Here is a 45,287-nt window from a genome sequence, read left to right as displayed (position 1 = left end):
TGATGGCGAAATTTCTTGTGCCGAAGCTGCTGCTTTTACAGGGGATATGAATGTTAGCAACAAGTCTATTACTGACTTAACAGGAATAGAAGCTTTTACGAGCTTAACATATTTACGTTGCTCTCAAAATAGTTTAACTAGTTTCGATGTGTCTCAAAATACAGCCTTAACATATTTAAATAGTTTTAGTAATAGCTTAACAAGCTTAGATGTTTCTAATAATACAGCATTAACATATTTGTCTTTTTCAAATAATAATGTAACTAGTTTAGATGTTTCTAACAATACTGCATTAGAAACTTTATCTTTTTCTTCTAATAGTGTAGCTAACTTAGATCTTTCTAATAATACAGCTTTAAAGAGTTTAACTTGCCACACTAATCAATTAACTAGTTTAGATGTCTCTAATAATACAGCGTTAACTAGTTTAACTTGTGGCACTATGACTTTAACTAGTTTAGATGTGTCTAATAATACAGCGTTAACTAGTTTAACTTGTGGCACGATGACTTTAACTAGTTTAGATGTGTCTAATAATACAGCGTTAACTAGTTTAACTTGTGGCACTATGACTTTAACTAGTTTAGATGTGTCTAATAATACAGCATTAACTAAATTAGATATTTGAGAAAATAATATATCAGCTATAGATGTTTCTGCTCATTCAGCATTAAAATATTTATATTGTGATAACAATAGCATAGCTAGTGTAGATGTTTCTAACAACCCAGCTTTAGCATATTTTTATTGTAACAATAATCAATTAACAAGTTTAGATGTTTCTAATAACCCAGCTTTATATTCATTAAAATGTAATATAAACAGTTTAACAAGTTTAAATGTTGCTAATGGAGCTAATGCAAATTTGGGTACGTTTGCTGCTGAAGACAATCCTGACTTAGCCTGTATTCAAATAGATCAAGGTCATACATATTTTACTGAGTGGACAAAAGATGATACTGCAGATTACAATGCGAATTGTAATACGGCTAGTGTTGAAGATGAAAATTTCAACAATGCTATAAACGTATATCCAAACCCTATAGTAAATACATTACATATTAAATTAGTAGTAGGACAAAAATTCAAAAAAGCTCAAATATTTAATATGTTAGGTAAAGAAGTACTAACAACTAGTAATTCTACAATCGATATGTCTTCATTTCCTTCAGGAATTTATTTACTGAAAATAGAAAACACTGAAAATAGTGTAGCAGTAAGAAAAATTGTTAAAAAATAAAACTTACAAAAAAGTATTCATGTATTTTAATACATGAATACTTTCTTTATCTATTATAGGTAGTCCAACGTCTAATACAAGAAAAATAGACCTTGTCTACCAAAAACTAATAGAAACGGTAATCACTCAAAAAACGCGCAGTCTCATGTTAGACTGCGCGGTTTTTATTGTTTTACAACGAGTTACCGAATTAAACAGGTATTACCCTTTGGCTATTATTCTCGATTCACTTTTTAAACAAATCAATTTTTGCTTAAACACAACTTTTAGGAATGATCCATTAAAAGTGTGAACCGAATTGTGAACCATTCTAAGTCATATTAATTCAATTCTTATGATTGCCTAAAAACTAGAAAACCTTGTAAATCATACGATTTACAAGGTTTTAGATTCTATTGGTATTTACTTTAGTCGGGGTGGCAGGATTCGAACCTGCGACCTCCGCGTCCCAAACGCGGCGCGATAACCGGGCTACGCTACACCCCGAATAATAGGTTATCTCTAACGGGATGCAAATATACCTTTTTTATTTGTTCTACAAATGATTTTCGTGAAATATTTTATGGGTTTGTAAATTTATACTTTGACTTCAAACTATAAGATTGTTTTTGCTTGAAATTCCTCAGGTTTATTTTAGTAAATTGCTTATCATTCCGTAGACTCAAGAAAAAACTAAAATGAAAAAGATTTATATTTCCCTTTTTATAATATTAACAACGCTTTCAGCCTGTTCACAACAAAAAAAATCTATAGCGGCTACCTCAGCCAATTACAATTATAAAACCGAACTGGTTGTTCCTGACCTAGACATTCCTTGGGGCATGGCCTTTCTTCCTGATGGTAGTATGCTTATCACCGAAAAATCGGGTAAACTCATTCTTTTTAAAGACGGAAAAAAACATACGGTTTCTGGTCTTCCTGATGTTTATGTGCGTGGTCAAGGCGGGCTCTTAGATATTGCCCTGCATCCTAATTATAAAGAAACAAAGTGGATTTATTTCACATACGCTTCCGCGGAAGGCGAAGGTAGTGGCGGCAACACGGCCATCATGCGTGCCCGTTTAGACCAAACAGCGCTTGTGGACAACGAACTCCTATACAAAGCGGAACCAAATACCAGAAGTGGTAACCACTGGGGTTCTCGTATCGCTTTTGACGATGAAGGTTATTTATATTTCTCTATTGGCGACCGCTATAGTCGGGATGTTAATCCTCAAGACATCACCCGCGATTGTGGTAAAATCTACAGACTTTATGACAATGGCCGCATTCCGGAAGACAATCCTTTTGTAGATTCAAAAAATGCAAAAAAAGCCATTTACAGTTACGGACACCGTAATCCGCAAGGCCTAGTTAAAAACCCAAATACCGGAGACATTTGGTCCCATGAACATGGTCCGCAAGGCGGCGATGAAATCAATCGCATCGAAAAAGGTAAGAATTATGGCTGGCCAGTCATATCATACGGTGTTAATTATGGCGGTTATGAATTGACCGAATTCACCCACAAAGAAGGCATGGAACAACCTGTTTTTTATTGGACACCTTCCATAGCCCCTAGCGGTATGACCTTCGTGACTTCAGATAAATATCCTGAATGGCAAAATAACCTGCTTGTTGGTGCTTTAAAATTTAAATATTTAGAACACCTGATTTTAGAAAACAACAAGGTGGTAAAACGCGAAAAGTTATTTGAAGACATCGGCCGTTTAAGAAACGTGGTTCAAGCCCCAGATGGCTTTCTTTACATCGCCGTAGAAAGCAAAGGCATTTATAAAATTGTTCCTAAAAACTAATAACTTCTATGAAATTACTTTTATTAAGCATCATAAGTGTAACCTCACTTATCATTATGAATATAAAACCTCAAGACCCCATGCAAGAAAGCATGGCTCGAGGCGAAGAAATTTACAATGATTTTTGTCTGACTTGTCACCTCCCAAACGGCGCTGGTGTGAAAGACGTTTATCCGCCATTAGCCAAATCAGATTATTTAGCAGAAAATCGCAAAGCCAGCATCCACCTATTAAAATACGGTATTGACGGCCCTATAAAAGTGAATGGCGTCACTTATAACGGTAGCATGCCCGCCATGGGACTAGATGATGATGAAATTGCCGATGTGATGAACTACATCACAAATCAATGGGGCAATACCAACAAAAATAGGGTTACCGAAAAAGAAGTTGCTGCAATTAAAAAGTAAACATTTGCAGCAAATCACTTTTACATTTAACTAACTTTGCAAAACGGTCAATAAAACAATAAAACTTATGCTTATTATAGGAATTGCGGGTGGCACAGGTTGCGGAAAAACAACGGTTGTCAATAAAATACTTAACGAACTCCCTGAGGGCGAGGTTGGTGTTATTTCGCAGGATTCCTATTATATGGATACCACGCATTTGAGTTATGATGAACGCACAAAAATAAATTTTGACCACCCAAGATCTATCGATTTTGAATTATTAACCGCGCATCTCAAAGACTTAAAAGCCAACAAAGTAATTGAACAACCTGTATATTCTTTCGTAAAACACAACCGTACGGGTGATGTTATTTTAACGCATCCGCGGAAAGTGATGATTGTTGAGGGCATTTTGATTCTTACTAACGCAGAACTTAGAGCCCTCTGTGATATTAAAATTTATGTGCATGCCGATAGTGATGAACGACTAATACGCCGACTAAAACGTGACATCTCCGAACGCGGTCGTGATTTAGACGAAGTTTTAACGCGATACCAGAACACCTTAAAACCCATGCACAACCAATTTATTGAACCAACAAAAGAGTATGCCGATATCATCATACCAAACAACAAACACAATGTTGTGGCTGTAGATATTATTAAAAATATTATTGCTCAAAAATTATAGTATGAAATTCAAAAAGAACAAATACTTAAAACCTTTTAAGAATGTATTCCTTCCTATCGGAGCGGGATTCATCGTTTGGATGCTATTTTTTGATGCCAATTCATGGATAATTCACAGTGAATTAAATGCTGAAATTGATGATCTGGAAACTGAAAAAGAATACTACCAAAAAGAAATTATTAAAGATAAGAAAGAACTAAAACAACTTGAAACTGAAGAAGGCTTAGAAAAATTTGCTCGTGAACGCTATTACATGAAACACGATAACGAGGAAATTTATATTATTGAGTACGAGGATAGTTTAAAAACCGACACGAATGACTGATGGTCTGTTTAGTGAATTTAACCCCGTTTCCGCCAAACAATGGAAACAAAAAATACAGTACGATTTACAAGGTGCTGACTACAACCGTGCGCTCATTTGGCATTCCAATGAAGACATTGCTGTAAAACCTTTTTATAATACTGAAGATTTTAACACTTGGCCAGAAACATCAAATACCAAAGCAACCGCTTGGAAAATTTGCCAAACGATTTATGTGGCCGATGTTAAAAAATCGAATATCAACGCTACTGAAGCTTTAAACAATGGTGCTGATAGCATTAAATTTATTATCCCTTCAGAAGATATTTCTATTGAAAAGTTAACTGAAAATATAGATTGTGAAAAACACCAACTTATTTTCAGCATGCAGTGTCTTTCTGAAGCGTTTATTCTAAAAACATTAGAATGTATACCAGAAGCACATATTGAAATAGACATCATCAACAGGCTTGCCCAAAGCGGCAACTGGTATAACAACCTCAACGCTGATTTCAATACTTTTAAAAACATTTCCGCGGAAAGCGAAACCATTACGGTTGACACTAGTTTGTATCAAAATGCTGGTGCCAATATGGTACAACAGTTAGCCTATGCCCTAGCCCATGCCAATGAGTACTTAAACGCCCTAGAAAATCAAAAAATAGACTTTACTAATTTCAAGATAACCTTTCATGTGGCGATGGGGTCAAATTATTTCTTTGAAATTGCAAAACTCAGAGCTTTAAACACACTCTGGGATACCTTAGCTCAAGAATACGGTATAAATTCGGCTTGTCATATTTCGGCTAGCCCAACAAAACGCAACAAAACCATTTACGACGCCCATAGCAACATGTTGCGAAGTACCACCGAATGCATGAGTGCCATACTTGGCGGCGCACAAAGTATTTGCAACCAAGCTTATGATAGTATTTTCAGAAAAACCAATGCCTTTAGCGAAACTATGGCTAGAAATCAGTTGCTCATTTTAAAACATGAAAGTTATTTCGACAAAGTGAACAACCCTGCAAATGGCGCTTATTATATTGAAAGTCTAACCAATCAACTTGCCGAAAAAGCTTTGACTTTATTTAAAGATATTGAACAACAAGGTGGCTTTTTAAAACAGTTAAAAACAGGCACCATTCAGCGTAAAATTAAAGAAAGTGCCCAAAAAGAAATTACGCAGTTTGAAAATAATGACATAACATTAATTGGTAGTAACAAACATTCAGACCTAGAAGAACGCATGAAAAACCAATTGGAACTATTTCCTTTTGTAAAAACAAATCCGAGAAAAACATTAATAGAACCCATAATAGAAAAACGATTAGCAGAAACACATGAACAAAAACGATTACAAAATGAACATTAAAACATCCTTAACATTCACTTTTATCGCGCTTTTATTAACTGTAACTTTTAGTTGTAAAAAAGAAAATACTTTTAACAATTATGAATATGCCGATCAACCTGAAACCATAACTTGTGAAGGCATCAACACCCCTTTACTAAAGGAAGCTTTATATAGTTTTGAAAAAGACATTTTCATGTATTACAAAAAAAACAGGCCTAAAAACCGTTTAAATCAGGCCTACAACCGGTTTCTAAGAGACTTTTCTAGTAACAGACTAAAGTACAAGGAAATCGTTAGACCCCACACACTAGAAGTTTTTGAAGCTTTAAAAAAGGAAAAAGGCTTATGGGATGCCAACAACCCTGTAAGTCATTTAAATTATAACAGCAATTTGATTACTTGCATAGGAGACAACATCAAAGATGAGGCCTTAAAAACAACTTTTAACGCGCTACTAGAAACAAACAGTTTAACACCAAAACTGTATAGCGCTGCTGCTTCCAGTAAATATAGAAGCGCTTTAAACGACAAATACCTAGCAAGCTATATCGCATTCGATTTATATTATGCAAAACTGTTTGATGTCGACCTGTCTCGGGTAAACAAGAAAACGCCTAACGAGCCAGTTGATTTCAACCAAATACCTGAATAATTAAACCATATATTCAAAAACCTTCTAATTTGAGAAAAAACCTGCAACATATTAGCCTTAAGAAAAGCACTAGAAAGCATAATACTAGTGAAGAAACTGCTTTTGTGACTGCCGAAGGTTTACAAGTAAAACCGACTTACTCAAAAGAAGACATTGAAGATTTAGAACACATTCATTTTGCTGCCGGTATTCCGCCATATCTACGCGGACCATACAGCACCATGTACACTCACAAACCTTGGACGATCAGACAATACGCAGGGTTTTCAACCGCTGAAGAAAGCAATGCTTTTTACCGTAGGAACTTAAAATCGGGACAAAAAGCACTTTCTGTAGCCTTTGATTTGGCAACGCATCGCGGTTACGATTCTGACCACGAACGTGTACTTGGTGATGTTGGAAAAGCTGGCGTGGCCATCGATTCTGTTGAAGACATGAAAATACTCTTCAATAAAATCCCTTTAGATAGCATGTCGGTTTCCATGACCATGAATGGCGCCGTACTACCTATTTTAGCATTCTATATCGTAGCGGCTCAAGAACAAGGTGTAAAACCCGAACAACTTAAAGGCACCATTCAGAATGATATCTTAAAGGAGTTCATGGTACGGAACACTTATATCTATCCGCCAGAACCTTCAATGAAAATTATTTCAGATATTTTTAAGTTCTCGAGTAAACACATGCCCAACTTCAATAGCATTAGCATCTCAGGTTACCACATGCAAGAAGCCGGAGGCACTTGTGATATTGAGTTGGCCTATACTCTGGCTGATGGCTTAGAGTATGTTCGAACAGGTTTAGCCACCGGTATGGATATCGATGACTTTGCGCCGCGCCTATCTTTTTTCTGGGGTATTGGTTTAAATCATTTTATGGAAATTGCCAAAATGCGAGCAGCAAGAATGTTATGGGCAAAGTTGATGAAACCCTTCAACCCGAAAAACCCAAAATCGTCTATGCTACGCACGCATTGTCAGACTTCTGGTTGGAGTTTAACTGAGCAAGCGCCTTTTAATAATGTGACACGAACCACCATAGAAGCCACATCAGCTATTTTTGGCGGCACACAAAGTTTACACACCAATGCTTTAGATGAAGCCATTGCCTTACCTACCGATTTTTCGGCTAGAATAGCACGAAACACACAGTTATTCCTGCAAGAGGAAACCCAAATCACAAAAACAGTAGATCCTTGGGCTGGAAGTTATTTCATAGAAAAACTCACGCATGATATTGCTGAAAAGGCCTGGAAACTCATTCAAGAAATAGAATCTTTTGGAGGCATGACCAAAGCAATTGAAGCTGGTATTCCTAAAATTAGAATCCAAGAGGCCGCTGCAAAAAAACAGGCTCGTATAGATTCTGGACAAGATATTATAGTGGGCGTTAACCAATTTGAAACCCAAGAAGAGCGTCCCATTTCAACTTTAGAAGTTGATAATCATGCGGTACGCGATGCTCAAATTACACGCTTAAACCAAATAAAAGCACAGCGCGATGCTGAAAAAGTAAAAGTTGCTTTAAACGAATTAACTGAAGCTGCTAAAAATTCATTAAATTCGGAAGATTCAAACCTACTTGCTTTAGCGATTAAAGCAGCTGAAGTACGGGCTACTTTAGGTGAAATTAGCGAAGCATTAGAAGTGGTTTTTGGAAGACACAAAGCAGAAACAAAATCTTTTTCAGGCGTGTACAGTAAAGAAATAAAAGACGATGAAGCTTTTAAAAAAGCTCAAAAACTCGCTGATCAATTTGCTCTTCAAGACGGGAGAAGACCCCGTATTATGATTGCTAAAATTGGACAGGATGGTCATGATCGTGGCGCTCGAGTGGTAGCTACGGCTTATGCCGATGTGGGTTTTGATGTTGATATTGGACCTTTATTTCAAACCCCAGAGGAAGCCGCCAAGCAGGCCGTTGAAAATGATGTGCATATTTTAGGTATTTCATCTTTAGCAGCAGGACATAAAACACTCATTCCTCAAGTGATTGAAACCCTGAAAAAATATGACCGCGAAGACATTATGGTTATCGTTGGCGGGGTCATCCCAAAACAAGATTATCAGTTCTTATTTGATGCCGGAACCGTTGCTATTTTTGGCCCCGGAACAAAAATTAGTGAGGCAGCTATCAAACTCTTAGAGATTTTAATAGATTAACTTATAATTATTTAAAAAAAACGCCGTTTTTCAGGAACATTTTGTTAACAAGTTGAATTTTTATTCCTAATTAAATAATCGTATTTTTGGCGCGAATAAAACCAAATCACTTTATGGGTAAGATCATAGCTATCGCTAATCAAAAAGGAGGCGTAGGTAAAACAACGACTTCGATAAATTTAGCAGCTTCATTAGGCGTGCTTGAAAAAAAAGTATTATTGATTGATGCAGACCCACAGGCAAATGCAACGTCGGGTATTGGTCTTGATGTTGAAACGGTTGAAATTGGTACATACCAGCTTCTTGAACATTCAAATATTGCAAAGGAAGCCATCATTACAACCGAAACACCTAATCTTGATATTATTCCTGCTCACATTGATTTGGTCGCTATCGAAATCGAATTGGTTGACAAAGACCAGCGCGAGTATATGCTAAAAAATGCATTGCAAGAGATTAAAGATGAGTATGATTATATTTTAATCGACTGCGCACCTTCATTAGGTTTGTTAACATTAAATGCACTTACAGCTGCAGACTCTGTGATCATTCCTATTCAATGTGAATATTTCGCTTTGGAAGGGTTAGGAAAACTTTTAAACACCATAAAAAGTGTTCAAAAAATACACAATTCAGATTTAGATATTGAAGGGCTTTTATTAACCATGTATGATTCACGTTTACGTTTATCAAATCAGGTGGTAGAAGAAGTTCAAAAGCATTTTAACGATATGGTTTTTCAAACCATTATTCAAAGAAATGTACGTTTAAGTGAGGCGCCTAGTTACGGCGAAAGCATTATTAACTATGATGCTTCTAGTAAAGGTGCTTCAAATTACTTAAGTTTAGCAAAAGAAATTATCAATAAAAACTCATAATTATCATGGCTAAGGCAACTAAAAAACAGGCTTTAGGTAGAGGTTTATCTGCACTATTAAAAGACCCTAGTAACGACATTCAATCGGTACAAGATGCTAACGCAGATAAAGTTATTGGTAACATTGTTGAATTGGACATTGACTTCATTGAGGTTAACCCATTTCAACCACGAACTAACTTTAGTGAAGAGTCACTTCGTGAACTCGCTACTTCAATTAAAGAATTGGGGATTATTCAACCGATAACGGTTAGAAAACTAGGCTTAAATCAATACCAATTGGTTTCTGGTGAACGCCGTTATAGAGCGTCTAAATTATTAGGTTTAGAAACCATTCCGGCATATGTTAGAATAGCAAATGATCAAGAATCATTAGAAATGGCTCTTGTTGAAAATATTCAACGTCAGGATTTAGACCCTATTGAAATTGCCTTATCATACCAACGTTTAATTGACGAAATTAATTTAACGCAAGAGCAAATGAGTGAACGTGTTGGAAAAAAACGTTCTACCATTGCTAATTATTTGCGTTTATTAAAGTTAGACCCGATTATTCAAACGGGTATGCGCGATGGTTTCTTATCTATGGGACATGGCCGTGCTTTAATTACTATTGAAGATCAAAATATTCAACTTGATATTTACGAAAAAATACTGGCTAATAAACTTTCAGTAAGGGAAACAGAACAATTGGTTCGTAACTATAACGACTCTAATCAAACAGAAGCGCCTTCAGCGAAAGCAAAAGACTCAGGTGTTCCTGATTTTGTTAAAACTGGAGTAACTGCGTTTTCTGAATACTTCGGACATAAAATTGACGTTAAAGTATCAAAAAATGGAAAAGGTAAAATCACCATACCGTTTCATTCTGAAGAAGACTTTAATCGTATTAAAAAATTAGTTCAAGGTGATTCCAAATAAACCACTAATAACTGGCATTTTCTTTTTGCTTTGTTGCTTTAATATTATAGCTCAAGACAATGAAAACACGGTTAAAAAAGAATCTACAACAGAGGTCCCCAATGTGATTGCTGTAGATTCTATAGTTGAAATCAGAGACCCTATTAATCCGCTTTCCCCAGCAAAAGCTGCTTTTTATTCAGCTATTTTACCGGGTTTAGGGCAAGCCTACAACAAAAAATATTGGAAAATCCCACTAGTTTGGGGTGCCATAGGGACTGGAATATACTTTTACTCCACAAACAACAAAGAATACAACAGATACCGTGATGCTTATAAAAGCAGACTTGCGGGCTTTACCAATGATGAGTTTTACTTAGATAGTGACGGCAATCAATTGGATACACCTAGAGTAACAACAGATGGCCTTGAACGTGGACAAAAATTTTACCGCCGAAACAAGGAAATATCACTTTTAGTTACCCTAGGCCTCTATGCGTTAAACATTATAGACGCCAATGTTGATGCGCATTTAATGCAATATAATATTGACGAAAATTTAACGCTAGCACCACATTATAAAATAAATGAATTTGATGCTTCGAGCAATCTCGGGTTAACTCTTAATTTTAATTTTTAATATAAATTTGTCAAAAACAAACTTTTTTAAACACAGTTAGTTTTTGACCATCGCACCTATTTGAGGTGCCAAATAAATAAAAAACACAAATGAAAATAGCTTTACTAGGATACGGAAAAATGGGTAAAACGATTGAGCAAATCGCCATAAATCGCGGTCATGAAATCGTTTTAACTATCGACAAAAATGATAGCGATTACGACATCTCTCAAGCCGATGTTGCTATAGACTTCAGCATCCCGACAGTAGCCTTTAATAATATTTCAAAATGTTTAAACAACAACGTACCCGTAATTTCTGGTACAACAGGTTGGTTAGACCATTATGATGAAGCTGTTGCCCTTTGTAAAGAAAAAAATGGTGCTTTTATTTATGCCTCTAACTACAGTTTGGGTGTAAATATCTTTTTCGAGCTGAATAAAACACTTGCTAAAATGATGAGTACCTTGAAACAGTACAATATTTCTATGGAAGAAATTCACCATACTCAAAAACTAGATGCGCCTAGCGGAACGGCTATTTCTTTAGCAGAAGATGTCATCGCTCAAAATGCAAACTATAAGGGTTGGAAATTAGATGAAGGTGACGAAACGACCATTCCAATTGTTGCTAAACGTATTGAAGATGTTCCTGGCACACACACCGTAGCTTATGATAGCGAAGTAGATACCATAAACATTGAGCATATTGCACACAACAGACAAGGTTTTGCTTTAGGTGCTGTTGTCGCTGCAGAATGGATCATTGGTAAAGCTGGCGTGTTTACCATGAATGACGTGTTAAATATTGGTTAATAGTCATGCGTCCTGTAACAAAAGAAGACGCCTTTACTACTAACAAAAAACTAAAAACATCAGATTATGACATTAACACAGTGGTTAATTTTTATTTTAATTATTCAGGTTTTACATGGTTTAGGCACCTGGAAACTATATATTAAAGCAGGCAGACAATCTTGGGAAGCCTTTGTTCCTGTTTACAACGCCATTGTTTTAATGAAAATTATAAACCGACCAGTATGGTGGGTTATTCTTTTATTTTTACCCATTGTTAACCTTATTATGTTTCCTGTAGTTTGGGTAGAAACCGCAAGAAGCTTTGGTAAAAACGAAACATTAGATACTGTTTTAGCTATAGTAAGCTTAGGTTTTTACAATTATTACCTGAACTATGCCGCAGAGGTGACCTATGTTGAAAACCGCAGCTTATCACCAACAACGAATAGCGGTGACTGGATAAGCTCGATACTGTTCGCTATCGTTGCAGCGACTATAGTACACACTTATATCATTCAACCGTTTACCATTCCGTCGTCATCTTTAGAAAAATCATTATTGGTAGGTGACTTCTTATTTGTAAGTAAATTTCATTACGGAGCCAGAGTTCCTATGACTACCGTAGCAGCTCCAATGGTTCATGATACGATTCCTGGCCCAGGGATTAAATCCTATTTATTTGATGACCGCTACGATAAAAGAAAGACCTCATGGAAAAACAAATTACAACTACCTTATTTAAGGTTTCCTGGTTTTGAAGACATTGAGCGTAATGATATTGTAGTATTTAATCAGCCAGCGGATACGCTACTTGATATGAATAATTTCAAACCAGACAGAAACTATTACAAACCTATTGACAAGAAAACCAACCTTGTAAAACGTTGTGTTGGTGTTGCTGGCGATACTTTAGAAATTAGAGAAGGCTTTGTATATATCAATGGTAAGAAAAATGAATTGCCAGACCGTGCTCATCTGCAATTCAGTTATTTTGTTCAGCCTAAAACCAATCAATTTAACCCTCAGTTTCTTAAGGATCGCTATGACATTACTGATGGCTTTGGAATTATAAACGATAAGAATACCTACTACTTCTCGGCAATTTCAGATGAGGCCTTAGCGAATTTTAAAAATAACCCGAATGTCGTTAGCATCACACCTAACATTCAAGAAAAAGGGCAACGCGATCCAAACATCTTTCCTCATGATCCGGCATACAATTGGAATGTTGATTTTTTCGGACCATTATATATCCCTGAAGAAGGGAAAAGCATTGCTATTAACTTAGAAAACTTGCCATTATACAAACGTGTGATTTCAGAATATGAAGGTAACGACATTAAAGTTCAAGGCAATCAAATTTTAATTAATGGTGAAGTAGCCAATAACTACACGTTCAAGCAAAATTACTATTGGATGATGGGTGACAACCGCCACAATTCTATAGATGCTCGTGCTTGGGGCTTCGTACCGTTTGATCACGTGGTTGGTAAACCTGTATTTATCTGGATGAGTTGGGATGGCGCTAAAGCTAGATGGGACCGTTTCTTTACGACCGTGAGCGGCGAAGGAAAAGCCACCTCATTCTTAATTCCGTTTTTAATTTTACTAGCAGGTTATTTCGGATTTAGCAAATGGAGAAAACACAAAAAAGCAAATAATTAAAAACCTATTTAAGCGGTACTGAAGACTTTTCAGTACCGTTATCTTTTTTACTTATGTCTGTTTTAATTCACCCTACATATTTCCCGAGTATTGCCCAATGTGTTGCCATGGCGAAAGCAGAATCTGTTGTTTTTGAAACTGATGATAATTTTTTAAAACAAACTTATAGAAACCGCTGCTATATTTACGGCGCCAACGGTAAACTCACGCTGAATATTCCTGTGGTACATTCTCAAAAAAACCGTCAGAAATATAAGGACGTTAGAATTTTTAATGCTGAAAATTGGCAAAGCCTGCATTGGAAATCACTATTATCAGCATACAGAACTTCCCCTTTTTTTGAATATTACGAAGATGAACTTCAGTCTTTGTTTACTGAGAAATCGGACTTCATTTTAGATCATAACTTTAAATGTCAAGAAGTGATTTTTGACTGTTTACAGTTGGAGCTGAATAGTTCAAAAACAGAAACCTATAAAGCCATAGAAGAACAACATGACGACTACAGGTTTTTGGTCCATGCTAAAAAAGAAACTAGTCAAAATTTCGAGCCTTATACCCAAGTTTTTGGCAACAAACATGGTTTTTTACCCAACCTAAGCATTTTAGATTTACTTTTTAATGAAGGGCCTAACAGCTTAAATTATTTAGAATCACAAACCTTAACACCGATAAAATAATGCAAGCATTACTGCATTACGGTTGTCATTTCTTAGTCCCTCTAGGAATTGCCCTGATTTGGTATAAACCACAGTGGAAAAAGGCATATCTCATCATGATTGCAGGTATGCTAATCGATTTGGATCACTTGTTAGCTACACCTATTTTTGAAGCTAATCGTTGTAGTATCAATTTTCACCCATTACACAGCTATTACGCCATAGTTGTATATTTTCTTTTATTAATTCCGAAGAAAACCAGGTTAATAGGTTTAGGCTTAGCAGTACACATTATTGCCGATTTGATTGACTGTAGTATGATGTAGAAAATTGCTCAGTTTAGGAAATCATTCTAAACTTAAGGTCGCCATAATAGGATAATGGTCTGAATAAAGCGCATCGTAATTTTTAAATCCATTTACATTGAAGGCTTGATCAGTTAATATGAAATCGATTCTAACCGGAAAAAACTTAAAATCATAACTACGTCCGAAACCATTTCCAGCCTCATCAAAAGTATCGTTAAGATCGCCTTTAATCGTTCGGTACACATAAGAAAAGGCGGTGTTATTAAAGTCACCGCAGATAATCACTTTATACTTGCAGCTTTTTTTATGTTCTAATATGAGTTCAGCTTGTGATTGTTGCATTTTAAAAGTCCTACCAACACGATTAAAAAGTCTCTCTGAGGTTTCCTTACGCAGACTATCCATTTGTGTATTGATATGCATGGATTCTAAATGCACATTGTAGACCCTAAACGTGTCAACCCCTTTAACAACATCGGCAAAAATGGCATTATTAGATGTGTTTTCAAAGCCCAGCGACCCTGAATTTATAATAGGAAATTTAGAGAAAATGGCCTGACCATGCTTCACTTTTAGACCTTCTATTTTTTTGTATTGATATTTATAAAAGGAAAAATCTAATTCTGCGCGAGGATGAAATTCTTGAATACAAATAATGTCTGGAGATTCTTTTTTAATAAGGTCTACAATTTTAGATTCTGTATGATCTTCTGGTATCCAATCATACAAATCAAAAAGGCGCACGTTGTAATTCATCACTTTAATGTTTTCAGAATGCACAACCGTTTCTTTAGTGGTAAATCGATACAGCGAACCGTATAGAAAATAACCAATGAGTAAGATAACCATAGACAACATACATTGCCTTTTCAACTTAATAAGCCAGTATAAAACAAACAGAAAATTAATACCAATAAGGAAAGTTACCCCTAAATTAACCACGGCTAAAATAGCAAAAGTACGGGGTGGTAAGTATGGTAAAATAAAAGACGCTAATAGCAATACCGCAAAAATCACGTTAATGAAGTAGATGATTTTATTTATAAAGCTTAAATTTTTCATGAGATTATTTTCCTGCTCTAAATAAGAACTCCTTTTCTTCGGCAGTTAAACTCTCATAACCACTTTTACTAATTTTATCTAAAATAACGTCAATTTTCTTCTGCTTATTAAAAGCATTAAAATCAGATTTGGCATAGCCTCCTACTTTACTTTTATTTTTATGCACCGTTTTTAAAGGGCCTTTTTTAGAAGCTTTAAACCATCCAGCTACGGTATCCGCTAAGCCTTCAAAACCTTTGCCAATATCCTTTCCTTTCAAAAGTTGTTTGGCATATACAAAACCTAATAAGGAACCACCTATATGTGCTAAACTTCCACCAGCATTTGCTCCAAATAATCCTAAAACATCAAGAGCAACAATAAAAGCCCCTACATACCACAACTTAATATTGAATGTAAAAAAGCGCATTTCTTGATTTGGCAAATAAGCACAAAGAAAGATGAGTAATGCTCTTACTGCTGCCGAAGCACCAACTAATCTGGTAGCTCCGCCGAAAACACCAGGTAATAAGGTATAGCTAATAACAAAGAGTAAGCCTCCCGAAATAGCTCCTAGAAAGTAGATATTAAGCGCCATTTTAGAACTAAATAAATTTAAAAACATTTGCCCTAAAAAGTACAACCATAACATATTAAACAAAATATGGATGAAATCGAAATGCAGAAAAGCATAGGTAATGATGGTCCATGGGTTTAAAATAAAATCACCAAAATTACTAGGTAATTCAAACCACGACATGATAGGTTTTAAAAGAAAAGCCAATAAAAAAACCACCACATTAACGGCGATAATTTTCTCTAACACATTAAGGTTAGACAATTTACTCTTTATATCGTCGACCAATGTACTCATTAATCCCAACGGTTTTGGTTAAACTGATTTTTCTTCCAGTACCACATGATGAAAAAACCGGTTAAGGCGCCACCAACGTGGGCCATATAAGCGGTATTACTCGGACTAAAGAAAGACTGACCGGTGAGTCCTGAAATTAAATCTAATAGAATAATTCCCGGAATAAAATACTTCGCTTTAATTGGAATAGGCAAGAAAATCATCATCAATTTAGCTTCTGGGTTCATCATCCCAAAGGCAGCCATGATGCCCATAATACACCCTGAAGCTCCAACCATGCTCGCATTATATGCTGAAATCACTTTTCTAAACATTTCCAACTGGTCTTGAGAAACTCTTAAGTTTGAACCCTTTGAGTTTACAATCACTTCCTTAATAGTTTCAGCAGACAAGCCAGACTCCAATAAGCCGTTATAGTTAGGAATATATTGAAAATAATAAAACCCAATTTGCAATAAGACTGCACCCAAACCAGCTGATATATAAATAAATAAAAATTTCTTTGACCCTAACACCTGTTCCACCGGTGAGCCAAACATCCAAAGCGCGAACATATTGAATAAAATATGGGTCACACTACCGTGCATAAACATGTGCGTGATAATTTGCCAAGGTCTAAACGCATCATTTTTTGGAAAATACATGGCAAACCATTCATAAAACAGTTTCCCCCCTCCTATAAACATGGTACCAACAAACATAATCACGTTTATGATTATCAAGTGTTTTACAGTTTCTGAAATCCTCATCATAATTTAAAATCTTCGTTAATAAAAGAATTGGCTGCCAAAAGTTATGACTTCAAAATTACAACCTATTTTTTACTATAATATTATATAAACTTTTTATCTAATTCATCCACACTCATGGTTACAAACGTAACGCGATTTGATGGTGATACATTAGGGTCTTTACAAGCAAATAATTTATTTACTAAATGCTCTTGTTCGTCTTTCTTTAAAGCCTGCCCAGTTTTTATGGCCAAACTTTTAGCCATAGATTTGGCTAATAAATCGGTGGCACTAAAATTACTATCAGGCACCTCGTTTTCAACGTCGCTAATTAATTGTTCTAAGATAATAGATACTTCACTTTCTGGAACGCCTACAGGGACTCCGGTGATTTCTACTAATTCTTCTTCAACCGTTGCAAACACAAAACCAGTATGTTCTAAATCTGATTTCAACTGTTTTACAATGGCGATATCTTGCGGTGAAAAATGGAGTTGTAATGGAAATAATAATTGCTGACTCACCCCCTCACGTGTGGTCATATTTCTTAAAAACTCTTCATATAAAACACGTTGATGTGCTTTGTATTGGTCGATAATTAACATGCCCGATTTAATCGTACTTACAATGTATTTATTGTGTAACTGATACGTGGTATGTGTTTGTTCGACTTGATTATCCCCTTCAAACATAGAAAGCGTTTCTTCTTCACTTTCAAACTGCACTTCTGAAAAACCTTCCTCAGTATTATGATTACTCTTAGACTCTAGGCCTACATAAAGACTCTCCCAATCGGAAGGAGTTTGTTTAACAGGAGCTGAGCGAAAGGAGCTACTAGAACCACCACTGCTTTGGTGACGCGTTGCAGGCGCTTCATTAAACGGGTTAAAACTACGGTCTACCTCTACTTTAGGGGCGCTCGTTGAGTTTTCTTTATAATTATAGGGCGTATCTAAATTAGGATCCCTTTCAAAATCTAAAACAGGAGCAATATTAAACTGCCCTAAACTATGCTTTACAGCAGCCCTTAAAATGGCATACAAAGTATGCTCATCATCAAACTTAATTTCTGTTTTTGTGGGATGAATATTAATATCGATGGTTTGCGGGTCAACCGTTAAATTCAAAAAATAACTGGCGTGCATACCCGTTTTTAATAAACCTTCAAATGCTGAAGAAATCGCGTGATTCAGGTAAGCACTTTTTATAAAACGATCGTTTACAAAGAAATACTGTTCGCCTCTGGTTTTTTTAGCAAACTCGGGCTTCCCTACAAAACCTGATATTTTAAGAACTTCGGTATCTTCCTCGACAGGCACCAATTTTTCATTGGTTTTATTTCCGAAGATATTGACGATACGCTGACGATAATTACTAATTGGCAAATTAAAAGATTCGCTGCCATTATTATACAGCGCGAAACTAATGTTGGGATGCGCTAAAGCCACACGGTGAAACTCATCAATAACATGACGTAATTCCACATTATCAGACTTTAAAAAATTACGTCTGGCTGGAATATTAAAAAACAAATTTTTTACAGACACAGAAGTCCCTGTAGGTGTGACCACCACATCTTGCGATGTTACTTCACTGCCTTCAATCACAAGCACCTGCCCAACATCATCAGCCTCTTGTTTTGTTTTAAGCTCAACATGAGCAATGGCCGCGATACTGGCTAAAGCTTCACCTCGAAATCCTTTGGTATGCAATTGAAAAAGGTCTTCAGCATTTTTAATTTTTGAAGTCGCATGACGCTCAAAACTCAGTCGCGCATCGGTGCTACTCATGCCTTTACCGTTGTCAATCACTTGAACAAGGGTTTTTCCGGCGTCTTTTATAATAAGTTTGATTGTATCGGCACCAGCATCAATCGCATTTTCTAGAAGTTCCTTAACTACGGAAGCTGGGCGTTGAACAACTTCTCCTGCTGCTATTTGATTTGCAACATGATCGGGTAAAAGTTGTATAATGTCTGCCATAAATTATTTTGAAAAGAATATAGATAAATCAAATTCGATGATAAATAAAAACACCAAAAGTAAGATGGCTATGATAATAACAAGACGCTTATTGACACCTTTATCCTGATTGTTTTTCAAATCATCTAATGCGTCAACAAATTTCCCTTTTAAGCTTTTGTTATCTCCTACCGTTTTACGGTAATCATCAAACTTGTGCTTGATTTCAAACGGATTTCCTTCACCTTTATCATCATAAAAGCGTGGCGTATAACTAAATTTTTTGTTTTTACGTGGTTTTAACAATGCCATGAGTTCTTAAGTTTAAGTTAGAGGTAGTTCTTATCTAATAAGTACATACAAATTAATAATAATACCAAGATTAAAACTAATATTTTCGTGGACATTGCCCCGCGCATTTGCGGCTTAGCACCACTTGATTTTCGCCATTTTGAGACAAAATCAGGCGTTTCCGGCTTTTCTTCTAAGCTAGAATCGTTTCTATCATCCTTAGAAAACCGAGGTTGATAATTGAAAGTTTTATGTTTACGTTGTTTAAACAAATTCGCGTACCGTTATCCCTCAAAAGTACTTAAAAATAGGTAGATATTAAGAACAGGAATGCTAAAAATTGTTAACAATTCCGAGCCTTTAGACATTAGTGCTCTAAAATTAAATGTATTTACAAAACAGCACGCTATGCCATTGCTAATTTAGAAAAAGCCTCAACTTCAACAAGAAGGGAAGGTTTAACTGTTTCGGCGTAACTCAGCCATTTTAATCGCAGCAATAGCAGCTTCCGTACCCTTGTTACCGTGAATTCCTCCTGAACGCTCTTCAGATTGTTGGATGTTATTATCGGTAAGCACACAGAAAATCACTGGTGTTTCGTGTAGCACGTTTAAATCTTTGATGCCTTGGGTAACCCCTTCACAAACAAAATCGAAATGCTTAGTTTCCCCTTGAATCACACTACCTATAGCAATAACCGCATGCACCATTTGCTCTTGCATTTTCTTGCAACCGTAAATGAGTTCGAAGCTTCCCGGTACATCCCAACGCACAATGTTGTTAGGCAACACACCATTATCGATCAAGGCATCATAAGCCCCTTTATAAAGTCCTTCGGTGATGGTATCGTTCCATTCTGAAACAACAATCCCAAACCGAAATTTACTCGCGTTTGGGATTGTTGCTTTATCGTATTCTGATAAATTTTTATTTGCCGTAGCCATATAATAGCAATTTATTTATTTGCCAACACTTCTGCTTTTCCAATAAACACATCTACTTGAGCAGCTTGAGCAGAATTAGAATAATCTTCTTTAATTCTTTTAAAGTAGCTTAATGCTTTATCTGATTGTCCTAAATCTAAAGCAATTGTTCCTGCTTTAAATAAGTACATTGGTGTTGTGTATTCGTTATCTCGCATTTCAGCAGCTTCTTCGTAATATCCTAAAGCATCCTCATTTTGGTTCAATTGCACAAAAGCATCACCAATATTTCCTTTAGCTAAAGGTGCTAAAACCTCATCTTCACTATCAAAGTTACCCAAATACTCTACAGCATTTTTGTAATCTTTCAATCTTAAATAAGCTGTACCTGCATAGTAGTTTGCTAAATTAGCTGAAGACGTACCGCTGTACTCTTCAATGATATCTAACATTCCGAATTTACCTTCACCACCATTTAAGGCTAAGTTGTATAATGAATCCTTCGCTGTACCAGTAACCGCTTGGTCAAAATATTTTTGAGCTTGAAACATATCGTTCATGGCTGAAGCTTGCTTAGGCTTAGAGATAAATTCCTTATACCCTAAAGAACCTAAAACTACAACAGCAACAATACCAATAATGATAAAGATATATTTTTGGTTTTTCGCAACAAAGTCTTCGGTTTTGGAAGCAGATTCGTCAAGGGCATTAAATACCTCAGCTGTAGTTGATTCTTCTTCTACATTAACTTGCTTCTCCTCCTTTGTTTTTGGTTTGTAACCTCTCTTATTATAAGTTGCCATTTATTACGTCTAATTTATTGTCGCGCAAAAATATAATTTTTCTTCATAACTAAAAGGGTATTTATTTGTTATTTTTCAATAATTTGCACATCTTTTTATCGCTAAAGCTCCAAAACCTTCGTTAAGTTGCTATTTATATGATTTTAAAATCACTTTCTCTTCTCAATTATAAAAACTTTGACAGCAAATCATTCGTTTTCAACGATAAGATTAATTGCATTGTTGGAAATAATGGTATTGGAAAGACGAATATACTCGATGCTATTTATCATTTATCCTTCGGAAAAAGCTATTTTAACCCCATCGCTTCGCAAAATATTAAGCACGATGAAGCTTTTTTTGTCATCAATGGCGACTATGAAAAAGAAGAAAAAACCGAAAAAATCGTTATTAGCTTAAAACGCGGGCAAAAAAAAGTCATTAAGCGTAACGGAAAGATTTACGACAAGTTTAGTGAGCACATTGGTTTTTTACCGCTTGTAATCATTTCACCAGCCGATCGCGATTTAATTATTGAAGGTAGCGACACCAGGCGTAAGTTTATTGATAGTGTGATTTCGCAAAGTGACAAAAACTACCTTAATCAACTTATTAGCTACAACAAAACACTGGCTCAGCGTAATGCCTTATTAAAGTATTTTGCACTAAACCACACCTTTAACCAAGACACTTTAGATGTCTATAACGAGCAGCTTAATGATTATGGGACTGTGATTTTTGAAAAACGAGATAGCTTTCTAAAGGATTTCATCCCCATTTTTAAATCACGCTACGAAGCCATTAGCAACGGCAAAGAAGTGGTTGATTTGGTTTATAGTAGTCAGCTAGCAGAACAAAACCTGAGTGGACTTCTAAAAAACGCGCTAAGTAAAGATCGGGCATTACAATACACCAGTGTTGGCATTCATAAAGATGATTTGAATTTTAATATAGAAGAACATCCCATTAAGAAGTTTGGAAGCCAGGGGCAGCAAAAATCATTTTTAATTGCTTTAAAGCTAGCACAATTTGATTTTTTAAAGGCTCAAAGTGGCGTAAACCCTATCTTATTATTAGATGATATTTTTGACAAATTAGATGAACAACGCGTCTCACAAATCATTAAATTAGTAGATGATGAGAATTTTGGACAGTTATTTATTAGTGACACCCATGCCGACCGTACCGAAAAGGCCGTAAAACAAGTACATCAATCTTATGAAATCTTTAAATTATAACCATGGCAAAACGCAATAACGACCACATTAGCATACAAGACGCCTTAAAAGAATTTGTAGAAACCAATAGACTGGAAAAAGGTCTAGATAAAGTTAACGTGGCCGATGCTTGGGCCAAGCTTATGGGCAATGGCGTGAATAATTACACCAACTCTGTAAACCTTGAACGTGAAACCCTTTACGTACAATTAAACTCAAGTGTATTACGAGAAGAATTAAGCTACGGCAAACAAAAAATAATTACCATGCTTAACGAAGAATTGGGCAAGGAAATCATTAAAAAATTGATTTTAAGATAATTATAAAAAAGAATAAATTTTAAATAAATTGATAAAAAACAATCTCGTACAATTATTTACACTATCTTTGGAACTTAAATTTTTATAATACAAATACAATGAGTAAAGGTACAGTAAAATTTTTCAACGATTCTAAAGGATTTGGTTTCATCGTTGAAGAAGACAACAACAAAGAACATTTCGTACACATTTCAGGACTTATCGATGAAATTCGTGAAGGTGATGTTGTAGAATTCGATCTTCAAGAAGGAAGAAAAGGATTAAACGCCGTAAACGTAAAAGTAGTCTAACAATATACTATTTTAAACAATTACAATAAGAACCTATCATTTTTGATAGGTTTTTTTTGTGCCTCTTTTTGAGGTAAAACCACCTCAAGTCGAAATTTAACGAACAAAAAATTCCGCAACAAAGTTGTTACGGAATTTAGATTTATTACGAGTTGTTTGTTTTCGGTCTTCGAGCGGAGTCGAGAAGTTTGGTTTATTGTATAAAACTAAAACTGCTCTCTTCCTGAAAAATGAAAAGCACTTTCAATCGCCGCATTTTCATCGCTATCACTTCCGTGAACCGCGTTTTCCCCAATAGAAGTTGCGAATAATTTTCTGATAGTTCCTTCAGCCGCTTCAGCAGGATTTGTTGCACCAATTAAAGTTCTGAAATCTTCAACAGCATTATCCTTCTCTAAAATGGCAGCCACAATAGCACCACGCGTCATGAATTCCACTAATTCTCCAAAAAACGGACGCTCGCTATGAACGCCGTAAAATGCTTCAGCATCAGCTTTGGTCATTTGCGTTAATTTTAAAGCTACGATTCTAAAACCTGAAGCAGAAATTTTTTCTAATATCGCCCCAATGTGTCCGTTTTCAACCGCATCAGGCTTAATCATTGTAAATGTTCTATTTGTTGCCATTTTTAATATTTAATGTATTGTTAATTTTATAAAAGAATTGTCTTCATAAAATGATAATTTCTTGAAAACAAAGCAATAAACCTTCCATGGTTTAGGCTGCAAAAGTAACCTATTTATACAAAAAACCAACTAAACCAGTTTTAAAAAATTGTATCTTCGCCCTCTATGAACAAACAAGATATATCAAACATTAAACAATTATTATCATCACCAAAAAAGATTGTAATTGTACCACATAAAAACCCTGACGGAGACGCCATTGGCTCGACCTTAGGCCTCTACCACTACCTTATAAAACACCATCACAATGCTCAAGTTATCGTGCCAAACGATTACCCTTCATTTTTAAAATGGGTTCCTGGCAACGATAATATTCGTATTCATGACGCTGAAACCAGTGCTTGTAACCAACTAATCAATAATGCAGATGTTATTTTTACCCTAGATTTTAACGCTTTTCATAGAACAGGAAACATGGAAACGGTTTTAGCCGAAAGTGATGCATTAAAAGTCATGATAGACCATCACCAAGCACCAGATGATTACGCCACGTACATGTATAGTGATGTAAGCATGAGTTCTACCTGTGAAATGGTATATCACTTTATAGATTTATTAGGTGACGAAAGCCTCATTGACACGAACATCGCGACTTGTCTATACTTAGGGATCATGACCGATACGGGGTCGTTTCGATTTAACTGTACCACGAGCACCACACACCGTATTATAGCCAACCTTATTGAAAAGGGTGCCGATAATTCTGCAATTCACAACAATGTTTACGACACCAATAGCTTTGAACGCCTACAGTTACTAGGCTGCGCTTTAACCAATTTGAAGGTGATTCCAGAGTCACGTGCTGCTTACATTAGCTTATCTCAAGAGGAATTGAACCGATATCATTATAAAAAAGGTGATACTGAAGGTATTGTGAATTACGCTTTATCATTAGATGGCGTTGTATTAGCTGCTATTTTCATTGAAGACAAACAAGAAGGTATTATTAAAATATCCCTGCGTTCTAAAGGTGAATTTTCGGTCAACAATATGTCTCGCGCTCATTTTAATGGTGGCGGACACACTAATGCTGCCGGAGGACGAAGCGAATTATCACTCAATAAAACTATTGAAAAATTTATTAGTATATTGCCTAGTTATAACCAAGACTTAAACCATGCATAAACTACTATTAATCGCATTAGCTCTTGTTGCTTTTGGCTGCAAAATGCCCGAACCGCGCAAACCTGTTTCTGTAAAATCTGGCTCTTTCATTGATGCTTCTGTTGAACGTAACAAAAAGCTTAATGCTAGGGAACATGCTACAATTGAAAAAATATTAAACCAAGAAGGTCAAGAGTACTTGGCTTCCGATAGCGGTTTTTGGTACTACTATAACACAAAAATTGAAGTAGATTCTTTAGAAACACCAGATCTTGGTGATTTAGTAAACTATAATTACAACGTAAAAACACTTAATGGTAAATTAATTTATTCTGCAGAAGAATTAAAAACTCAAAATTACACCATGGATAAGGAGGAGTTATTCACAGGACTACGTGAAGGCTTAAAACTCATGAAAACAGGTGAAACAGTGACCTTCTACTTCCCTTCTCAAAAGGCCTACGGTTATTATGGCGATGAAAACAGAATTGGAAGCAACATACCTTTAATTTGCCAAGTTACTGTAAATTCAATTACTCAAAGCGAATGAATATAATAGTAAAGCACACGATTAAAATTATACTTTGCATATTCTGCTTGAACCTCTCCTCATGTGAGCCTTCTTACTCAGAATTGAAAGATGGTTTGTATGCCGAACTGAAAACCTCAAAAGGCATCATGATTGCCAAGCTTGACATCGAAAAAGCACCGGTAACTGTGGCTAATTTTGTTTCCCTCGCTGAAGGCACCAACACCTTGGTTAAAAAGCCTTATAAGGGTAAAAAATATTACGATGGAAGCATTTTTCATAGGGTAATGAACGATTTCATGATTCAAGGTGGAGACCCTACAGGTACAGGAAAGGGCAACCCTGGTTATAAATTCATGGACGAGTTTCATGCTGATATTAAACACGACAAACCCGGTATTCTATCTATGGCTAATCCTGGTGAAAACGCTAACGGAAGTCAATTTTTCATTACTGATGCTGCCAAACCGCATTTAGATCATGTACATACGGCTTTTGGTGAAGTTATTATTGGCCTCGATGTTTTAGACTCTATTTCAAACGTAAATACCAATGAAAAACACAGACCGATACACGATATCGTTTTAAAACATGTGATTATTATAAGAAAAGGTAAAGCCGCAAAGTCCTTTAATGCGCCTAAAATTTTCCAAGATCACTTTGCTGAAGAAGAACGTCTCGCAAAAGAGAAAAAAGAAAAAGCCGCAGCCACTTTAAAGGCCACTCACGATAAGTTTGAAGAACAAAAAGAAAAAGCCACAACCCTAGATTCAGGTTTAAAGTTTTATATTTCTGAAAAAGGCGAGGGACAAAAGCTACCCAAAAACGCCAAAGCCTTGGTAGACTACTCCGTATTTTTTGTTAACGGAAAATTAATAGAAACCAGTAAAATTGATGTCGCTGAAGCCCTTGGTGCTGTAAACAAAAAGCGTAAATTCGCCAATAAATACCACCCGATTACAGCGGAGCTCAAACCTAATGCCCATATGATTCCTGGATTTAAAGAAGGCCTTCAACAACTTCATGTTGGAGACAAGGCCACCTTGTTTATACCTTATCATTTAGCTTACGGTGACAGTGGAACCCGAGGAATACCGGGAAAATCAAACCTGATATTTGAAGTTGAAATTTTAGAACTTTTAAAATAAAAAACAAAGCTTAAAGTCTATGCATCCATTAAAATTTGATTGGAATCCTCTTACAGGAATTGATATTATAGGGAACTTTAAAATTCACTTTTATAGCCTCATGTGGGTGACCGCTTTTGTTTTAGGCTGGTACTTGATGAAACGTATTTTCACCAAGGAGAAAGTATCCTTAACTTATTTAGACCCGCTTTTTATTTATACCGTTTTAGCGACCATGATTGGTGCCAGATTGGGACATGTTTTATTCTATCAATCGGAGTTGATTACAGAAGATTTCTTCAGCATCTTTTTACCTTTCAAATTTAAAGGTGGTTTTGAATTTACAGGATTTCAAGGCTTAGCCAGTCACGGTGCTGCCATAGGTATTATAATAGGCATGTATTTATACCGACAAAAATACAATTACAAATCATTGCTTTGGATTTTAGACCGCGTGGTGATTCCTGTGGCTTCTGGTGCCATTTTTATACGTATTGGAAACTTTATAAACTCTGAAATCATTGGAAAGATAACCGATTCAAATTTTGGTGTCCGTTTTATTCAAGATCAGTATTACAAGAGAGAAGCCATGCAACTAACAGGCATTAATGATGCTCAAAAAGCATATGATGCCATCGCTACCAATCCGCAGTTTCAGAACTTATTAGACGCCGTGCCTTATCGCCATCCGTCACAATTATACGAATCGTTTTGCTATATATTTGTCTTTTTAATCTTGTGGTTCTTCTACACAAAAACGATTAAAAGAGACCAACCAGGATTCTTATTTGGTTTATTTTTAGTATTACTTTGGACGATCAGATTCTTTATTGAATTCACAAAAGAACCTCAAGGTGATGAATACATCAACTGGTTTGGACTTAATACAGGCCAATGGCTAAGTATTCCATTTGTACTAATAGGCTTGTATTTCATGTTTATCTATAAACCTAAATCGGCTACAACATAAGATGCTTCTTAAGCGCAAGGTCATTATATATGTTTTACTCGCTGTTTTAACATTCAGCGCCTGTAAGAACGATAAAAAAATAATCAAGCAAACCGAAGTTTCCTTTACCAAAGAAGGAAGCCTTAGCATCATTAAAGATTCTGACAGCACTAAAATCACTTTAGATATTGAAATTGCCGATACCGATTTCGACATACAAACGGGTCTGATGTATCGTGATTCTATGAAAAACAACCGAGCTATGCTTTTTGTTTTTAAAGATGAACGAGAACACTCATTCTACATGAAAAACACTGAATTCTCAATAGATCTTATTTATATTTCAGCAGATAAATCTATTGTAAGTTTTCAAGAAAACGCCGTGCCTTATGACGAGTCTTCGTTACCTTCAAACGGCTTAGCTCAATATGTTTTAGAAGTCAATGCTGGTTTAGTAAATACTTGGCAACTTTCAGTTGGTGACCAAATAAACTTCTCCAAAAGTCCTACTAATTAATTCAAAAGTAAAAAACACTTCTCTCTTCTAGTAAAGCGAAGGATTACAAAACCTGCTAAAATAATTACGGCATAAATTCAAAAGGATTTTTATTATATTTACAAGACATTGTAGTCAAACAAATCATATTAATTAATTTACAATCCCGTAAAAGACAATAGATTTCACTTTAATTAAATTCGTTAAAGCGGTTCTAGTACACTAAAAACCATTCCATAATTATGAAAAACCAATTATTTGCGCTTGCCCTCATTCTGGTAACGTCCGTAGGATTTACTCAGGAAACCAAAGAAATTGACTCCACAGCCGTATTTATTTTAGACAAAATGACTGCCGTTATTGGCGATTTACACGCTGTTAATTTTCACTTGAGCAGTTCTAATGACGAACTTGATGTAAACAAACACATCGTTAAAGAACACCATGAAAGTGATATTACTTTTTCTGGTCCAGATAAACTACATATTCGTATAAAAGGTACAGAATACGACAAAGGTTTTTGGTACGATGGTTCACACATGAATTTTTTCAATTACAACGAAAACAACTACGTGACTCTTGAAGCTCCAGAAACCACATTAGCTATGATCGACGACATGCACGCGAATTACGACTTCCAATTTCCTGCCGCCGATTTTTTCTATCCAGCTTTCACAGATGATTTAATTGAAGACTTTGATAGTATTAAATTTCTAGGAAAAAAAACATATGATAACGAAGAGTGCTACCACATTATGGCGAATAACAAAAAACTTAATGTTCAAATTTGGGTATCTAGTGAATCAGATGTGCTACCTAAACATTTTGTGATTATCTATAAAGACAAATCAAATATGCAGTATGAGGCTACATTTAGTGACTGGCGCTTAAACCCTAGCATCCCAGATGCTAAGTTTAACTTTCTTCCACCACCTAACTCAAGACTCATTAGCATCTTAAAAAAGTAGTTTGTTAACTTTAAAATTTAATCATCATGACATCATATTCATTAAACATAAAACATAAATTTGGACTTTTATTTGTATTTGTAGCTTTAGCCTTTCCTTCTGATTTACTTGCCCAACGTATGGGGCATGGTGCATCAAGAGGTGGCGGAGGTATATCAAGAGGCGGCGGTGCAAGCCGTAGCATGCCTAGTCATAGAAGCACACCTAGCCGATCAAATACTCGAGCGACAACAACCCACAGATCAACACCAATAAGGTCTATTAATGGAGGCGGTAGAACAACGGGAAACCGCAGTTTTGGTTCTAGTAAATCAAAAGGTAAAGTGGCCAATAAATCAACCTCAAGAAATGTTTCTACCAACAGAAAAACTTCTACGGTAAAACGTACTTCTAACAATAAAATAGGAAACAACAGAGGCAATAAAGTTGGAAACAAAACACATATAGGCAACAACAATGTAAACATCAACGTTAACAACAGCCGTCATAATAACAACATTAGAAATACACGAGTAAGATCAAGTCATGCAAGATATACAAGACCTCCGTATAGATATGGCGGAAGAGGCTATTATTGCCACAGACCATACTATTACCATCCTTACACGCCTTTTTATTGGGGACCAGTTTGGCACCCATGGGGTTATTTTGTAACCTCATTAGCTAGAACGGCTATTATTGTAGCGATTATTAGTGACAATAACGATGATAAAAACGAAGAATACCACTATGATAACGGTACCTATTACCTAAAAACAGAAGATGGCTTTGAAGCTGTACAAGCTCCAGTTGGTGCTCAAGTTCCAGAAATCCCAAAAGAAGCTCAAAAAGTTGAAGTTAACGAAACCAACAATTACTATTACGGTGGCGCTTTTTATGAGAAAAATAAAGATGGATATATTGTTGTTCCCGCCACTGCAGGAACCATTGTTCCTGGCTTACCTGAAGGTGGCGAAGAAGTAAAAATAGGAGACGTAACTTATGTTCAATTTGGAGAAACATACTACCAACCAATTCAAGTTGATGGTAAAGACATGTATGAAATTGTAGAAGTAAAAGACGAATAAATTTCTAAATCATGATTATAATAAAAAAACAAGCTTATTAAATACAAGAAATAAGCTTGTTTTTTTTATTTATAGTATTATAATCTGTATAACTGTTAACATATCTAATGTCTTTTATTGTCATCCCAAGGAATAGAGGAATCTCACACTTATTATTGAAAGATTCTTCAGTCATACTTTTGAATGACAGAACCAAAATATTTTTAGTATTTTGACCGTTTACAGACAATCAATTATTGCAACAACTTTTACGTCTTTAAAAACTTAACCCTCAAAGTTCAAAATGACCAGAATAAAGAAAAAAACTAAAATCATTCTTTTTTCAATTATAGCAATAATTGTTATCGGGCTTGCCGTTTTACCAACTCTGGTTAAAAACTACGCTATTAACAATAGCAAAACCCTTTTAGGGAGAAAAATAGACATTGGAAGCTTAAAATACAACTACTTCACAAGCACCGTTCGTGTTTATGATTTTAAAATGTTTGAACAGAATGACACCGATGATTTTATTGTTTTAGATACTTTTCTACTAAACTTAAACCCGCTTAAACTCATAAAAGATAAGGTTGAAATTGACCAAGTTTACTTTAGCCACCTCACGGTAAACACCACTATGAAAGATTCAACGTTTAACTTTGATGACCTTGTGGCTTTTCACAACTCAACCGACACCATACAAAAAGAAGATTCTCCCCCTTTGAAATTTAGTATTTCTGACATTGCTTTAAAACATGCCAATTTCTTTTTTAACGACCAGAATGTCAATAAAGAAACTCATGTGGAAGATTTTAACTTTGAAATCCCGTACATCGGTTGGGATCAAGAAGAAAAAAGTAATGCCGACTTAAAATTTAATTTAAAAAATGGCGGTTATTTTAAATCTTCACTCAATGTAGATCCGTCTAGCGGCGAATTTGATGCACACTTCACCATTCGTGAATTACAATTAAAACCCTTCTACGAATACGTGGCTGAACATGCTGAAATTAATAGTTTATCAGGCAGTGTCAATTCTGAAATATTAATTACGGGAAATACGAATGAAGCTTCGAAAGCTATTGTTTCAGGAAAAATTGATGTCAACAATTTTGAAATGACAGATAAGGCCAATAAAAAGTTTTTAGGCGCCAAACACATCGAATCAAAAATCAAAGCCATAGACTATTACAACAGCTCTTATACTTTTGACACTTTTAAAATTAACAACTCTTACACCTTTTTTCAATTAGACTCCACCTCCAATAACTTTTTCAAAATTTTCAAATTAGATAGTCCAGAAACCACCGAAACAGCAGTTAAAGACACTTTAGCTTCAAATGAAAAAGCATTGTACTATGCCGTAAACCAACTTGTTGTAGAAAACAGTGTATTAGATTACACCGATAATCTAACCGGAGAACCATTCAACTACCATTTAAGTGATATAGAAATTAATTCCAAAGCAATAACCAGCACTTCTGAGTGGATAGATATTTATTCCACTATGCTACTTAACAATCGCGGGACTTTAAAAGCCAATTTAGGATTAAATCCTAACGATTATTACAATTCAACTTTAGACATTTCAATCGAAAACTTTCTATTACCAGACCTAAACATTTACACAAACTATTATATGGGTCACAGTATTTTACAGGGAGACATGTTTTACACTTCAAAATCAAAAATTGTAGATGGTCAAATTGAAAGCGAAAACAAGTTACTAGTAAAAAACGCCTCATTAGAAAACACTAAAGGCGGACTCTATAATTTACCCCTAAAGTTTGCTTTTTTCCTACTCACCGATAAACATGGAGATATTCATTTAGATGTTCCTGTTAGAGGAAACTTAAACGACCCTGATATCAACATTGGGAAAATTGTTTGGCAAACTTTCAAGAATGTTATTGGCAAAACCGTAGCCGCGCCTGTAAATTTCTTGGTTGGTTTGGTTGGCGGTGACCCAAAAGATTTAGAAGAAATTGATTTCAGTTATACCGACAGTATCCCTTCTGAAAAGAACTATAAGCAGCTTGATAAATTGCTAGAACTGGAACAGAAAAAGCCAGAACTAAAGATCGACCTGACCTATTTTGTAGATAACAAGCTGCAAGGGGAAGCCCTGGCAAAAGCTAAACTCGGTCAAGCCTTTTTTCAAGAAACCCGAGAAGACTACGAAAAGCAAGACAAAGACTTTGAAGCGTTTGTCCTCGCAAAAGCAGAAACAGACTCCTTGAGTTTAGACGATGCCATTAATAAGCTAGTGCAACAACCTGAAAAGGACAGTTTGGTTGTCGCTTACAAAAACAGCCTAATTCAAAGCACTGAAACTTACATAAAAGAACAAGCAGCTTTCAGCAAAACTGAAATCAAGGAGGCTAAAAAAGAAGACCCTGAAAACACCGGAACCTTCCCTAAGTTTAAAATAAGCTATGGTATGACAGCCGAAGATTAAGGTTAAGCATTAAAAGCTATTAAAATTCAGGAAAATTAAGCATTAAACTAGTGTTAATTCTAGATACAAAACTTAATAAACAGCAATAATTTTTATCTTTACTTTATAATTAATTCAAACATTTATGAAAACAATCAAACAAATTGGAGCTGCCCTGGCCATGTGCTTAATCGCAGCATCCGCATCCGCTCAAAAAAAACCAAACATTCTTGTCCTTTGGGGTGACGACATTGGACAATCAAACGTTAGTGCCTATTCAATGGGAATCACAGGGTACCAAACTCCAAATATTGATAAAATAGCTAAAGATGGCGTTATCTTTACCGACTATTATGCTGAACAGAGTTGTACTGCTGGTCGTTCTTCTTTTATTTTAGGACAAAGTGTATTCCGTACTGGATTAAGTAAAGTAGGAATGCCAGGAGCCAAAGAAGGTATTAGTGAAAAAGACCCAACGATTGCAGAACTTTTAAAACCTCTAGGTTATACAAGCGGACAGTTTGGTAAAAATCACTTAGGTGACCGCGACGAGCACTTACCAACCAATCACGGTTTTGATGAATTTTTTGGTAACCTTTACCACTTAAATGCTGAAGAAGAGCCTGAATTAAGAGATTATCCAGATCCAGAAAAATATCCAAATTTCAGAAAGAACTACGGGCCAAGAGGTGTCATTCATTCAACAGCTGATGGTAAGGTAGAAGATACAGGGCCACTTACTAAAAAACGTATGGAGACTATTGATGACGAATCATCAAAAGCAGCCATGGACTGGATTAGAAAGCAACATAAAGCAGGAAAACAATGGTTTTGCTGGTGGAATGGTACCCGTATGCACTTTAGAACTCACGTAAAAGAAGAGCATAAAGGAATTTCTGGACAAAACGAATATGGTGATGGTATGGTTGAACATGACATGCATATTGGACTATTCTTAGACTTATTAGATGAATTAGGCATTACTGATAACACCATCGTTTTATATTCTACTGATAATGGTCCTCATAAAAACACCTGGCCAGATGCTGGTATCAACCCTTTTAGAGGTGAGAAAAACACGAACTGGGAAGGCGGTTGGAGAGTACCTGCTATGGTAAGATGGCCTGCTGAAATTCCTGCTGGACAAATTTCAAATGAGATCATTTCTGGTATGGACTGGATGCCAACTTTCCTTGCGGCTGCTGGAGATGATAAAGTAAAAGACAAACTTTTAAAAGGTCACTCTGCAAACGGAAAAACCTTTAAAGTACATTTAGATGGCTACAACATGCTACCTTTATTAAAAGGTGAAGAGAAAGAAGGAAGACGTCACGAAATCTTTTATTTCTCTGATGATGGCGATTTAACGGCATTAAGATATGACGATTGGAAACTTATTTTTATGGAACAAAGAAGCCCAGGTACATTACAAGTATGGGCAGAACCTTTTACACCTTTAAGGTTACCTATGATTTATAACTTAAGAAGAGACCCTTATGAATTTGCAAGCATAACATCTAACACCTATTATGATTGGTTATTAGACCATGCCTTTTTACTAGTACCAGCACAAGCTTATGTTGCCAATTTCTTAAAAACCTTTAAAGATTACCCACCACGAGCTAAAGCTGCAAGTTTCAGTTTAGACAAAGTGATGGAACAATTATCAACACCTACAAATAATTAAAAACCGTTTATATGTAAAAACAGGCTTATTTAAAACCGTAACAGACCACATTGTTTTTTGTAAGCCTCTTTTTACTTTTAATCCATTAAATTAAAATCATTATGAAAAAAATAGTATTATTAACCATCGGACTTGCGTTTTCAGCTATTTCAATGTCAGCGCAATCATTTCCTTTAAAATCTTCAGACATCCAAGCTGCAGGTTCATCACAATTAAGTGATTCACAAACAGAAAAGGTGAAACAAGCCTTAATGAAAGATGAGGATTTACAATCTAAAACTATCGATTATTTAAAAAAGGACCCGGAAACAGCAAAGTCTGTAATGGATTTAGCATCTAATTCTTCTAGCAATTCAAACTTAATGCAGTCAATTCTTGGAAATAAATCGTTAACAGATCATGCTATTGACTACATTACCAAAAACCCAAAATTATTAAAGCAAGCCCTTAAAGTGGTAGGCCTATAATTTTTCTTGAATTTTTACCATTTTAACCATATAATGTTGCATATAATTTGTTTCTTTTTCGCCCATATTTCAATATAAAATAAAACCATAGCTAAGGCTATGCTTGGATTTTCTATTTCATCTGAACAAAAAATAATTCAAATTAAGAATACGACATTATAAAATTAAATTGGTATTAGAACATAAAAAAACGTCTGAAAATTAATTTTCAGACGTTTTCTATTTTTAAGGACTTATTAAATTATTATAAGTTTAATAATCCATTAGTTTTTGTTACACCTTCGGCACTAGCTTGCACGTGTGCTTTTTCAGCATCACTTAAAGGAATATCAACGATTTTTTCAATACCATCTTTTCCTAAAACTACAGGTACACCAATACAGATATCATTTAAACCGTACTCACCTTCTAAGTAAGTTGAACAAGGGAAAATCTTTTTAGTATCGCAAGCAATAGCTTGTACCATACCTGATACAGCAGCTCCTGGCGCGTACCAAGCAGAAGTTCCTAATAACTTCGTTAAGGTAGCCCCACCAACTTTAGTATCAGCAGCAACTTGCTCTAAACGCTCTTCGCTTAAAAATTCAGAAACTTTAATACTGTTTCTTGTTGCGTGACTTGTTAATGGCACCATACCAACATCACTATGTCCACCAATTACCATACCATCAACATCACTAATAGGAGCTCCTAAAGCTTCAGCTAATCTGTATTTGAAACGTGCAGAATCTAAAGCACCACCCATACCAATAATTCTATTCTTTGGCATGCCTGTAGCTTTATGTGCTAGGTAAGTCATGGTATCCATTGGGTTACTCACCACAATAAGAATCATGTTTGGAGAATGTTCTAATAAACTTGTAGACACATCTTTAACAATTCCAGCGTTAATACCAATTAACTCTTCACGAGTCATACCTGGCTTACGAGGAATTCCTGAAGTAATCACACAAATATCACTATCTGCTGTTTTGCTATAATCGTTAGTGACACCTGTGATTTTAGTATCAAAACCATTTAAAGATGCACATTGCATTAAATCCATTGCTTTTCCTTCTGCAAAACCTTCTTTGATGTCTAGAATCACAACTTCTGAAGCGAAATTTTTAATAGCAATATACTCTGCACAACTTGCACCTACTGCTCCTGCTCCTACTACAGTTACTTTCATTTTTTCTATTATTTATTATTAGTATTTAATTTGTTTTTAGGTTTGAATTATAATAAGTTGATAACCTGAAATTTATCATGACCTAAAACTATTTTAATTTTGTCATTCCGAGAAAACGAGGAACCTCACTGATTATTAGAAGATTCTTCACTTCGTTCTGAATGACAAAAATGACTATAAGCATATTTTCAACATTCAGTTACCACTAAAAATTATAGTTCAAACCACGCTAATTTACGAATTAAAACCCTTTTAATAAAAAACTAATAGGCTATTCCTTAGTTTTTTGAGACTACCTAATTTTTTTATGATAAAAATTTAGAAATTATTTATAAACTTCTCAAATCACTGATTAAAGTAAAATGTTTTTATGGTATCATTTTTAAAATTGAAACCGTTTAGAAAAAGAAAGACCGTCTGAAAAATAAATTCAGACGGTCTTATTCAATATATCAATAATACCAATTATGACTTAAAAGGCGCCCTAAATAATTTGGAATATGAGTTTAATAGAAACAAATTCTATGGCTCATTTTAGGTTATAATTGGTATAAGTACTATTACGTTACGCATCAATATTAGCATAAACGGCATTTTTCTCAATAAATTCGCGACGTGGTGGCACCTCATCTCCCATTAACATAGAGAAGATTCTATCGGCTTCCGTACCATTATCGATTTGAACTAAACGCATAGTTCTAAACTCAGGATTCATTGTGGTATCCCAAAGTTGCTCTGCGTTCATCTCACCAAGACCTTTATAACGTTGTATTTTAGCACCGTCACCAAATTCTGCTATAATCGCATCACGTTCTTGGTCAGACCAAGCGTAACGTTTTTTAGCACCACGCTTCACTAAATATAATGGTGGTGTTGCGATGTAAATATGTCCGTTTTCAATCAACTCCTTCATATACCTAAAGAAGAAGGTTAAAATTAAGGTCGCAATGTGGCTACCATCAATATCGGCATCACACATGATAACGACTTTATGGTAACGTAATTTTGAAAGGTTTAGCGCTTTACTATCCTCTTCTGTTCCAATGGTTACACCTAGGGCAGTGAAAATGTTTTTAATCTCTTCGTTTTCAAAAACCTTATGTGTCATGGCTTTTTCAACATTCAAAATTTTCCCTCTTAAAGGTAAAATAGCTTGAAATGCACGGTCACGACCTTGTTTGGCCGTTCCACCCGCCGAATCTCCCTCTACAAGGAATACTTCGCATTTTGTAGGGTCTTGTTCTGAACAATCTGATAATTTTCCTGGCAGACCACCAATACTCATTACCGTTTTACGCTGTACCATATCACGCGCCTTTTGAGCAGCATGACGTGCTTGAGCCGCTAAAATCACTTTTTGAATGATGGTTTTAGCATCATCAGGGTGCTCTTCTAAATAATCGGTAAGCATTTCTGAAACCGCCTGACTTACAGAAGCCGAAACCTCACGGTTACCAAGTTTAGTTTTAGTTTGACCTTCAAACTGAGGTTCCTGAACTTTTACAGAAACAATAGCTGTTAAACCTTCACGAAAATCATCACCAGCAATATCAAACTTAAGCTTATCTAATAAACCAGATTCATCGGCGTATTTTTTAAGCGTATGAGTTAAACCACGACGGAAACCTGATAAGTGTGTTCCCCCTTCATGGGTATTAATATTATTTACATAAGAATGTAAATTTTCAGCATAAGAAGTATTATAAACCATAGCGACCTCAACTGGAACACCATTTTTTTCACCTTCAAAAGCAATCACATCTTTCATTAAAGGCTCACGAGTAGCATCTAAATAGGTGATAAATTCCTTTAATCCTTCTTCTGAATGAAAAGTTTCACCTTCAAACTCACCATCTTCTTTAACGTGACGCTTATCAATTAAATGAACTGTAATCCCTTTATTAAGGTAAGCCAACTCACGCAAACGACTCGCTAAAGTGTCATAACTATATTCTAAAGTTTGGGTAAAAATTGACGCATCTGGCTTGAAAGTTACAATGGTACCACGTTTATCGGTATCACCCACTTTTTTAACTGGGTAAAGGGCTTTACCACGCTCATATTCTTGCTCCCAAATTTCACCATTTCTATAAACAGTAGCTTTTAAATGATCAGACAAAGCATTCACACAACTTACACCAACACCGTGTAAACCACCAGAAACTTTATAAGAATCCTTATCAAACTTACCACCTGCTCCAATTTTAGTCATTACAACCTCAAGAGCAGAAACCCCTTCTTTTTTGTGTAAATCTACAGGAATACCACGACCATCATCTTCTGTAGTAATCGAGTTATCTTCATTAATAATTACTGTAATATTATTACAATGTCCGGCTAAAGCCTCATCAATGGAGTTATCTACAACCTCATAAACCAAGTGGTGTAATCCGCGTACACCTACATCACCAATATACATCGACGGACGCATACGCACATGCTCCATACCTTCAAGGGCTTGGATACTATCTGCAGAATAATTATGCTTATTAAATTCTTCTTTAGGTTCGCTCATAATTTATGTTTTCTAAATTAATGTTCTTGTTAATTGATTTTTCAAGCTTCCGCGGAAGCGTAACAAGTTTCAAACTATCTATCATTTAAATCAAGACAACGCTGAAACATTTGCATAAAAAAAGATGCCATTGAGCATCCTTTTGAACACAAACAAATATACGGCTTTATGACCTCATATTAAAGCATTTCGTCGAGTGATGCTCAAAATTATCAACAATTGTTAATTACTAAAAACATGCTTAAATCGCTTAAAAAGTATCTTAAAATCGATTTCACTTCTTATTAGCCTCACCAAAATCCTTACAAAATCAAAAACCGCTCTAAGCGCTTTATTTAACTTCGGAGATTCAAGAAAAACGAACACATTAATTCATTTTAACATCAATTTTACCGCAGCTGAATATTTTTTCTAAAAAATGAGAAATATCACCTTTCCTCATTAACAATGTTTATAATTTTGTTTATTAATTATGAAGTTAGAGTTCTCAAAAATGAAAAACATAAAGCTTTTAGTCATATTTATTGCACTGCTTACAACCCCGAAATTAGTAATCGGGCAAGAAGCTGAATCTACCACTGAAGACTTAAAAAAAGAAGCTTTCAAACCTTCATTTAACTGGAATGTACGTGCTCAATTTTGGTTGCGCTACTCCAATTTAAACAATAGCTCCTTAGTCAATAACGAACCGACATCTCATTTTACTGACATCTCTATACGTAGACTACGAATTCCTCTGTCTGCACAAATTACACCTAAACTATACGCTTCTGCACTTTTTGGTGATAACAACTACAACATCAAGTACAGTGGACCTTGGATTCGTGTTTTAGACTTTTATGCCGAATACGCCTTTTCTAAAGCGTTTACAGTTGGGTTAGGTAAATCAGGTTACCAAGGTTTGAGCCGTTGGAATGTTCGCTCCAGCTACTCTTTAATGGGATTAGACTCACCTTTATTTCCATTAAACACGGTTGAAAAAAATGATGATTTAGGGCGTCAATTTGGGATTTGGATTAAAGGTCAGGCCGGGCATTTTGATTACAGACTTTCGGTTAATCAACCTAAGCAAGTCTCCGCTATCCCTGATGGTAAAGTAGATTTTGCAAATAACAGACCGCGTTGGAAAACCTCATCTTATGTGAAATATCAGTTTTTTGAAAATGAATCAAACAAATCGGCTTACCAAGCTGGCACCTATTTGTCTGCTAAAAAAGTTTTTAATATTGGTGCTGGATTTCAATTTCAAGAAAAAGCCTTTAGCGATGGTGATGCCCAAGACCCCAATACCAACTTATATGACATGAAGCACTGGGCGGTTGATTCGTTTTTAAATTTACCCCTAAAAAACCAACAAGCGATTACCGCATATTTAGGCTATTACAATTTTGATTACGGCAAAGATTACATCAGGAATCTTGGTGCAAACAACCCCACCAATGGTGTAGAAAATGGTGATTTTAATGGTGCCGGAGTTGCTTTTCCCATGATGGGAACCGGAAGCACATGGTACTTTCAATGGGGTTTTGCCTTTCAGAAAAACAAAATATTCAATCAGGTTGTCGTCATTCAACCTAATGTAGCGATTCAACATGCCAAATGGAACGCGCTAAATGACCCCATGACTGTTTATGACTTTACGGTTAACTTTCTAATGAGCGGTTCTCACAACAACAAAATAAGCTTAGGTTACCAATACCGCCCTATCTTTGACACAGTCGGCTTAAACAACATTGACTATAAAGGCATGGCTGTTTTACAATACCAAATCGCTTTAAAATAATCGTCGTAAAAAAGACTAATACTACAGGCTTGTTAAGGTTTTTACCACCAATAAAGCCTGAAAACAACACCAGTCCTGTTTTAGTCGCAAATTGAAAGCAAAAAACGCATTATACCCGCTTCATTGTTATTAATATTTCAATGATCATAACACTTTACTCCCTTTTTTTTATAATCATAACATAATTCCAACTTTAGGCTTTGTAATGCTCAAACTACCTAAAATCTTTTGTAATTTTACCCGCTTAAAAGTTTCACTTTAAAATAGATAAAAAAGACATGAGTAAAATTATGACAGTCGACGTTTTGTCGAGTATTAAAGGAGCACAGCCTTCCGAGACTGTGAACAAATTATTTGAAGTTATTAAAAATGCCAATCTTACAAATAATAATTCTTTTAATAATAATCATAATTGCGTGTCATTAAATAATTTGAGAGAAGACGTAGTGATTGACAGTTCTCCACTGGAAAAACAAATCATTATTGAAAACTTCCCAAAAGAAAAAAACGGTTATTTAGTCGTTTCTAAAGTCATCGAAGAATAAGTTATGGACTCTCAAATACAAACAATCCACCAACAGCTGGTGGACAAGGAAATTACTTGTACAGCACTTGTGCAAAGTAAATTAGACGCATTAAAGCAAAACACCAACAATACCGTTAACGCCCTACTTGGCGAAAAAGCTTTAGAACTGGCTGCAAAAGTAGATGCTAAAATTGCCAATGGCGAAAGCATTGGTTTATTAGAAGGAATTCCTTTTGGTATTAAAGACGTGTACATGGTTCAAGGCACGATAACAACGGCGAGTTCAAACTTGCTTAAAAATTATAAGTCGGCATACACCGCGACAGCCATTCAAAAATTATTGGATGCTGGCGCCATTCCGTTAGTAAAAGAAAACTGTGACAGTTTCGGGCATGGGTCTTCAAGTGAGAACACCATTTTCGGAGCCGTAAAAAATGCCAACAATCCCGATTTAGTTGGCGGTGGTTCCAGTGGTGGATCGGCCGTTAATGTGGCTAAAGATTACACCGTTTTCTCTATTGGAGGTGATACCGGTGGTTCTATTCGTCAGCCTGCAGGCTACAACAATGTGTATGGTTTAAAACCCACTTACGGGCGCATTTCACGCTATGGATTAATGGCTTATGCCTCTTCAACCGATTGTGTTGGCCCTATTGCCAAGTCTCTTGAAGATATTCGCATCGTGTTAAACGCTATGAGCGGAAAAGATGTAAAGGACCAAACGACTTACGCTTCCGCGGAAATTGATAAAGATGCGATTTCAACTTCCGAAGACATAAAAACCATTGGTTACTTCAAGAATTTCATTGAATCTGAAGCCATTGATGCTGAAGTAAAAGCAGATTTCTTAGCAACCATCGAAAAAATAAAAGCCAAAGGCATTGAAGTGAAAGCTTTAGATTTCTTTGAATCAAATACTTTAGTTTCTACATACTACACCCTAGCTATGGCAGAAACTGCCTCTAACCTTTCACGTTTAGATGGCACCAATTACGGGAGCCGTATTGAAGCTGAAAATTTAAAAGAAACCTACTCGGTGACCCGTTCTGAGAATTTTTCAGAAGAAACCAAACGTAGAATTGTTGGTGGAAACCAAGTGTTATCACAAGGATTTTCAGATGAAATCTATTTAAAAAGTTTAGGCTTGAGAGATCAAATTTCAGAAAATTTTGAAAAAGATTTTAATGAAGTAGACATCATCCTGTCACCAGTAACACCAAGTACACCGCCTAAAATTGGCGATAGTTTAAAAGATCCTCTAGCCATGTATTTATCTGATGCTTACACGGTTGGATTTAGCTTAGGGCAACTACCAACGCTAACCGTACCACAAGGCACAAGTACAGGCTTACAAATTACAGCCGCAAAAAATAATGACGAACTCGTTTTGAAGTTTGCTAACTTCTTAAAAGACACGATATAATGGAACTGGAGCAATTAAACGAGCTATTAAAAAAGCACGACTTAGAATTAGTAATCGGTCTGGAAACCCACGTTCGATTAAACACCAATACAAAATTATTCTGTTCTTGTGCCAATCAAGAAATAGAACAACCTAATCAAAATATCTGTTCGGTTTGTACTGGGCAAATGGGTGTTTTACCTGCCATAAACAAAGAAGCTATCACGAAGGCGATTTATTTTGGTAAAGCGGTAAAATCAACCTTTTCCAACGAAGTAATTTCTTGGGATAGAAAACACTATGAATACCCAGATAATCCGAAAAACATACAAATTACACAGTTTCACAACCCTGTGATTCCAGACGGACAAGTGTCTTGTTTCCGTAATGATGGGTCGCAGTTTACTGTAAATTTAACGCAGGTTCATATCGAGGAAGATGCCGCAAAACTGATGCACGAAAAGAAAGTGTCTTTAGTTGATTTTAACAAAGCCGGGGTTCCTCTAATTGAGATTGTGACTGAACCATGTATTCGTCATATTGAAGATGCTTCAACTTACGCGCAGTACATTCAACGTATTGTACAGAATTTAAAAATCTCTGAAGCAAACCTTGAAAAAGGTGAGTTTAAATCGGATGTATCGGTGTCGCTTCGTAAAAAACGTGGCTACGAGTTAAATCCGCGTACCGAGATTAAAAACCTGAACTCCTTTAAGTTTATGGTCGATGCATTAAAGGAAGAAGTTGAAAAACAACTGAATTACTACATCGAAAACAAAGAATTTAGACCAGATCAGACTACGGTTTTATGGGATGCTGAATTAAAGCAAACCAAAACCATGCGTAAAAAGGAATTTGAAGCTGATTACCGTTTTATTTCGGAACCAGACTTACCTTTTGTAAGCATTAAAGAGGTCGTTGAATCTATTGATGTTGATGTTTCAACCTTACCTTTTGCTGTTGAATCCATTTTAATTAAAGGTGGTGTTTTACCTCAGGATGCTAAGTTCTTTACAGCAGATTCGCTACGTTCTGAAACTTTTGTTGCGATTAATAACGTGATTAAAGATCCGTCGTTTGTTGCAAAAACGCTGGTAAATAATATTGGAGCCGATGATTATGGTTCGATTCACCGCATTGAACACCTTATCGAAATCTTCCAAATGTTTAAGGAAGATAAGGTTACTTCTGTTTTGGTTCAAAATGCAATAACAGCCTATTTAAAAGACCGCGCATTTGATTACCAGAAATATTTTAAGGACAACAGTATTTCTGAATCTCAAATAGAGGAAGCTATTGCCAAGGTTATTTCTGAAAACGAAGCCATTGCTAACGACATCAAATCGGGCAATCCAGGTAAAGCCGGAATTCTTGTTGGAAAAGTGATTGCTATTATTGGTAAAGGCGCTTCAGGAAAAGTGATCCGCGAAGGCATTTTGGGTGCTCTTTCTGGGAATAATGACGGCACATTGAATACTGATGCCGGAAGCACAGAGCAAGCAACAACCAGCAACAATCAACCAACAACAAAAAAGGAAGAAGAGGTTTTACCACAAATTCCTATCGTTATTAAGGACGAATATAGAACTCATGTGATTTCCAATGTCTCGGAAGCACAAATTTCTGAAAGCATTACACTTTCAGGATGGGTATCTAGCGTGCGTGATCACGGGGAGTTGATATTTATCGATTTACGTGATTCTAGTACGCAAATCTTCCAAGTGCGTTTGAGTAGAGAGTCTTTTCCTAATTTAGATGAATTGGTACGCCTAAAACCAGAATCGGTTATTACGGTAACAGGCACTGTTTTACAGCGAAAAGAAGACGATTATAACGCTGCTTTACGTACCGGTAAAATTGAATTAGAAGCAACAGATTTAGAAATTTTAAACCTTTCTAAAACATTGCCTTTCGAAATAAAAAGAGCAACAAAAACAAATGAAAACGTACGTTTTCAATATAAATATTTAGACCATAGAAATGACGATGTGCGCCGCGTGATTGTGAACCGCCACAAAGTGATTAAAATGATGCGTGATATTCTAGACGATCAAGATTTCTTAGAAATTGAAACGCCTATTTTAAGTGCTGGAACCGATGAAGGTGCACGTGAATTTATCGTGCCTACACGTAAGCAAGCTGGTGCGTTCTACACCCTTCCGCAGGCACCACAACAATTCAAACAAATGTTGATGGTTTCTGGTTACGAGAAGTACTTTCAAATAGCGCGTTGTTTTAGAGATGAAGATTCTCGTGGTGACCGTCAGCCAGAATTTACACAGTTGGATATTGAAATGGCCTACGGTAGCATGCAACAAATCATTGATTTGAACACGAACATGTTCAATAGCATTGTTCAAAAAATATATGGCAAAAAATGGATTTTACACCCGTTTGAAGTCATTACCTATAAAGAAGCCATGGATTCTTATGGTTGCGACCGTCCAGATTTACGTTTCGGATTGAAATTACAAGACATTACCGAAATTGTTAAAGACACTACTTTCCAGGTATTTAGTAAACCTATTGAAGAAGGTGGTATTGTAAAATGTATTAAAGTTTCGGCTGAAGAGCAAGGCAGCAAACGTTTATCTAAAGGGCAGATTGAAAAACTAACTGGTGTTGCCCAACAACACGGTTTAGGTGGTTTGGCTTATATTATTGTAAATGAAAACGATTTACAATCGCCAATCATCAAGTTTTTAGGTGAAGATATTGCTGCAGGTATTATTGAAGCCACTCAGGCACAAGTTGGTGATATTGTATTCTTCTCGGCTGCCGATTATGCCACGGCGAATAAAGCTCTAGACGCGGTACGTCAAGAATTAGGAAGTATGTTACGTTTAATCAATCCTAAGGAATTAAGACCGGCATGGGTAGTTGATTTCCCGATGTTTGAAAAAACAGACGAAGGCCACTGGACGTTCACACACAACCCGTTTTCTATGCCAGCCATTTATGATTTAGACAAACACATGAATGGTAAAGAGGAAGAAATAGGAAGTATTATCGCCCAACAATACGATTTAATCTTAAATGGTTACGAAATTGGTGGTGGTTCTGTGCGTGCTCACAAACCTGAAATTCTTGAAGCCACATACAAAAATATGGGCTACAACAAAGAAGAGATGATGCGCAGCGTAGGTACCATGTACAAAGCCTTCCACTACGGGGCACCTCCACACGGCGGAATTGCTTGGGGTGTAGACCGTTTAATGATGATTTTAGAGAAAAAAGCATCGATTAGAGAGGTTATGGCATTCCCAAAAACAGGAACCAGTGAAGACTTACTTTTTGGAGCGCCTTCTCTATTACCAGATAAAAAAGTAGAAGAAATGAATGTGAAAGTGATGAAGAAATAAATCTAAAAAACCTTCATCATCCTGAACTTCTTTCAGGATCCCATATAAAACTTTAAAAAAAAGCCTCAGTTTATCTGGGGCTTTTTTGTTGGGTTATATATCGGTGGACGGGTTGTATGTTTATAATGTTTTATATTTGGTTGTTACCCTTCATTAAAAAAAACACCAAAGTTCACTATTTGA

General features: G+C 35.8%; 42 protein-coding genes, 1 tRNA gene and 1 pseudogene. 33 read left to right on the top strand and 11 right to left on the bottom strand.

From position 1 onward, the window contains the following. A pseudogene (locus tag F6U93_RS14650) lies at nucleotides 1–628 on the top strand (T9SS type A sorting domain-containing protein); the annotation flags it as partial. Nucleotides 629–865: 237 nt separating this feature from the next. Next, a complete protein-coding gene (locus F6U93_RS14645; RefSeq protein ID WP_191963483.1) occupies nucleotides 866–1,240 on the top strand; it encodes a T9SS type A sorting domain-containing protein in 375 nt (124 codons plus the stop codon). A gap of 411 nt (nucleotides 1,241–1,651) precedes the next feature. Here the strand turns inward: F6U93_RS14645 and F6U93_RS08885 are convergent. Beyond that, nucleotides 1,652–1,726 (bottom strand) — tRNA-Pro (locus tag F6U93_RS08885). A 191-nt stretch (nucleotides 1,727–1,917) separates the two neighbouring features. Between F6U93_RS08885 and F6U93_RS08880 the strand changes: the two genes are divergently transcribed. From F6U93_RS08880 to F6U93_RS08815, 14 genes are all read left to right on the top strand, one after another. Beyond that, entirely contained in the window at nucleotides 1,918–3,036 is a 1,119-nt protein-coding gene (locus tag F6U93_RS08880) for a PQQ-dependent sugar dehydrogenase (protein ID WP_150938946.1), read from the top strand. A gap of 8 nt (nucleotides 3,037–3,044) precedes the next feature. Then, nucleotides 3,045–3,446 (top strand): c-type cytochrome, encoded by a 402-nt coding sequence (locus tag F6U93_RS08875; RefSeq protein ID WP_225312627.1) that lies wholly within the window; start codon nucleotides 3,045–3,047, stop codon nucleotides 3,444–3,446. Nucleotides 3,447–3,513: 67 nt separating this feature from the next. Further along, nucleotides 3,514–4,119 (top strand): uridine kinase, encoded by a 606-nt coding sequence (udk, locus tag F6U93_RS08870; RefSeq protein WP_150938944.1) that lies wholly within the window; start codon nucleotides 3,514–3,516, stop codon nucleotides 4,117–4,119. A 1-nt stretch (nucleotide 4,120) separates the two neighbouring features. After that, nucleotides 4,121–4,444 carry an FtsB family cell division protein gene (locus F6U93_RS08865; RefSeq protein ID WP_150938942.1) on the top strand — a complete coding sequence of 108 codons (324 nt, stop codon included), beginning with the start codon at nucleotides 4,121–4,123 and terminating at the stop codon, nucleotides 4,442–4,444. Next, on the top strand, nucleotides 4,437–5,798 hold the full coding sequence (locus F6U93_RS08860) for a methylmalonyl-CoA mutase subunit beta (RefSeq protein ID WP_150938940.1): 1,362 nt from the start codon (nucleotides 4,437–4,439) through the stop codon (nucleotides 5,796–5,798). Before F6U93_RS08865 ends, F6U93_RS08860 begins: the two co-directional genes overlap by 8 nt. Then, entirely contained in the window at nucleotides 5,788–6,432 is a 645-nt protein-coding gene (locus tag F6U93_RS08855; protein WP_150938938.1) for a hypothetical protein, read from the top strand. Before F6U93_RS08860 ends, F6U93_RS08855 begins: the two co-directional genes overlap by 11 nt. Before the next feature lie 29 nt (nucleotides 6,433–6,461). Beyond that, a complete protein-coding gene (scpA, locus tag F6U93_RS08850; RefSeq protein WP_150938936.1) occupies nucleotides 6,462–8,594 on the top strand; it encodes a methylmalonyl-CoA mutase in 2,133 nt (710 codons plus the stop codon). 113 nt (nucleotides 8,595–8,707) lie between these two features. Beyond that, the gene (locus F6U93_RS08845; RefSeq protein WP_150938934.1) at nucleotides 8,708–9,472 is read left to right on the top strand and encodes a ParA family protein; all 765 of its coding nucleotides are present in this window, start codon (nucleotides 8,708–8,710) and stop codon (nucleotides 9,470–9,472) included. A 5-nt stretch (nucleotides 9,473–9,477) separates the two neighbouring features. Then, the gene (locus tag F6U93_RS08840) at nucleotides 9,478–10,392 is read left to right on the top strand and encodes a ParB/RepB/Spo0J family partition protein (RefSeq protein ID WP_150938932.1); all 915 of its coding nucleotides are present in this window, start codon (nucleotides 9,478–9,480) and stop codon (nucleotides 10,390–10,392) included. Beyond that, complete coding sequence (locus tag F6U93_RS08835) at nucleotides 10,382–11,011, top strand: DUF5683 domain-containing protein (RefSeq protein WP_150939283.1); 630 nt, start codon at nucleotides 10,382–10,384, stop codon at nucleotides 11,009–11,011. The genes F6U93_RS08840 and F6U93_RS08835 overlap by 11 nt, the downstream gene beginning before the upstream one ends. 89 nt (nucleotides 11,012–11,100) lie before the next feature. After that, the gene (gene dapB / locus F6U93_RS08830) at nucleotides 11,101–11,805 is read left to right on the top strand and encodes a 4-hydroxy-tetrahydrodipicolinate reductase (RefSeq protein ID WP_150938930.1); all 705 of its coding nucleotides are present in this window, start codon (nucleotides 11,101–11,103) and stop codon (nucleotides 11,803–11,805) included. Nucleotides 11,806–11,871: 66 nt separating this feature from the next. Next, a complete protein-coding gene (gene lepB / locus F6U93_RS08825) occupies nucleotides 11,872–13,452 on the top strand; it encodes a signal peptidase I (protein WP_150938929.1) in 1,581 nt (526 codons plus the stop codon). 53 nt (nucleotides 13,453–13,505) lie between these two features. Next, on the top strand, nucleotides 13,506–14,132 hold the full coding sequence (locus F6U93_RS08820) for a WbqC family protein (RefSeq protein WP_150938927.1): 627 nt from the start codon (nucleotides 13,506–13,508) through the stop codon (nucleotides 14,130–14,132). Further along, nucleotides 14,129–14,437 (top strand): DUF6122 family protein, encoded by a 309-nt coding sequence (locus F6U93_RS08815; protein WP_150938925.1) that lies wholly within the window; start codon nucleotides 14,129–14,131, stop codon nucleotides 14,435–14,437. Before F6U93_RS08820 ends, F6U93_RS08815 begins: the two co-directional genes overlap by 4 nt. 21 nt (nucleotides 14,438–14,458) lie before the next feature. On the opposite strand, the gene F6U93_RS08810 is transcribed toward F6U93_RS08815, so the two are convergent. The 7 genes from F6U93_RS08810 to F6U93_RS08780 form a co-directional block, all read right to left on the bottom strand. After that, the gene (locus tag F6U93_RS08810) at nucleotides 14,459–15,481 is read right to left on the bottom strand and encodes an endonuclease/exonuclease/phosphatase family protein (RefSeq protein WP_150938923.1); all 1,023 of its coding nucleotides are present in this window, start codon (nucleotides 15,479–15,481) and stop codon (nucleotides 14,459–14,461) included. A 4-nt stretch (nucleotides 15,482–15,485) separates the two neighbouring features. After that, nucleotides 15,486–16,334, bottom strand: a complete 849-nt coding sequence (locus F6U93_RS08805) for a rhomboid family protein (protein WP_150938921.1) — start codon at nucleotides 16,332–16,334, stop codon at nucleotides 15,486–15,488. Next, a complete protein-coding gene (locus F6U93_RS08800) occupies nucleotides 16,334–17,086 on the bottom strand; it encodes a rhomboid family intramembrane serine protease (protein WP_150938919.1) in 753 nt (250 codons plus the stop codon). Before F6U93_RS08800 ends, F6U93_RS08805 begins: the two co-directional genes overlap by 1 nt. 80 nt (nucleotides 17,087–17,166) lie before the next feature. Beyond that, nucleotides 17,167–19,047, bottom strand: a complete 1,881-nt coding sequence (mutL, locus tag F6U93_RS08795; protein ID WP_150938917.1) for a DNA mismatch repair endonuclease MutL — start codon at nucleotides 19,045–19,047, stop codon at nucleotides 17,167–17,169. A 3-nt stretch (nucleotides 19,048–19,050) separates the two neighbouring features. After that, a complete protein-coding gene (locus F6U93_RS08790) occupies nucleotides 19,051–19,338 on the bottom strand; it encodes a riboflavin synthase subunit beta (protein WP_150938915.1) in 288 nt (95 codons plus the stop codon). A 437-nt stretch (nucleotides 19,339–19,775) separates the two neighbouring features. After that, nucleotides 19,776–20,261, bottom strand: a complete 486-nt coding sequence (gene ribH, locus F6U93_RS08785; protein WP_150938913.1) for a 6,7-dimethyl-8-ribityllumazine synthase — start codon at nucleotides 20,259–20,261, stop codon at nucleotides 19,776–19,778. An 11-nt stretch (nucleotides 20,262–20,272) separates the two neighbouring features. Continuing rightward, a complete protein-coding gene (locus tag F6U93_RS08780; protein ID WP_150938911.1) occupies nucleotides 20,273–21,043 on the bottom strand; it encodes a tetratricopeptide repeat protein in 771 nt (256 codons plus the stop codon). A 137-nt stretch (nucleotides 21,044–21,180) separates the two neighbouring features. On the opposite strand from F6U93_RS08780, the gene recF reads away from it, so the two are divergent. The 3 genes from recF (at nucleotide 21,181) to F6U93_RS08765 (ending at nucleotide 22,849) form a co-directional block, all read left to right on the top strand. Beyond that, nucleotides 21,181–22,260 carry a DNA replication/repair protein RecF gene (recF, locus tag F6U93_RS08775; RefSeq protein WP_150938909.1) on the top strand — a complete coding sequence of 360 codons (1,080 nt, stop codon included), beginning with the start codon at nucleotides 21,181–21,183 and terminating at the stop codon, nucleotides 22,258–22,260. A 2-nt stretch (nucleotides 22,261–22,262) separates the two neighbouring features. Next, the gene (locus F6U93_RS08770; protein WP_150938907.1) at nucleotides 22,263–22,559 is read left to right on the top strand and encodes a DUF721 domain-containing protein; all 297 of its coding nucleotides are present in this window, start codon (nucleotides 22,263–22,265) and stop codon (nucleotides 22,557–22,559) included. A gap of 98 nt (nucleotides 22,560–22,657) precedes the next feature. Beyond that, complete coding sequence (locus F6U93_RS08765) at nucleotides 22,658–22,849, top strand: cold-shock protein (RefSeq protein WP_067150460.1); 192 nt, start codon at nucleotides 22,658–22,660, stop codon at nucleotides 22,847–22,849. A gap of 206 nt (nucleotides 22,850–23,055) precedes the next feature. Here the strand turns inward: F6U93_RS08765 and F6U93_RS08760 are convergent, their stop codons facing one another. After that, on the bottom strand, nucleotides 23,056–23,475 hold the full coding sequence (locus tag F6U93_RS08760) for a nucleoside-diphosphate kinase (protein ID WP_150938905.1): 420 nt from the start codon (nucleotides 23,473–23,475) through the stop codon (nucleotides 23,056–23,058). 165 nt (nucleotides 23,476–23,640) lie between these two features. On the opposite strand from F6U93_RS08760, the gene F6U93_RS08755 reads away from it, so the two are divergent. The 10 genes from F6U93_RS08755 to F6U93_RS08710 all read left to right on the top strand — a co-directional run bounded on the left by F6U93_RS08755 (nucleotide 23,641) and on the right by F6U93_RS08710 (nucleotide 34,345). Next, complete coding sequence (locus F6U93_RS08755; RefSeq protein ID WP_150938903.1) at nucleotides 23,641–24,660, top strand: DHH family phosphoesterase; 1,020 nt, start codon at nucleotides 23,641–23,643, stop codon at nucleotides 24,658–24,660. Further along, on the top strand, nucleotides 24,653–25,189 hold the full coding sequence (gene gldI / locus F6U93_RS08750; protein ID WP_150938901.1) for a gliding motility-associated peptidyl-prolyl isomerase GldI: 537 nt from the start codon (nucleotides 24,653–24,655) through the stop codon (nucleotides 25,187–25,189). The genes F6U93_RS08755 and gldI overlap by 8 nt, the downstream gene beginning before the upstream one ends. Next, nucleotides 25,186–26,316 (top strand): peptidylprolyl isomerase, encoded by a 1,131-nt coding sequence (locus F6U93_RS08745; RefSeq protein WP_150938899.1) that lies wholly within the window; start codon nucleotides 25,186–25,188, stop codon nucleotides 26,314–26,316. The genes gldI and F6U93_RS08745 overlap by 4 nt, the downstream gene beginning before the upstream one ends. 19 nt (nucleotides 26,317–26,335) lie before the next feature. Beyond that, a complete protein-coding gene (lgt, locus tag F6U93_RS08740) occupies nucleotides 26,336–27,265 on the top strand; it encodes a prolipoprotein diacylglyceryl transferase (protein ID WP_150938897.1) in 930 nt (309 codons plus the stop codon). A 1-nt stretch (nucleotide 27,266) separates the two neighbouring features. After that, nucleotides 27,267–27,761 (top strand): DUF192 domain-containing protein, encoded by a 495-nt coding sequence (locus tag F6U93_RS08735; protein WP_150938895.1) that lies wholly within the window; start codon nucleotides 27,267–27,269, stop codon nucleotides 27,759–27,761. 221 nt (nucleotides 27,762–27,982) lie between these two features. Then, the gene (locus tag F6U93_RS08730; RefSeq protein ID WP_150938893.1) at nucleotides 27,983–28,708 is read left to right on the top strand and encodes a DUF2092 domain-containing protein; all 726 of its coding nucleotides are present in this window, start codon (nucleotides 27,983–27,985) and stop codon (nucleotides 28,706–28,708) included. 26 nt (nucleotides 28,709–28,734) lie between these two features. Beyond that, the gene (locus F6U93_RS08725) at nucleotides 28,735–29,775 is read left to right on the top strand and encodes a DUF6515 family protein (protein ID WP_150938891.1); all 1,041 of its coding nucleotides are present in this window, start codon (nucleotides 28,735–28,737) and stop codon (nucleotides 29,773–29,775) included. Nucleotides 29,776–30,058: 283 nt separating this feature from the next. Beyond that, nucleotides 30,059–32,212, top strand: coding sequence for a DUF748 domain-containing protein (locus F6U93_RS08720; RefSeq protein ID WP_150938889.1), 2,154 nt, complete (start codon nucleotides 30,059–30,061; stop codon nucleotides 32,210–32,212). A gap of 124 nt (nucleotides 32,213–32,336) precedes the next feature. After that, a complete protein-coding gene (locus F6U93_RS08715; protein WP_150938887.1) occupies nucleotides 32,337–33,878 on the top strand; it encodes an arylsulfatase in 1,542 nt (513 codons plus the stop codon). 101 nt (nucleotides 33,879–33,979) lie between these two features. Next, nucleotides 33,980–34,345, top strand: coding sequence for a hypothetical protein (locus F6U93_RS08710; RefSeq protein WP_150938885.1), 366 nt, complete (start codon nucleotides 33,980–33,982; stop codon nucleotides 34,343–34,345). A gap of 244 nt (nucleotides 34,346–34,589) precedes the next feature. Here the strand turns inward: F6U93_RS08710 and mdh are convergent, their stop codons facing one another. Together mdh and gyrB are read right to left on the bottom strand one after the other, a co-directional pair. Continuing rightward, entirely contained in the window at nucleotides 34,590–35,516 is a 927-nt protein-coding gene (gene mdh / locus F6U93_RS08705) for a malate dehydrogenase (protein WP_150938883.1), read from the bottom strand. A 565-nt stretch (nucleotides 35,517–36,081) separates the two neighbouring features. Continuing rightward, complete coding sequence (gene gyrB, locus F6U93_RS08700; RefSeq protein WP_150938881.1) at nucleotides 36,082–38,031, bottom strand: DNA topoisomerase (ATP-hydrolyzing) subunit B; 1,950 nt, start codon at nucleotides 38,029–38,031, stop codon at nucleotides 36,082–36,084. 493 nt (nucleotides 38,032–38,524) lie between these two features. Between gyrB and F6U93_RS08695 the strand changes: the two genes are divergently transcribed. The 4 genes from F6U93_RS08695 (at nucleotide 38,525) to gatB/aspS (ending at nucleotide 45,104) form a co-directional block, all read left to right on the top strand. Further along, nucleotides 38,525–39,814, top strand: coding sequence for a porin (locus tag F6U93_RS08695; RefSeq protein ID WP_150938879.1), 1,290 nt, complete (start codon nucleotides 38,525–38,527; stop codon nucleotides 39,812–39,814). 278 nt (nucleotides 39,815–40,092) lie between these two features. Next, the gene (locus F6U93_RS08690) at nucleotides 40,093–40,359 is read left to right on the top strand and encodes an Asp-tRNA(Asn)/Glu-tRNA(Gln) amidotransferase subunit GatC (RefSeq protein WP_191963482.1); all 267 of its coding nucleotides are present in this window, start codon (nucleotides 40,093–40,095) and stop codon (nucleotides 40,357–40,359) included. Between the two features lie 3 nt (nucleotides 40,360–40,362). Then, nucleotides 40,363–41,763: an amidase family protein gene (locus F6U93_RS08685; protein ID WP_150938875.1), complete on the top strand. Its 1,401-nt coding sequence runs from the start codon at nucleotides 40,363–40,365 to the stop codon at nucleotides 41,761–41,763. Next, nucleotides 41,763–45,104, top strand: coding sequence for a bifunctional amidotransferase subunit GatB/aspartate--tRNA ligase AspS (gene gatB/aspS / locus F6U93_RS08680; protein WP_150938873.1), 3,342 nt, complete (start codon nucleotides 41,763–41,765; stop codon nucleotides 45,102–45,104). The genes F6U93_RS08685 and gatB/aspS overlap by 1 nt, the downstream gene beginning before the upstream one ends. Nucleotides 45,105–45,287: the final 183 nt, after the last annotated feature.

This window comes from Pseudotamlana haliotis, assembly GCF_008806375.1.
In the GTDB taxonomy this organism is placed as follows: Bacteria; Bacteroidota; Bacteroidia; order Flavobacteriales; family Flavobacteriaceae; genus Pseudotamlana; species Pseudotamlana haliotis.
Note: the sequence above shows the minus strand (reverse complement) of the source record. Positions and strands in the feature narration are given on the sequence as shown.

What these genes read in the sequence shown, in the direction of transcription:
- F6U93_RS08790 (WP_150938915.1), bottom strand. Translation starts at nt 19,338, where the DNA reads ATGGCATTGTTAAAACCACGTAAAAACAAAAAATTTAGTTATACGCCA.
- F6U93_RS08710 (WP_150938885.1), top strand. Translation starts at nt 33,980, where the DNA reads ATGAAAAAAATAGTATTATTAACCATCGGACTTGCGTTTTCAGCTATT.
- mutL (WP_150938917.1), bottom strand. Translation starts at nt 19,047, where the DNA reads ATGGCAGACATTATACAACTTTTACCCGATCATGTTGCAAATCAAATA.
- F6U93_RS08755 (WP_150938903.1), top strand. Translation starts at nt 23,641, where the DNA reads ATGAACAAACAAGATATATCAAACATTAAACAATTATTATCATCACCA.
- udk (WP_150938944.1), top strand. Translation starts at nt 3,514, where the DNA reads ATGCTTATTATAGGAATTGCGGGTGGCACAGGTTGCGGAAAAACAACG.
- F6U93_RS08880 (WP_150938946.1), top strand. Translation starts at nt 1,918, where the DNA reads ATGAAAAAGATTTATATTTCCCTTTTTATAATATTAACAACGCTTTCA.
- F6U93_RS08780 (WP_150938911.1), bottom strand. Translation starts at nt 21,043, where the DNA reads ATGGCAACTTATAATAAGAGAGGTTACAAACCAAAAACAAAGGAGGAG.
- F6U93_RS08760 (WP_150938905.1), bottom strand. Translation starts at nt 23,475, where the DNA reads ATGGCAACAAATAGAACATTTACAATGATTAAGCCTGATGCGGTTGAA.
- F6U93_RS08725 (WP_150938891.1), top strand. Translation starts at nt 28,735, where the DNA reads ATGACATCATATTCATTAAACATAAAACATAAATTTGGACTTTTATTT.
- gyrB (WP_150938881.1), bottom strand. Translation starts at nt 38,031, where the DNA reads ATGAGCGAACCTAAAGAAGAATTTAATAAGCATAATTATTCTGCAGAT.
- F6U93_RS08770 (WP_150938907.1), top strand. Translation starts at nt 22,263, where the DNA reads ATGGCAAAACGCAATAACGACCACATTAGCATACAAGACGCCTTAAAA.
- F6U93_RS08820 (WP_150938927.1), top strand. Translation starts at nt 13,506, where the DNA reads ATGTCTGTTTTAATTCACCCTACATATTTCCCGAGTATTGCCCAATGT.
- lepB (WP_150938929.1), top strand. Translation starts at nt 11,872, where the DNA reads ATGACATTAACACAGTGGTTAATTTTTATTTTAATTATTCAGGTTTTA.
- F6U93_RS08800 (WP_150938919.1), bottom strand. Translation starts at nt 17,086, where the DNA reads ATGATGAGGATTTCAGAAACTGTAAAACACTTGATAATCATAAACGTG.
- F6U93_RS08715 (WP_150938887.1), top strand. Translation starts at nt 32,337, where the DNA reads ATGAAAACAATCAAACAAATTGGAGCTGCCCTGGCCATGTGCTTAATC.
- F6U93_RS08805 (WP_150938921.1), bottom strand. Translation starts at nt 16,334, where the DNA reads ATGAGTACATTGGTCGACGATATAAAGAGTAAATTGTCTAACCTTAAT.
- F6U93_RS08730 (WP_150938893.1), top strand. Translation starts at nt 27,983, where the DNA reads ATGAAAAACCAATTATTTGCGCTTGCCCTCATTCTGGTAACGTCCGTA.
- F6U93_RS08845 (WP_150938934.1), top strand. Translation starts at nt 8,708, where the DNA reads ATGGGTAAGATCATAGCTATCGCTAATCAAAAAGGAGGCGTAGGTAAA.
- ribH (WP_150938913.1), bottom strand. Translation starts at nt 20,261, where the DNA reads ATGGCTACGGCAAATAAAAATTTATCAGAATACGATAAAGCAACAATC.
- F6U93_RS08840 (WP_150938932.1), top strand. Translation starts at nt 9,478, where the DNA reads ATGGCTAAGGCAACTAAAAAACAGGCTTTAGGTAGAGGTTTATCTGCA.
- lgt (WP_150938897.1), top strand. Translation starts at nt 26,336, where the DNA reads ATGCATCCATTAAAATTTGATTGGAATCCTCTTACAGGAATTGATATT.
- gldI (WP_150938901.1), top strand. Translation starts at nt 24,653, where the DNA reads ATGCATAAACTACTATTAATCGCATTAGCTCTTGTTGCTTTTGGCTGC.
- F6U93_RS08875 (WP_225312627.1), top strand. Translation starts at nt 3,045, where the DNA reads ATGAAATTACTTTTATTAAGCATCATAAGTGTAACCTCACTTATCATT.
- gatB/aspS (WP_150938873.1), top strand. Translation starts at nt 41,763, where the DNA reads ATGGAACTGGAGCAATTAAACGAGCTATTAAAAAAGCACGACTTAGAA.
- F6U93_RS08855 (WP_150938938.1), top strand. Translation starts at nt 5,788, where the DNA reads ATGAACATTAAAACATCCTTAACATTCACTTTTATCGCGCTTTTATTA.
- F6U93_RS08765 (WP_067150460.1), top strand. Translation starts at nt 22,658, where the DNA reads ATGAGTAAAGGTACAGTAAAATTTTTCAACGATTCTAAAGGATTTGGT.
- mdh (WP_150938883.1), bottom strand. Translation starts at nt 35,516, where the DNA reads ATGAAAGTAACTGTAGTAGGAGCAGGAGCAGTAGGTGCAAGTTGTGCA.
- F6U93_RS08685 (WP_150938875.1), top strand. Translation starts at nt 40,363, where the DNA reads ATGGACTCTCAAATACAAACAATCCACCAACAGCTGGTGGACAAGGAA.
- F6U93_RS08810 (WP_150938923.1), bottom strand. Translation starts at nt 15,481, where the DNA reads ATGAAAAATTTAAGCTTTATAAATAAAATCATCTACTTCATTAACGTG.
- F6U93_RS08695 (WP_150938879.1), top strand. Translation starts at nt 38,525, where the DNA reads ATGAAAAACATAAAGCTTTTAGTCATATTTATTGCACTGCTTACAACC.
- dapB (WP_150938930.1), top strand. Translation starts at nt 11,101, where the DNA reads ATGAAAATAGCTTTACTAGGATACGGAAAAATGGGTAAAACGATTGAG.
- F6U93_RS08745 (WP_150938899.1), top strand. Translation starts at nt 25,186, where the DNA reads ATGAATATAATAGTAAAGCACACGATTAAAATTATACTTTGCATATTC.
- F6U93_RS08690 (WP_191963482.1), top strand. Translation starts at nt 40,093, where the DNA reads ATGAGTAAAATTATGACAGTCGACGTTTTGTCGAGTATTAAAGGAGCA.
- F6U93_RS08735 (WP_150938895.1), top strand. Translation starts at nt 27,267, where the DNA reads ATGCTTCTTAAGCGCAAGGTCATTATATATGTTTTACTCGCTGTTTTA.
- recF (WP_150938909.1), top strand. Translation starts at nt 21,181, where the DNA reads ATGATTTTAAAATCACTTTCTCTTCTCAATTATAAAAACTTTGACAGC.
- F6U93_RS08860 (WP_150938940.1), top strand. Translation starts at nt 4,437, where the DNA reads ATGACTGATGGTCTGTTTAGTGAATTTAACCCCGTTTCCGCCAAACAA.
- F6U93_RS08720 (WP_150938889.1), top strand. Translation starts at nt 30,059, where the DNA reads ATGACCAGAATAAAGAAAAAAACTAAAATCATTCTTTTTTCAATTATA.
- F6U93_RS08865 (WP_150938942.1), top strand. Translation starts at nt 4,121, where the DNA reads ATGAAATTCAAAAAGAACAAATACTTAAAACCTTTTAAGAATGTATTC.